This window comes from Chryseobacterium sp. FW101-FHT12H09 (assembly GCF_058790395.1).
Genome location: NZ_JBYTCP010000002.1, coordinates 230,686 through 288,356, shown reverse-complemented (window position 1 = coordinate 288,356; position 57,671 = coordinate 230,686). Strand labels below are relative to the sequence as shown.

Annotated in this window: 51 protein-coding genes (2 of these 51 only partly in view); 15 read left to right on the top strand and 36 right to left on the bottom strand. The window is 34.5% G+C overall.

Translation table 11 applies throughout. The annotated features are described in order from the left end of the window. The 12 genes from AC3WRL_RS06970 to AC3WRL_RS06915 all read right to left on the bottom strand — a co-directional run. A protein-coding gene (locus AC3WRL_RS06970) for a beta-carotene 15,15'-monooxygenase (RefSeq protein ID WP_214829605.1) crosses the window boundary here: on the bottom strand, positions 1-247 show its beginning. The gene continues 1,100 nt to the left of window position 1, outside the view; 247 of the gene's 1,347 nt are visible here — the first part of the coding sequence; its start codon is at positions 245-247; its stop codon lies off the left edge, out of view. 6 nt (positions 248-253) lie between these two features. Continuing rightward, the gene (locus tag AC3WRL_RS06965) at positions 254-661 is read right to left on the bottom strand and encodes a hypothetical protein (RefSeq protein ID WP_214829604.1); all 408 of its coding nucleotides are present in this window, start codon (positions 659-661) and stop codon (positions 254-256) included. Then, a complete protein-coding gene (locus tag AC3WRL_RS06960; protein WP_214829602.1) occupies positions 639-1,061 on the bottom strand; it encodes a DUF6804 family protein in 423 nt (140 codons plus the stop codon). Before AC3WRL_RS06960 ends, AC3WRL_RS06965 begins: the two co-directional genes overlap by 23 nt. A gap of 12 nt (positions 1,062-1,073) precedes the next feature. Further along, positions 1,074-1,289 (bottom strand): TM2 domain-containing protein, encoded by a 216-nt coding sequence (locus AC3WRL_RS06955; protein WP_214829600.1) that lies wholly within the window; start codon positions 1,287-1,289, stop codon positions 1,074-1,076. Positions 1,290-1,294: 5 nt separating this feature from the next. Further along, positions 1,295-1,921 carry a PH domain-containing protein gene (locus AC3WRL_RS06950; RefSeq protein WP_214829598.1) on the bottom strand — a complete coding sequence of 209 codons (627 nt, stop codon included), beginning with the start codon at positions 1,919-1,921 and terminating at the stop codon, positions 1,295-1,297. A 16-nt stretch (positions 1,922-1,937) separates the two neighbouring features. Continuing rightward, positions 1,938-2,453, bottom strand: coding sequence for an SH3 domain-containing protein (locus AC3WRL_RS06945; protein WP_214829597.1), 516 nt, complete (start codon positions 2,451-2,453; stop codon positions 1,938-1,940). Between the two features lie 10 nt (positions 2,454-2,463). Then, positions 2,464-3,534, bottom strand: coding sequence for a type I restriction endonuclease (locus AC3WRL_RS06940; RefSeq protein ID WP_214829594.1), 1,071 nt, complete (start codon positions 3,532-3,534; stop codon positions 2,464-2,466). 6 nt (positions 3,535-3,540) lie between these two features. After that, entirely contained in the window at positions 3,541-3,879 is a 339-nt protein-coding gene (locus AC3WRL_RS06935) for a YegP family protein (RefSeq protein ID WP_214829592.1), read from the bottom strand. Between the two features lie 368 nt (positions 3,880-4,247). Continuing rightward, positions 4,248-4,913, bottom strand: coding sequence for a response regulator (locus AC3WRL_RS06930; protein WP_214829590.1), 666 nt, complete (start codon positions 4,911-4,913; stop codon positions 4,248-4,250). 112 nt (positions 4,914-5,025) lie between these two features. Continuing rightward, positions 5,026-5,688 (bottom strand): DUF5932 domain-containing protein, encoded by a 663-nt coding sequence (locus AC3WRL_RS06925; protein WP_214829587.1) that lies wholly within the window; start codon positions 5,686-5,688, stop codon positions 5,026-5,028. 10 nt (positions 5,689-5,698) lie between these two features. Next, the gene (locus AC3WRL_RS06920) at positions 5,699-7,360 is read right to left on the bottom strand and encodes a tetratricopeptide repeat-containing sensor histidine kinase (RefSeq protein WP_214829580.1); all 1,662 of its coding nucleotides are present in this window, start codon (positions 7,358-7,360) and stop codon (positions 5,699-5,701) included. 65 nt (positions 7,361-7,425) lie between these two features. Continuing rightward, positions 7,426-7,629, bottom strand: coding sequence for a hypothetical protein (locus AC3WRL_RS06915; protein WP_214829578.1), 204 nt, complete (start codon positions 7,627-7,629; stop codon positions 7,426-7,428). Positions 7,630-8,012: 383 nt separating this feature from the next. Here AC3WRL_RS06915 and AC3WRL_RS06910 point away from each other — a divergent pair, with 383 nt between their 5' ends. Next, positions 8,013-8,780, top strand: coding sequence for a hypothetical protein (locus AC3WRL_RS06910; RefSeq protein ID WP_214829576.1), 768 nt, complete (start codon positions 8,013-8,015; stop codon positions 8,778-8,780). Between the two features lie 81 nt (positions 8,781-8,861). Continuing rightward, positions 8,862-10,658 (top strand): metallophosphoesterase, encoded by a 1,797-nt coding sequence (locus AC3WRL_RS06905; protein ID WP_492329995.1) that lies wholly within the window; start codon positions 8,862-8,864, stop codon positions 10,656-10,658. Positions 10,659-10,801: 143 nt separating this feature from the next. Here the strand turns inward: AC3WRL_RS06905 and AC3WRL_RS06900 are convergent, their stop codons facing one another. After that, the gene (locus AC3WRL_RS06900; protein ID WP_214829573.1) at positions 10,802-11,869 is read right to left on the bottom strand and encodes a phosphatidylinositol-specific phospholipase C1-like protein; all 1,068 of its coding nucleotides are present in this window, start codon (positions 11,867-11,869) and stop codon (positions 10,802-10,804) included. A 325-nt stretch (positions 11,870-12,194) separates the two neighbouring features. Here AC3WRL_RS06900 and AC3WRL_RS06895 point away from each other — a divergent pair, with 325 nt between their 5' ends. After that, entirely contained in the window at positions 12,195-15,239 is a 3,045-nt protein-coding gene (locus AC3WRL_RS06895; RefSeq protein WP_492329994.1) for a SusC/RagA family TonB-linked outer membrane protein, read from the top strand. 18 nt (positions 15,240-15,257) lie between these two features. Beyond that, entirely contained in the window at positions 15,258-17,024 is a 1,767-nt protein-coding gene (locus AC3WRL_RS06890; RefSeq protein ID WP_214829569.1) for a RagB/SusD family nutrient uptake outer membrane protein, read from the top strand. A 61-nt stretch (positions 17,025-17,085) separates the two neighbouring features. Here the strand turns inward: AC3WRL_RS06890 and msrA are convergent, their stop codons facing one another. From msrA to AC3WRL_RS06840, 10 genes are all read right to left on the bottom strand, one after another. Next, the gene (msrA, locus tag AC3WRL_RS06885) at positions 17,086-17,646 is read right to left on the bottom strand and encodes a peptide-methionine (S)-S-oxide reductase MsrA (protein ID WP_492329993.1); all 561 of its coding nucleotides are present in this window, start codon (positions 17,644-17,646) and stop codon (positions 17,086-17,088) included. 394 nt (positions 17,647-18,040) lie between these two features. Further along, on the bottom strand, positions 18,041-19,009 hold the full coding sequence (locus AC3WRL_RS06880) for an ROK family protein (protein WP_214829558.1): 969 nt from the start codon (positions 19,007-19,009) through the stop codon (positions 18,041-18,043). An 86-nt stretch (positions 19,010-19,095) separates the two neighbouring features. Continuing rightward, positions 19,096-20,304: a PepSY-associated TM helix domain-containing protein gene (locus AC3WRL_RS06875; RefSeq protein WP_214829556.1), complete on the bottom strand. Its 1,209-nt coding sequence runs from the start codon at positions 20,302-20,304 to the stop codon at positions 19,096-19,098. Between the two features lie 51 nt (positions 20,305-20,355). Next, positions 20,356-22,473 (bottom strand): TonB-dependent receptor, encoded by a 2,118-nt coding sequence (locus AC3WRL_RS06870; protein WP_492329992.1) that lies wholly within the window; start codon positions 22,471-22,473, stop codon positions 20,356-20,358. Continuing rightward, positions 22,473-23,675, bottom strand: a complete 1,203-nt coding sequence (locus AC3WRL_RS06865) for a PepSY-associated TM helix domain-containing protein (RefSeq protein ID WP_492329991.1) — start codon at positions 23,673-23,675, stop codon at positions 22,473-22,475. Before AC3WRL_RS06865 ends, AC3WRL_RS06870 begins: the two co-directional genes overlap by 1 nt. A gap of 42 nt (positions 23,676-23,717) precedes the next feature. Next, on the bottom strand, positions 23,718-25,922 hold the full coding sequence (locus tag AC3WRL_RS06860; protein WP_492329990.1) for a TonB-dependent siderophore receptor: 2,205 nt from the start codon (positions 25,920-25,922) through the stop codon (positions 23,718-23,720). 36 nt (positions 25,923-25,958) lie between these two features. Then, positions 25,959-28,160, bottom strand: a complete 2,202-nt coding sequence (locus tag AC3WRL_RS06855; protein ID WP_492329989.1) for a TonB-dependent siderophore receptor — start codon at positions 28,158-28,160, stop codon at positions 25,959-25,961. Positions 28,161-28,307: 147 nt separating this feature from the next. Beyond that, positions 28,308-31,379 carry a preprotein translocase subunit SecA gene (gene secA, locus AC3WRL_RS06850; RefSeq protein WP_214829546.1) on the bottom strand — a complete coding sequence of 1,024 codons (3,072 nt, stop codon included), beginning with the start codon at positions 31,377-31,379 and terminating at the stop codon, positions 28,308-28,310. Between the two features lie 116 nt (positions 31,380-31,495). Further along, entirely contained in the window at positions 31,496-31,717 is a 222-nt protein-coding gene (locus AC3WRL_RS06845) for a DUF2795 domain-containing protein (RefSeq protein ID WP_027382805.1), read from the bottom strand. 141 nt (positions 31,718-31,858) lie between these two features. After that, positions 31,859-32,881 (bottom strand): GDP-mannose 4,6-dehydratase, encoded by a 1,023-nt coding sequence (locus tag AC3WRL_RS06840; RefSeq protein WP_492329988.1) that lies wholly within the window; start codon positions 32,879-32,881, stop codon positions 31,859-31,861. An 86-nt stretch (positions 32,882-32,967) separates the two neighbouring features. Between AC3WRL_RS06840 and AC3WRL_RS06835 the strand changes: the two genes are divergently transcribed. Together AC3WRL_RS06835 and AC3WRL_RS06830 are read left to right on the top strand one after the other, a co-directional pair. Then, positions 32,968-33,765, top strand: a complete 798-nt coding sequence (locus tag AC3WRL_RS06835; RefSeq protein WP_261510397.1) for a DUF2797 domain-containing protein — start codon at positions 32,968-32,970, stop codon at positions 33,763-33,765. Between the two features lie 36 nt (positions 33,766-33,801). Further along, positions 33,802-36,462: a hypothetical protein gene (locus AC3WRL_RS06830; protein WP_492329987.1), complete on the top strand. Its 2,661-nt coding sequence runs from the start codon at positions 33,802-33,804 to the stop codon at positions 36,460-36,462. 22 nt (positions 36,463-36,484) lie between these two features. Here AC3WRL_RS06830 and AC3WRL_RS06825 read toward each other — a convergent pair whose 3' ends face one another. Beyond that, positions 36,485-36,835, bottom strand: a complete 351-nt coding sequence (locus AC3WRL_RS06825) for a hypothetical protein (RefSeq protein WP_214829538.1) — start codon at positions 36,833-36,835, stop codon at positions 36,485-36,487. A 174-nt stretch (positions 36,836-37,009) separates the two neighbouring features. Between AC3WRL_RS06825 and AC3WRL_RS06820 the strand changes: the two genes are divergently transcribed. After that, positions 37,010-37,204: a hypothetical protein gene (locus tag AC3WRL_RS06820; RefSeq protein WP_214829536.1), complete on the top strand. Its 195-nt coding sequence runs from the start codon at positions 37,010-37,012 to the stop codon at positions 37,202-37,204. A gap of 123 nt (positions 37,205-37,327) precedes the next feature. Continuing rightward, positions 37,328-38,374 (top strand): PA0069 family radical SAM protein, encoded by a 1,047-nt coding sequence (locus AC3WRL_RS06815; RefSeq protein ID WP_214829534.1) that lies wholly within the window; start codon positions 37,328-37,330, stop codon positions 38,372-38,374. A 117-nt stretch (positions 38,375-38,491) separates the two neighbouring features. On the opposite strand, the gene AC3WRL_RS06810 is transcribed toward AC3WRL_RS06815, so the two are convergent. The 3 genes from AC3WRL_RS06810 to AC3WRL_RS06800 form a co-directional block, all read right to left on the bottom strand. Then, positions 38,492-38,662, bottom strand: a complete 171-nt coding sequence (locus AC3WRL_RS06810) for a bacteriocin-like protein (protein ID WP_214829532.1) — start codon at positions 38,660-38,662, stop codon at positions 38,492-38,494. A 194-nt stretch (positions 38,663-38,856) separates the two neighbouring features. After that, positions 38,857-39,015, bottom strand: coding sequence for a bacteriocin-like protein (locus tag AC3WRL_RS06805; protein WP_449243589.1), 159 nt, complete (start codon positions 39,013-39,015; stop codon positions 38,857-38,859). A gap of 75 nt (positions 39,016-39,090) precedes the next feature. Continuing rightward, on the bottom strand, positions 39,091-40,041 hold the full coding sequence (locus AC3WRL_RS06800; RefSeq protein ID WP_261510394.1) for an isopenicillin N synthase family dioxygenase: 951 nt from the start codon (positions 40,039-40,041) through the stop codon (positions 39,091-39,093). 87 nt (positions 40,042-40,128) lie between these two features. Between AC3WRL_RS06800 and menD the strand changes: the two genes are divergently transcribed. Continuing rightward, complete coding sequence (menD, locus tag AC3WRL_RS06795; protein WP_261510392.1) at positions 40,129-41,805, top strand: 2-succinyl-5-enolpyruvyl-6-hydroxy-3-cyclohexene-1-carboxylic-acid synthase; 1,677 nt, start codon at positions 40,129-40,131, stop codon at positions 41,803-41,805. Here the strand turns inward: menD and AC3WRL_RS06790 are convergent. Together AC3WRL_RS06790 and AC3WRL_RS06785 are read right to left on the bottom strand one after the other, a co-directional pair. After that, complete coding sequence (locus AC3WRL_RS06790; RefSeq protein WP_214829517.1) at positions 41,802-42,428, bottom strand: aminotransferase class IV; 627 nt, start codon at positions 42,426-42,428, stop codon at positions 41,802-41,804. The genes menD and AC3WRL_RS06790 overlap by 4 nt on opposite strands. Continuing rightward, a complete protein-coding gene (locus tag AC3WRL_RS06785) occupies positions 42,412-43,389 on the bottom strand; it encodes an aminodeoxychorismate synthase component I (protein WP_261510389.1) in 978 nt (325 codons plus the stop codon). Before AC3WRL_RS06785 ends, AC3WRL_RS06790 begins: the two co-directional genes overlap by 17 nt. Positions 43,390-43,436: 47 nt before the next feature. On the opposite strand from AC3WRL_RS06785, the gene AC3WRL_RS06780 reads away from it, so the two are divergent. The 5 genes from AC3WRL_RS06780 to AC3WRL_RS06760 all read left to right on the top strand — a co-directional run bounded on the left by AC3WRL_RS06780 (position 43,437) and on the right by AC3WRL_RS06760 (position 46,815). Next, positions 43,437-44,159, top strand: a complete 723-nt coding sequence (locus AC3WRL_RS06780) for a hypothetical protein (RefSeq protein ID WP_214829513.1) — start codon at positions 43,437-43,439, stop codon at positions 44,157-44,159. 70 nt (positions 44,160-44,229) lie between these two features. Then, positions 44,230-44,964: a beta-carotene 15,15'-monooxygenase gene (locus tag AC3WRL_RS06775; protein ID WP_214829511.1), complete on the top strand. Its 735-nt coding sequence runs from the start codon at positions 44,230-44,232 to the stop codon at positions 44,962-44,964. 3 nt (positions 44,965-44,967) lie between these two features. After that, positions 44,968-46,059: an AI-2E family transporter gene (locus AC3WRL_RS06770; RefSeq protein WP_214829504.1), complete on the top strand. Its 1,092-nt coding sequence runs from the start codon at positions 44,968-44,970 to the stop codon at positions 46,057-46,059. A 12-nt stretch (positions 46,060-46,071) separates the two neighbouring features. Beyond that, the gene (locus AC3WRL_RS06765) at positions 46,072-46,326 is read left to right on the top strand and encodes a DUF3820 family protein (protein WP_214831306.1); all 255 of its coding nucleotides are present in this window, start codon (positions 46,072-46,074) and stop codon (positions 46,324-46,326) included. Positions 46,327-46,335: 9 nt separating this feature from the next. Beyond that, a complete protein-coding gene (locus tag AC3WRL_RS06760) occupies positions 46,336-46,815 on the top strand; it encodes a cupin domain-containing protein (protein ID WP_261510386.1) in 480 nt (159 codons plus the stop codon). A 605-nt stretch (positions 46,816-47,420) separates the two neighbouring features. Here AC3WRL_RS06760 and uvrB read toward each other — a convergent pair. The 3 genes from uvrB to AC3WRL_RS06745 all read right to left on the bottom strand — a co-directional run bounded on the left by uvrB (position 47,421) and on the right by AC3WRL_RS06745 (position 51,286). After that, positions 47,421-49,412 carry an excinuclease ABC subunit UvrB gene (gene uvrB / locus AC3WRL_RS06755; protein WP_214829494.1) on the bottom strand — a complete coding sequence of 664 codons (1,992 nt, stop codon included), beginning with the start codon at positions 49,410-49,412 and terminating at the stop codon, positions 47,421-47,423. Positions 49,413-49,466: 54 nt separating this feature from the next. Next, a complete protein-coding gene (locus tag AC3WRL_RS06750; protein ID WP_492329986.1) occupies positions 49,467-50,846 on the bottom strand; it encodes a M56 family metallopeptidase in 1,380 nt (459 codons plus the stop codon). A gap of 68 nt (positions 50,847-50,914) precedes the next feature. Next, positions 50,915-51,286 (bottom strand): BlaI/MecI/CopY family transcriptional regulator, encoded by a 372-nt coding sequence (locus tag AC3WRL_RS06745; protein WP_214829490.1) that lies wholly within the window; start codon positions 51,284-51,286, stop codon positions 50,915-50,917. A gap of 109 nt (positions 51,287-51,395) precedes the next feature. On the opposite strand from AC3WRL_RS06745, the gene AC3WRL_RS06740 reads away from it, so the two are divergent. Beyond that, positions 51,396-52,613 carry a PQQ-dependent sugar dehydrogenase gene (locus tag AC3WRL_RS06740; protein ID WP_214829488.1) on the top strand — a complete coding sequence of 406 codons (1,218 nt, stop codon included), beginning with the start codon at positions 51,396-51,398 and terminating at the stop codon, positions 52,611-52,613. Between the two features lie 52 nt (positions 52,614-52,665). Here AC3WRL_RS06740 and AC3WRL_RS06735 read toward each other — a convergent pair whose 3' ends face one another. From AC3WRL_RS06735 to AC3WRL_RS06720, 4 genes are all read right to left on the bottom strand, one after another. Further along, a complete protein-coding gene (locus AC3WRL_RS06735) occupies positions 52,666-55,101 on the bottom strand; it encodes a TonB-dependent receptor plug domain-containing protein (protein WP_492329985.1) in 2,436 nt (811 codons plus the stop codon). 275 nt (positions 55,102-55,376) lie between these two features. After that, positions 55,377-56,753 carry a tryptophanase TnaA gene (gene tnaA / locus AC3WRL_RS06730; protein ID WP_214829484.1) on the bottom strand — a complete coding sequence of 459 codons (1,377 nt, stop codon included), beginning with the start codon at positions 56,751-56,753 and terminating at the stop codon, positions 55,377-55,379. Positions 56,754-56,838: 85 nt separating this feature from the next. Continuing rightward, on the bottom strand, positions 56,839-57,456 hold the full coding sequence (locus AC3WRL_RS06725; RefSeq protein WP_214829482.1) for a DUF502 domain-containing protein: 618 nt from the start codon (positions 57,454-57,456) through the stop codon (positions 56,839-56,841). A gap of 24 nt (positions 57,457-57,480) precedes the next feature. After that, positions 57,481-57,671, bottom strand: partial view of a MiaE family protein gene (locus tag AC3WRL_RS06720; RefSeq protein WP_214829480.1) — the 3' end only. 388 nt of this gene lie beyond the right edge of the window; only the last 191 of its 579 coding nucleotides appear in the window; the start codon falls outside the window, past its right edge; it ends in the stop codon at positions 57,481-57,483.

The following is a 57,671-nucleotide window of genomic DNA, read 5'->3' as shown; positions in this document are numbered from 1 at the left end:
CCATTTCTTTTTCCTCATTTTGGAATTTTGAGTAAACAGCGTCAAGACAGATTGATAGCGTGGAATGATTTCCATTCGTCCTGGAACTGTCTCTATATCCCGATTCGTGATAAGTTCTCTTCCTGCTTTCTTCAAAAGACTCTGCCTCAATTTTAGGGGTATCTTCTGTTTTTGAAGTTTCCTGTTTTGGGACTTCGATCGGAACTGATTTTAATTTAAATAAATTTTTTATACTGGTGGTATCCATGGTGTTTTAGTTTTTTAATTCGTATAAAATGTCACTTTTATTCTTGCCGATTTTTACGGCTTCAATCAGATATTCAACAATATCTTTTACATTTTCTTCCAAAAACCCGAACATCAAAACATATTTTTCCATGGCTGAATATTCGTTTGGCGAAACTATTCCATCTGCCCATATCATGACGGTGAGGTCATACAGATAATCTACTTTTTCTTCAATGGTTTGAGGCACAAGAGACTTGAAATTAATGGGATTTAGTAAAATGTCGTCCAGGTTTTTTGACGATATTCCTCTTTCCTCAGCGCATTTGTAAAGCATTTTCAGTTCCAGAGCACTAAAATCATCATCGCAAATTGCCATTTGATAAAGCCGCAAAAAATGAGCTTTTAGATTTTCAGTTATTTGATTGTTTTCCATTGGGTGGTTCTTCTTTAGTTTTTTTAGGATTAATAATAATATCTCGGGAAGGAGATCTCATTTGTTTTGATTGCTCCGAAATTTCTTCAGTACTTTTTTCTTCCTTTTTGAGGTCCAGTTTTTCGACAAAGCCAATAAGTAGGAAAAGAATTCCAGTAATAATATCAACAGGAATCCATGTGTTTTTCCTGTACAAGTAAATAGGGAAGACTGGATTGAAAAGGATAAGGATTATGATGAATATAGTGCTCCAATATTGTATTTTAAAAACAAATGCATTGTAGATAACAATAAGGGCTCCAACGGATACCAAGACCCGGAGAAAAGTATAATACTCTATTGGAAGTTTGAAAATACCGATGAAACAACATATCGCACAGAAGGTGAGGAATGTTTTCATTTTTTTTAGTTTTTAAAACCCTGTCGTTAGATTATATTTATAATTAAAATGATCTTCAGACATGAAAATAAAAACGAAGAAATCAATGAACGCAATCAATGCGGGGATAAATGTCCAGCAAAACAAAAGATAGAATATTCCTAATTTGTTTTGACCCAGGTAAAATCTGTGGATGCCTAATCCTCCTAAAAAGAACGCAAGCATGGCGGTGGTGAATTTTGATTTCATAATTTTTAAACTCTTGATAAGATTTCGTTCTTTTTTTCTTCAAACTCTTCTGTGGAAATAATTCCACTTTCTACTAAGCCTTTTAATTTTTGTAAAACCGCAAAGGGGTCTTCATTTTCTATCAATAAAGGTTTCTGTTGCTGAAATTGCTGAGGCTGTGCTATAATGGGAGTCGTGTTGTTTACAGTTACTCCTCCTCCTGCAGATGCTCTTCTTGTTTCTAAATCTTTTTCTCTTCTTACTCCTCTCATTTGTTCTTCAATTTCCTGAGCATACTGATAGAGTTTTCTTGCTTGTGTTTTTGGTAGATAATCCATCATATTGGAGAAGTTTTTGACTGTTCTCATAATAAAAGTAGCTCCTAGAATCCCCTCTTTGATATGACAGTCTGCGACATCTACCCAGCTGTAATCCTGGAAATCCATTGACAAACCGAAGTTTTTAGGCCTGCAAAAAATAATTCTCCTGTTAGTAAGAGCAATACAGTCCGGAGAGAGATTAAGAGCGGGCTTCTTTTGAACTGCAATATATTCCACAAACTCTTGTGAGGTAAGAAGACTGTTGATCCTTTGCAAGAGCTTTTCAACGGCTTTCGGATCTTGCTCCTCGTTTAAAAATTGTTTTAAATTCATGATATTTTGTTTTTAGTTATTTTACATCTTTATAATAGACATATCCGGTTTTTCCTGTTTTCTGTGCCTTCACTTTATACCAGGAATCTTGTTTTGAAAGTTGAATTAGTTTTTCATTTTTGGGAACAATCTCGATTATCTTAGATTTAACAGAAGGCTTTTCATACACATGAGTAACCGCAATTCCCGCGATATATCTGCTGGAATTGATATTGATTTCATTTACAAAAACTGGAGGAGCTTTGGTTGATTTACCTTTTTGGGAAGGTGTGTATGGATTGGAATCCCTTGATTTTTTAGATCTGTCTTTCTTTGAAGAGTATTTTTTCTCATAAGAACCTCCTTTACAAACGCCACAGCTGCCACCGCCTCCTGCGCAGTGCCCACAACCCGAGCAATTGGAACATGCCGAGCAATTGGCTGAGCCTGTGCATCGTCCTCCGTGGATTGTTTTGTCAGGTTTAAATGTAGAAAAAGAGTCGGAAACAAGAGCTCCAAGACATAATGTGATTATAAAAATGAAAGTTTTCATGGTTTTAGTTTTAAGAATAAGCTTCCAGTGTTTTATGAAGTTCAGATTTGTAATTATAAATTTCATCAAGGTTAGTTAGCAGAACCTTTTCACCTGCTTCTTTGCCATTGTGAAATGTCTCCAGGTATTTATTTGCTGTATTAAAATGAAATCTGCAGAGGGGCTTTCGGTTATTATCATCGAGTAAGACACCGAAATAGGACAGTGTATCTCTGTGGGCAATTCTGGCAGAAGGTATTTTTTCTCTTAAAATGGCTTTAACAATTTGGAAAGCTTCCAGTTCTTCGTCTGTTGTAACAATTTTCGAGTCATTGTTCTCATCAATAGACTGGGAAGTTTTTACCGTTTCATCCTGTTTTTCAATTTGTTCGTTGATGCTCAGTGCAGATTTAAGCCTAAAGCTTATGGATTCATTGATTGACGTTGTCAAAGCTTTCTTGGCGTATTCCTTGAAAGAAATCATTCTGTTGGCTGTTAAAGGCTTTTCGAAGAAGCGGTTCACTAACAGTTTTACCAATTCATCAGACGGATTCTCAATCTCTTTTTCGAATTCCTTTCTTATGGCTTTGATGTACTTTAATGCTTCTGCGGAATCAAGAATACTTTCCAAATTATAATCTTTCTTCGTAAAGCTTTCAAGAATTTTAATCGAACTGTCTTTTAGATCTTCAATATTAATAGTGAAAAACGGTTTTTCATCCATAATATTAGGCTTCTCCAAATCAGTGTAAAAATTGTAAACTATACCATTAGTTAAAACACCAAATCTTGTTTTTGAAACGTGATAATATCTGTGAAGCTGCGAATTGTGAGCATCTGCACTTTCCTTCCAGTGTTTACACTCTATAATGAAAATAGGATTGTCATTGTGTTTGATGACATAATCTACTTTTTCACCCTTTTTAGTTCCAATATCACAGATGTGTTCCGGAATAACTTCTGTAGGATTGAAAATGTCATATCCTAGAATTTGTATAAAGGGCATGACAAAAGCGTTTTTAGTTGCTTCTTCAGTACTTATCTGATCTTTTAATCCCACCACTTTCTGGTGTAACTGTTCAAGTTTAATTTTAAGGTCCATTGGTTTTTAGTTTTTAAGCGTTTCGTCAATAATTTCTGCTGTTGGAGCGTTGGATTTTACAGAATGGATGCCACTTTCCATTCCTGTTTTTGAGCTGTATAACTGACTTTTTCCAATAATCTCTCCATTTCTGGCTTTTAAAACGAAATAGTCTTTACCATTTACAGCCACTCTTCTGTCATATCTTGAATCATCATGAGAATTGACTTTTACGGATTCTATTCCCTTCTGACAGGATGCTTTCTGAACATAACCTTCGCTGGTTAAAATAATTTCTCCGTTTCCGGCTTTAAGATTGAACTGATACTCATTATTAATTCTTTGAGTGATTACGAATTTTCCCATGATTGCTTTATTTATTAACTTGTGTGACACGCATTTGAACAGTAATAGCAGCCGTTGATATTATTTCTTTGGACTGGAAATAATCTTTTCGCTTCATTTACCGCTTCTTGGCAGGAGTAAAAATTGCCCAAATAAATTCTATTTTCAAGAGATGACAAGAATCGGCATGAACTTTCATGCACTTCATAATCTCCATTAGGCTGCTGATTCTTATTAATGTAGTATTCTTTTTTCATAACAAATTGTTTGATTTAACACTTCAAAAATATGAGCATTAAATTTTGGTCTATTACGGGTTTCCGTAAAACGAGCAAAAAATAAAAAAACCTTTCAAATTTTTTGAAAGGTTGTAAGTAAAATGAATTGTTTTATATTATTCCGATATCCTTGCAGAAGGCTACAAGCTGTTCGTTACTGTTTATTTCGAGATCTTCTTTTAGACTGTTTAATCTTTTCTCAACGCTACTCAGGCTGGAGGGTTTTAAATTTCTCTCCTCGAGATGTATAGGAATGTTTTTCTGTAAGACTCCTTTAGAAAGGAGGGAAATAAGCGTAATGTCAAACGTAGAAAACTCATAGTTATTGAACTTTTTCATATCCTGTTTCAGATCAAAAGATAAATAGTTTTCTCCTATATAAACTGCTGCAATAGATTTTTTTAAATCTTTTGAATCGTTTCTGGCTTTACGTACATAACCATTAATTTGGTAGTTTGAAAAAAGATTTTCTATAACTCCCGTTTTATGTTCCGCTGAAAATACGATTACTTTCAAATTAGGCTGTATCTCTTTTGCTTTTCCGATGAGGTCTTTTCCGTCTTTAAGATTCTGTTCATGATGATCCTCCTCATAATAAAGATCTGTAATCAACAAATCGTAAGGATGTTCTTCTCGTAAAGCTTTCCGTATTTTTCCTATGGCATCATCACAATAGTATACATAATCGACTTTGGGAATATTAAGATCCTCAAGGGTTTTCTGGACGGAAATATTAATGCTTTCATGGTCTTCGGCAATTAAAACTTTTTTAAACATGGTTATGTGATTTAATTAAAGAAACTAGGTTAAGACCTCAAAAGTATATTCATTTATTTTTTCATCATTACGGTTCCCCGTAACAGGGGAAGATATTTTCAAAAAAATGTGATCAGATAAGGCCAATATCTTTGCAAATTACAATCATTTCAATATTATTTTTTGCACCGATAATGTCTCGAAGTTCATTTAATCTCTTTTCAATAGATCTAATGCCGTATGGTGGCATTTTATGTTCTTTTAGGTAGAGACTTATTTCATTTTGTTTGTGACCTTTGGCAAGCAATTCAAGCAATTTGAGATCATACTCGTTAAACTCAGAAGAAATATGGCGCATCATATTCAGAACTTCTTGTGGAACTACAGTCTCTCCATGAAAAATTTTTCGTATTGTACTTTTCAAGTCTTTTCCATCATGTCTTGCCTTGCTTACAAATCCATCGATCTGATATATTTTATAAAGATCATCAATTGTTTTTGCTTTCTTTTCTACTGAAAATACAACTACTTTTAAATCGGGCTGAATCTTTTTCGCTTCAAAAATAAGTTCCTGTCCGGAATGAAGTTTCTGGGAAATATGGTCTTTATCAAACGATAGATCAGCAATAAGCAGATCATAAGGGTTTTCTCTTTCTAAAGCTGTACTGATCCTGCCTAAAGCTTCATCACAATATGTTACATAATCAAACTCAGGGATATTTAATTCTTTTACTGTATTCAGTATTCCCTGGTTCATTATTTCTTGATCTTCAACGATTAAAACTTTTTTGAACATGGTTATATGATTAGGAAACAGGGAATGAAAGATTGACCTTCAGCCCTTTTTCAATTTTTGTGTCAAAAGTAATAGTTCCGTTAATAGCCTCAATACGGGATGCCGCATTTCGTAACCCATTTTTATAAACAAGATCTCCGGAAATTCCTATTCCATTGTCTTTGTATTGAATTTCAATGACATTGTTTATTTTTTCAAATTTAATGGCAACATGAGTGGCTTGGCTATGCTTTCTCATATTCACCATCAGCTCACGAAGCATCTGGTAAACCTCTTCTTTTACTATAGGAGAGACGAATTCCCAAATCGTAGGGCTGTTTCCTGCTGTAAAGGTTTTTACGCTTTCATTATTAAAGGAGGCAATAAGTTCTGAAATTACTCTACTGAATTCTTTTTCTTCTCCAATTTTATCGTAGGAAATATCTCTGGATTTTTCATAGACAAATTCGAGTTCATCAAGTGCTTCATTTTTATTAAAACTGTCCTGATTTTCTATTTTGGTCATAACCTGGTAGATGCCATTGGCAACTACGTCGTGTACTTTTTTGGAAATTTTGAGCTGGTTTTCTTTTATTTTTAGTTCGTTTTCTTGTCGTAGTCTTATTTGTCTTTTTCGATACCAAATTGTAAGAATAATTAAAACTGAAACTAGAGCACCCAAAAGATAGTTCTTTTGTAAAATGTGACTTTCTCTTACTATGGCATCAGCTTTTAAGCCCAAGTTTTCTGCTTTTTCTTTTTCAATTCCATAGCGAAAGTAAGCGAATTGATTTTTAGCTCTATTTCGTGCAATGAGAAGGCTATCGTTAAGAGATTGGTACTTTTTGAAGTATAGTGAAATATTATTAGTATTAAGCTCGATGAGCTTAATTAATGCCTGTAGTTTATCTTCAGGGCTTTTTAGTGCAGTTGCAGTTTCTAACATTTTCCCAGTATAAAAAAGCGCCTTATTTTTATCAATATCTTTAAAATATTCAGATAGTGTATAATAGCTCGAATTCAGGCCATCTAAATCATTATTTTTTTTTCTTATTTCTAGTGCTTTATAAAACTCGGGAAGAGGATTGTAATTCTTGTCTTCCATAAATTTTGCTTTGGCAAAATTATTCAGGGCTCTAGCGTATTCTGTGTCATTTTTGGTTAAAATGGCCTCTGTAAGATAATTAATAGCATGTTTAGAATCATTCTTTTTCAATAAAGCAACAGCTATATTATTATAATAGGTATATTTTGTTTCATTATTAATTGCATAACGAATGGCATTTTTGTAAAAAATAATAGCATGGTCATAATTGTACATATAACCAGATGCTATACCCATATTGTTAAAACTAGAAGCCAAATCTCTTCTTGTTGTACTGTCTTTGATATTAGTAAAAAACTTATTTGCTTCCAGACAGGTCTCTATTGAACCATAAAAGTCACCTTTTGATGTTTCGATAATTGCCATGTTTACCAAAGACTGTCCAATTCTTAGTGAATCATTATTTTTTACATATTCATCCTTTGCTAGAGTATAATAGTAAAATGCAGAGTCACTGATTTTGGTGTCTCTAAATTTTCTTGCCTTTTTATAAAATAAGTTTTCTTCTTTTAATTTTTTTGATACAGGCTCCTCTCTTGAGCATGAAAATAGAATCAGTGATATTATTAGAAATAATATATTTTTCATAGTATTAGTTTATCATGCAAAGTAAGAAAAAAGGACAGATTTATGCAATCTGTCCTTTCTGATTATTAAGGGTTTGTAAATGGAGGAGGTGTTTGGCCGGTATCTCCTGTAGTACCTCCACCAGGACCTCCGTCCCCCGGATCTAATCCCTCACCTGGATCACTACTTGTTTGTGTTGTAATTTGTGTTGGGTTATTATGACATGCTGCTGTATTTGTGTTATTATTTGAGAATGCTAAACCTAGTAGCATTAATATAAATTGGATCATTTCCTTAAAATTTTGAAGTTTTTGACTGTTTTTCTTCCTCCCACGGATTTTTCCACAGGCTGTACACGGTTAAAATTTCGAAGCGCTTCTTAATTTTTTAGGGAAGTAGAACCTTCAAAAACGGAAGAGAAACATCTGCTTCCCAACCCGGAGTTTTCTTCCGTTTTATCAGGTGATTTAGAGATAAGGCTTTTTGAATTTTCTGTTTTATTGTTTATTCTTGCTAATCTCTGAGGACAAAGTAAAGACAGAAGTAGGTGTCATTCCTAGACAGAAGAAGGACAGGTGAAAGGTTGTAAGTTGTTGTTTTTTACGGGAATCCGCAATTTTATTGTCTTAGTTTTGTCTAACTTAGACACCAATAACCCCTTTAAACTAAATCCATGTATGAGAAGAAAAAATTGCTGCTAAAAAAAGCATACGAAAAAGCAAAAAAAGAACTCAATAGAACCAAGTGCAGCGATGTTTCTATTTTAACTTATCTAACCTTTGAATTAGAAGGGAAGTTTGGTTCTTCTAAGGATGTAAGAACTTTTGTCAGATATCATAAAAGATTAATAAAAGACAATAGAGATTATGATATAGATGAAATTACGCTTGATCAATTAAGCTGGTATGTAGGATATAATAATTTCGAAGATTTTTGTACAAATGTTCTAATTGAGAAAGATAAAGGAGAAACGAAAATAGAACTTAAGATTGATCAAGATGAAGATTCTCTTTCAGAGAAGCTTTCTAAAATAATTATAAATATTACCAACACTCCTATTTTTAATGTGCCACAATTGGCTAAAAACGGGATGGGAATAGGAGCAATGATTTTAACTCTTGTTGCTGGCTTAGCTTATGGCGGAGGGCTTGGTGAGAATAAATATATGTATTGGAATGGAGAAAGATATGTAGGTACTGACAGCACTTATGTAAGTCCTAAATTCGATGTAGTAGCAATGGATAAAAATGTATATAAAAACTTTAAGAAAATAACAAGACCAGATACTTTAACCGTAGAAAATGCTATTGGCAAGGCGTGGTATTCAAAATATAACAATAAGGTAGAGTTTTTTACTATGGATGGAATAAATCCAGAGAATGGGAAAGAATTAAGAAAAGTAAGTGAACATATGGTAGATTTTTACGCTGGTGTGAAATAGATAGACTATATGTCACAATTATTTAAAGTTCCCTTAAAGCAATTCCTAAAATAATCCTCTAATTTTCGGATTATTTTAAAAATGATTAAAATCGGAATTTTCTCCACTTTAGTTTTTGTTTTCACTTGTTTATCTGCCCAGCAAAAACCTGTACAGATTGCTTTTCTTTCTGATGTGCATTTCCAGGATTTGTATGGAAGCTTTTCGGATAATGACTTTCAAGGAATTGTTAATCCTAAAACCGGAAAACCAACTATCCTTAGAACAATGGATTCTCAGTTGCATTCTACCAGAATTTTTAATGAAAATTATTTTGCTTTTTTAAAGGCTTTGGATGATATTGCGGCTAAAGGAATTAAGATCATTGCTATGCCTGGAGATTTCTCAGATGATGGACAAGCTTATAATTTACATGGGCTACATCGGATTTTGGAAACCTATCATAAAAAATACGGAATCAATTTTTATCTGACTACCGGTAATCATGATCCTGTGGGACCATTTCGCCAAGATGCCGGGAAAGATGATTTTCTAGGAAAAGATGGATCGCCATTAGAAATTTACAGTAAAGAGGGTCTTACAAAGACAAAGGATCATATTATTACAAAGGATATTGCAGAATCTGGATATGTTGAAATTCTTAATGAATTGAAAGATTTCGGATTTTATCCGGGCAAAGACAATTTGTATTGGAGTACTCCTTTTGATGATCATTCCTATTCTAATTATACTTATGGCAATGCACAACATTTTGCAGATTATACCAATAGGATGTATGAGGTTTCTACAGGTTTTTCAGTTCCGGATCTTAGCTATGTAGTAGAACCAATAAAAGGGATCTGGATGATTGCGATCGATGGGAATGCTTATATTCCTAAAGACATTAATAAAAGCCCTAGCGATCCTGAAAATTATAAAGGAGCAATTATTGGATACAATAATGTTTTGACGCACAAACAGCATTTAATTCAATGGGTTAAAAAATTGGCTGCTGAGGCAAAAAAAAATAATAAAACGCTGATTGCTTTTACCCATTATCCGATGATTGATTTTAATGATGGGGCAACGAATGAAATCAAGAAGCTTTTAGGTGAAAAGAAATGGCAGCTGGAAAGAGTTCCAGAAGAGGAAGTTGCAAAAGCATTCTTAGATGCAGGGTTGCAAATTCATTTTGCCGGACATATGCATATCAATGACACAGGGATTCGAAAAGAGGGAGATAAAATGCTGGTGAATGTTCAGGTTCCTTCGTTAGCCGCTTATTTACCAAGCTATAAAGTTCTTACCATTCATTCTCAGAATAAAATGGAGGTTCAGACAGAAGTTTTAAATAATGTTCCCCGTTTTGACGAGTTATTTCCGTTGTATGAAAAAGAATATGAAGCATTACAAAAAACTAAAAATACCAATCTATGGAATAGGGATATTCTGAAGACGAAATCCTATCATGATTTTATGCTGTTCCATTTGAAAGAGCTGGTTCGCTTGCGAATGATTCCTGATGACTGGCCTAACGATTTTATTGAAAGGGGAAAACTTTTAAGCGGAAAAGACTTGTTTTTGCTTTCACAAAATTCAAAGACGGAATCGACCCAAAAGATAATTAATATTGATTCATTCCAGAAATGGGGTTTTGAAGACCTACTACTTGATCTGTATAAATTCCAATCTGCTGATGAACTAGCTAAGAAGGATATTCCAAAAGAAAGATTACAGCAGTATCGAACTTTGATTAAATCCTTTGAACTCAATAAGTCAAATGATCCTTTTGTTGTACGATTGAAAGCCATTTTTAAAATTCTATCTCTGCTGTCTAATGGGGATCCGGCAGATCATTTTGAAATTGACTTAAAGGAGCAGAAGATAAAAAGGTTGTAGATGTTTTTAATTTTTGATGTCTCGCAGGTTTAGTGAATAAAGCCGTTTTTTTAAACATAATCATCGGTCAAATTATAGAAAAAGAAAAGCAACCTTATAATAAGACTGCCTTTCCCCTTTGATATGAATGAAAACGTGTGTAGTTATTGTCCGTTTATTGGATTTTTTCTTTCATAGGTGTTGTTTTCAAAACTGACCTTATAATTTGATTTGAACAATTTACTTGGCTGATAATAATCTGTAGAGATCACTTGTGCACCACTTTCTTTGGCTTTTTCAAACCGTGAGTAATCTTCACTTCGTGCTTCCATTGTATCAGCATCTGCTCTCGTGCGAATGATATAGCCTTGCTGTACCAGTTCGTTGATTTTTGGACTTGGATCGTTCATAAATAATACTGCTGATTCAGGAGTTCCAGGAGCCGAATTAGTGAAAATCATTCTCTCTTTTAATGAAGGATGGCCTTTTATATATAGATCTCTGTTTTCTCCATTGTTATCCATCACAAAAAGAAATTTTCCTTTGGCATCCTTTACTTTAGGCCAGTTCTTATGGAGAACAGCTTCATTTAAAGTTTTGTAAGAACCGCGGATATCATCTGGAGTTATGATTTTATTCTTTCCTAAATAATTTTTTAATTCATTGTCAAGATCGTCAAAGAGTTTTGATGTATAATGCTCAGGCTCGGTTCCAAATCTATTGGCTTTACCGTCTTTAGGTTCCAGTGTGATGAATATAGGGTCGTGATCTGGATGTGCATCAGACCATTTTTTCAGGTCTTTCAAACAATCCGCTAATGTATAATACCAGGTTTGATAATCGATATCTGTGATATGGATCATTTTATATCCCGGCTTTTTCATTTTTCCTTCCTGATCGAAAGGTTGCACTGTCTTTACCAGATCTAAAATTTTAGGATGAGCATACTTTCCGCCCTTGCTGTCAGCGTACACATCGATTTCAAGATTACGTAATCCTAAATCCAATTGCTTCGGTATTGCGATATGTTCATATTGAATTCTGGGTAAGGCATGTAAAGAATCTTTCTTAGCCAGGTAGGAATAAACCTCAGGAAGAATTGCTTTTTTATAGCTGTTATGTGAACCGATAACCTGGATTTCATTAATCTTTAGGTGATTTAAATCCTTAGTTTGTGACCATATTAAATGCAGTGGAGATAAGCAAAGAAGTACAGTAGAAATCTTTATCATTTTTGAATCAATTTTGTTATGGCGAAATTAACGAGTCGTTATTTGTTGTGGGTTACATATTATATTAATAATGTTTTAAGATTGTGTAAATAAGTCAAAATTCAGTGTTTGTAATTTGCTGATAACTAGATGAATATTATTTTCTCATTTTGAGATATTTATATTTTGTTGATCTTAAGATAATATTATGTTAAAATAGTTTCTGAGGAAATCAATTTACTTTGTATGCCGAAAATAAGCTGTGTAAAGAGTAGATAAAAAACCACTGTTGCGGGAACAACAGCGGCTTTTTAATAAGCAATGTTTATTACAATTACTTAATGATATGTACCACAAAATTAATTTTTTTAAATTTAAAAAGCTAATTCCAATAGCATTAATCTTTCTGGTTGCCAATCAGGCTCATGCAGAAGGATTTACTAGAATTAGCCCTGTTTACTCGCAGGTGAATGAGACAATATCCGGAATCGTTCTGGATCAGGAGGGGTCAGCAATAGAAGGTGCAAAAATTACTGTTATAGAAACAGGAGCTACTGCTACATCTGATGCTTCGGGAAATTTTACTATTTCGGCCTCCATTGGGCAGAGCTTATCAATTTCTTATGATGGATATGAAGTTCAAAAAACCAAAATTTCAAGCACTACTATTTCGGTTAATTTAAAATCTAAGAAGGGAGCTACTTCTATTGAAGAAGTTACTTTAGTAGGTTATGGTTCTCAGAAAAAATCAGATTTAACGGGTGCTGTAAGCCAGTTGAAAGCTGAAAATTTCAAAGAAGGAATGAATATTTCTGTTGATAACTTGATGCAGGGGAAAATTGCCGGTGTTCGTATTGTTCAATCGAGTGGGGAACCTGGAGCTGGTGTTAATGTTTCTATCAGGGGTATTGGATCCATCAGAAGTGGAAGTACACCTTTATTCGTTGTAGATGGTGTTCCTTTAAGTAATGATGCGGTAAGCGCAGCAAGTCCGAACGTTGGTTTAGGAAATGCTGGGGCAAAAAATCCGTTGAACTTTTTAAATACCAGTGATATTGAATCAATTACTGTTTTGAAAGATGCTTCTGCTGCGGCTATTTACGGGGCGAGAGGTTCAAATGGTGTTGTTTTGGTAACCACAAAAAGAGGAAAAAAGGGTGAGCCCATGTTTACGTATGATACGTATTTAGGTTTTTCTTCTGTTATAAAGAAATTGGACCTGTTAACAGCGGATCAATATAGAGGCGCGGGAATCAATAAATTGTATGACCATGGTGGAAATACAGACTGGCAGGATGAAATTTACAGAAATGCAGTTTCATCAAATCACTCGGTTTCATTCTCAAAAGCTACGGAAACAGGGAACTATTTTGCATCCATTTCTCACATGGATCAAGATGGTATTGTGCTGAATAGTAGTTTCAAAAGAACGACAGCCCGTTTGAATGCAGAAGAATCTTTTTTTGATAATAAAAGATTAAAGGTTAAAGTAAATCTTACGGCGAGTGACATCAGGGAAACGGGAATTCCGAACGGTGGAAATGCAGGATCTGATGGTCAGGTGATTATCCATGCTTTGATGGCAAATCCCACACGCTCTGTGTATGATGAAAACGGAAATTACACCAACTTCAATATGAACGCCCACTATAATCCTTTGTATTTATTGAGTGTTTATAATGATAAAACCAATACATTCAGAGTGTTGGGGAATACGGAAGCTACATTGAGAATTTTACCGGGATTAAATTATAAATTCAATTTAGGGATTGATAAGACAATGTCGGAAAGAAATACAACCATGTATCCGAACGTTACCGACAGAACACCAAAAGGAATGTATGTTCAGGCCAATCTTGACTCTTATAATGTGCTTTTGGAACATTATTTAACATATGATTTTAGTTTAAACAAGAATAATTTTAGTGTGTTAGGTGGTTTTTCTTATCAAAAATTCAAATCTACAGGCACTTATTTTGGAGTAAAAGATATTGCAGCTCAGGGAGCTGGAATTGCTCCGGAAATTAATCCGGGATATTCGGGAACAGCATTCGTTCCGGGAGCGGGCTATGCTCAGGAGAATGAATTACAGTCGTATTTCGGCAGAGTAAATTACAATTTTGATAAAAAATATTTACTGACTGCTTCATTAAGAGCCGATGGTTCTACACGTTTCGGAAAGAACAACAAATACGGATATTTCCCTTCCGTAGCTGTGGGTTGGACGATGTCTAATGAAAATTTCTTAAAAGATTCTCAATTCATTAACGAATTAAAATTAAGAGGAAGTTGGGGACAAACCGGTAACCAAGAAGTTCCGAACAAAATTACACAGGCGAGCTCTTCGTTGACACAGGCTGCAGGGTATTATTTATATCCAAATTTAGATTTGATCAACGGCGTTTCGATAAACAGAACTGTAAATCCTGATCTGAAATGGGAGGTCGTAGAGCAAACCAATATTGGTGCAGATTTCAGTTTATTGAAAAATAAATTATATGGATCATTGGAATATTACAACAAAACAACAAAAGATCCTATCTTAAATATTCCTTCAAGACCATTAAGCCCAACAAGTACAGTATGGAAAAATGTTGATGCACAGATCGTGAATAAAGGTTTTGAATTCTCTTTAGGTTCAGAAATTATTAAAAATGAAAATTTCACATGGAATTTTGATGTCAATGGAGCAACAGTAAATAATGTTGTAAAAGATCTTCCTGTTTCCGCAATTTATTCGGGAGAGGTTTCTGGTCCAGGACTTTCTGGAGTTACTGCCAATATCTATAAAAATGGATATGAAGCAGGATCTTTTTATATGTACAATTATTTAGGGGTTGATGCCAACGGAAAATATATCTATGAAGATATTAATGCAGATGGAAGAATCGATCAGAATGACAGAAAGATTTTCGAAGGAGCTATTCCGAATTTCACTTTCGGGATCAATTCTTACATGAAATATAAGAAGTTTGATTTTTCTTTCTCTTTCATCGGACAAACAGGAGGTTATCTGGTAAATAATACGGCGTTGGATTTAAATATCAACAACTTAGCCTCAGACAGAAACGTTCTGAAAAACTTCTACGATTCGGGGGCTAACTTCACGAACCAGCCGCAATTATCTTCTTTATATCTTGAGAAGTCAGACTTTCTTCGTCTGAACAATGTGAGATTAGGATATACTTTTGATATAAATCAATTAAAATTCCTGAGAAGTATCAATCTTTATATAAGCGCGCAGAATTTATTTACAATTACCAGCTATACGGGTTATGATCCACTTGTTGATACAAACAAACAGGTGGGAGGAAACCAGTCTTTGGGAATTGACTATACAACGTATCCGTCTGCGAAAACGTTCATTTTGGGAGCAACTGTTAAATTTTAATTTAAGTTAAAAGAAATCATGAAATCTAAATTTTTAAATATTAATAAAATTGTTTTATCCATTGGTGTACTGGCTTTAGTTGGATGTACAAATCTGGATGAACAAGTGATTGATGAGGTTTTGGGATCTGAAGTTGCAGATTCTGAAGCTGCTTTGGCTGCTGCTTATAGCCAGCTTGGGGAAGGAACTTTTGTAGACCATGGAAGTGTTTTTGCTTTGCAGGAATATTCTACTGACGAAGCACTGTTACCAACAAGAGGAAGTGACTGGGGCGATGGTGGAAAATGGAGAGCGATGCACGAATTCACGTGGGATGCCAATAGTGATGTTGTAAAAACAACCTGGAATCAATTGAATTTCGGAATTACAAAGTCTTTAACGGCCATATCAAGTGCCAGCAAAAGTACCGGAGCGAATAAAGCATTATTTTTAGCAGAAGCAAAAGGTTTATTGGCGTATTACACCTATACAACGATTGATTTGTTTGGGCAGGCACCATACAGGGATCCGGATAATATCAATGCTCCAATTCAGATCAGAAAGGCAGAAACGACCATTGATGCTTTAATTACTGAAGTGGAGGGCCTTATTCCCAATTTAGCGGATATTAATACTCAAAATACACATGCAGGAAGATTTACAAAACAGGCAGCTTATGCACTTTTGGCAGATATGTATCTCAACAGAGCTGTTTTGAAGAATAGAACGACAAGTAATTTTACCTTTTTGGAACCAGCTGTAAATGGCGGCGGAAATGATATGGATAAAGTGATTGAATATTCTAATTTGTTAATCAATAATCCGAACTTCAGTTTAGAGTCTAATTATTTCCACAATTTTGATATCAATAATAATACGAGTAAGGAAATGATCTTTACGATCGTTCAGAAGAAAATTGCGAATTCAGATAAAGGTTCAGACAATGACTTAGCTTACATGTCAATGGAGAGAATTCAGAAACCTTCACCTGATAACAGAGGAACAAACGCAAATTGTGTCACTCCGGAATTTTATTATTCCTGGAATGGAAATCATGATGACCCTCGTTTCCAGAGAACCTATCAGTATGAAGACGGAACCTGGTTCAGAAACGACGGAACAGACGTAAGCGTACCATCAACAAGTAAAGTGGAAGGAACAGGAAAACCTTGGTTCCATTTCAACAGGGGGTTGCAGGTTGGCCAACAATATGGTCCGAAAATTCTTGCGAATGGAAATTTCGATATGACTGCTGATGGAAGAATTAAAGTATTTAAATTATTTACTGAAAAAAACACAACATTAGCAGCAGATTTCACTCCGGAATTGAACTTTGACAGCCCTTCAGAATCGGTATTTACTCAGGCTCAGATCAATAGGGGAGTAAGGGTTTTCAAGTTTGAATTTGATCCTGGTTACGGAAACAACGGAACAAGCGGAATGGATGTGCCGTTGTACAGATTAGGTACGATCTATATGATGAGAGCGGAGGCATATTTCAGAAAATCAAATGTTAGTGCAGCTTTGGCTGATGTTAATATACTGAGAACAAGCAGAACGAATGACGCTTTAAAAGGAAATACACCTGGTGTTAAGATTGCTTCTTTGGATGCGGATACATTATTAAGAGAATCTGGATTTGAATTGTATTGGGAAATGTACAGAAGAAAGGCAATGATCAGATTCGGTAAGTTTGATTTGCCGGGAACTGCAAAACCCGCTTCACAACCTTACAGAAGAATTTTCCCGATTCCTCAGGCAACGCTTGATGCTTCGGCAGACTTCACACAAAATCAAGGATATTAAGTTTCTTCATATCAGATTATTTTTAAGCAAAAAAGCGAAGAGAGATCTTCGCTTTATTTTTTTATTCTGAATCGATAGTCAACATTCCCAATTCTCCGAAATGTTTTTTGAACTTCTGAATTTTAGGACCTACAACGGCGCTGCAATAAGGTTGTGTAGGGTTTTCATTGTAATATCCCTGATGATATTGTTCTGCCGGCCAAAATGTGTCGAATTTCGTTAATTCTGTTACATATTCTCCAGACCATCTTCCTGATTCCTGAGATGCCTTGATCGCTTCTTCCGCCTTTGCTTTTTCACCATCATCCTTATAATAAATAACTGACCGGTATTGTGTTCCGATATCATTTCCCTGCCTGTTTAACTGAGTTGGATCATGAAGGAAGAAGAAAACATCCATTAATTGCTCATAGGAAATTAAGCTTGGATCATAAGTGATCTGTACGACTTCTGCATGACCTGTTTCTCCGGTACATACTTCTTCATAAGTTGGATTGTCTTTGTGTCCTCCGGAATATCCTGAAACAGCAGATTCAACACCCTTCAGCATATTGAAACAGCTTTCCACACACCAGAAGCATCCGCCTCCAAAAGTGATCTGTTCTAAATTATTTTTATCCATTTTAGATTAATTATTTTGTTCGTTGTTTTTCTTCTCTTATCCGTTGAAGGAAATGAGTGAAAAACTAATCAAAAATAGGAAAAACTTTTTCATTTTATACCTGAATTTTTCTCCTTTTATCGACGAAAAAATAGAATGTTTTACGAATAGAAATAATGACGTTTGACCTTCAGTAGTTATTATATCTGTAGGCTGAGACTCTCTCGAAACATACTTTTTGAGTTTAAAAACAAATAGCACAAATGTTTTTCACGAATGAACACAAATAATAAACACAAACATCTGCAGCATCACCAAAATCTGCGAGCACTAAAACATCCGTGTAATTCCGTGTAAATCCGTGGGCAAAAAAAGCATCCAAAAGGATGCTTTAATATATTTAAATAGAATTCAGTTATTTTTCCCAAACCAAAGCACTTGCTCCTAAAATAGCAGCATCTGCTTCATCAAGTTCACTGAAAACAAGTTTTACTTTATTTCTAAAGATCGGAAGAAGGTTTCTTTCCATATGAAGTTTTGTAGGCTTTAAGATAAAATCTCCTGCCTTGATAACGCCACCAAATAAAAGAATAGCTTCCGGAGAAGAGAACATCACAAAGTTAGCTAATGCTTCCCCTAATTTCTGCCCTGTATATCTGAAGACTTCAATCGCGATTGGATCTCCTTTTAAAGCACATTCATGAACTGTTTTCGAATTAATAGCTTCCTCTGGGTACTGGCTAAGCATAGATTCAGGGAATTCAGCCCTCATTTTCTTAGCAGTAATGGCAATTCCGGTTGCAGAAGCATACGCTTCTAAACATCCTTCAGAACCCGTACTCCAATGTTTTCTTCCTCCTGGTTTTACAATAGTGTGTCCCAGTTCTCCAGCAAAACCATCATGTCCGTAGATTAATTTTCCACTCGCAACAATTCCGCTTCCTACTCCTGTTCCTAAAGTGATCATGATGAAATCCTTCATTCCGCGTGCTGCTCCGAAAAGCATTTCACCAAATGCTGCTGCATTAGCATCATTGGTAACAGTACACGGCATATTGAATTTGTTTTTCATCAATTCACCAAAAGGAATTACTCCTTTCCATGGTAAGTTGGGTGCCTGCTCTATGGTTCCTGTATAATAGTTCCCATTGGGAGCGCCAACTCCAATTCCATCGAAGTTCTTTTCATTGCCGTACTTTTCAACTAAGGGGTGAACTTTCTCATATAAAGCATCGATAAAATCTTCAACTTTCTCATACTCGTCCGTTCTAAGGTTTCCTTTTTCAAGAACCTCACCTCGGTGGTTGACCACTCCAAATTTTGTAGTGGTTCCCCCTATGTCAATTCCTAGGGCAACATGTTTTGATAAATCTATTAATGACATTTCTATTTTTATAATTCTAAAGGGTTAAAATTATAAAAAAGATTGTATTAATGGATTATTAACAAAGAATTTATTAAAAAAAGTTTTTAAGCTGTTTTTGGTGTTTTCTTTTTTCTTCTTCCCCACCAAACTAAGAATCCAGTCACTGGTAATGAGGCACATATGAGGCTTACAATAAAGGCAATGATCTTCGTAGGAAGCCCTAAAATAGATCCAACGTGAATATCATAATTCGCGCCCACTGTCTTTTCTCCAAAATTTTTGTCTTTAGGATCGTGAGTGTGAAGGAGTTCACCAGAATTTTCATCAAAAATCAAACTGCTGCTTTTATGGTAAGAATACGAAAGGTGTTTTACATAAACTTCAAAATTAGGATGCTCATGGTCGTCCATATGTTCATGTCCAAGATCGATTGCAAAACCAAAGGAATCAGGATACTTTTGCTTAACCGTATTGCTTATTTTATCTAAAGTGCCTTCTGTTCTTAATTCTATAGGAGCCTTGGTCTTGATATTAGAGAAATCCGGATAAACAGTATTTCCACCTGAGAAGATCACATACATTGCTGCCTGAACAACAAAAAATGCATAAAACAATCCTGTAATAGAGAATACCAGAGCAAAGATGGAGGCATAGAAACCTAGCACGTTGTGGAGGTCATAGTTCTTTCTTTTCCAGCTTTTAATATTTTTCCATTTGAAAGAAAAACGCTGTTTTCTTGCCGCTTTATTTTTAGGCCACCACAGCACAATTCCGGTGATCAACATGATAACGAATATAATAACAGGAATTCCAACCACATAAGTTCCCCAGTCTTGCTTCAATAAAAAGCTCCAATGGATCATTTTTACAATTTGAAAGAACCCATTTTTTTCATCGTAGGTCCTCAAAACTTTTCCATTGTAAGGATTTACATATGCCGCTTTATAAACGGGAAATTCATCAAAATAATTCCAGGCTTTTGGATCGTGTTCGTACCAATAGAAAACATATGACATTTTTTTATCGATTGGAATATTCACCCAATGAACAGGATATTTTTCCTTTACCTGCTGTGTAACGGATCTTTCAAGAACTCGGATAGGAAGAATTTGTTTTTGATCAATATTTTGCTCATTATGGTAAATAACATCTTTTCTCGTAACGTTTTCAATTTCATCTTTAAAAACATATAATGCTCCGGTAATAGAAATAATGAAAATTAAGAATCCAATACCTAAACCAAACCACAAATGCAGTTTAGCTGACCATTTTTTAAAGAATCCCGGCTTTTTATGGTGATGTTTTTTCTTCATATCGTAATAGAAAGTCTGACAAAGATATGTTTATCTTTTTATTTAGTTTAATTAAAATTTATATTCAATCATGAACGTTCCTCTCATTCCTAGTGAGTTGATAAATTCACTGTCTCGTGCTGACCACCATGCAATGGCAGGCTGATACATCTTGTTAAAAAGGTTTTCAACACCTAAAGAAACCTTCCAGTTATTGTTAACTTCGTAGCTGGATCTTAGGTTGAATACGGTGTATTCCGCAACTTTTCCTTCTCCATAAGCATACAATCCTGTTTTTGAATTGGGCTCAAATCGATCCTGCTGAAAAGAATGCAACATATCAAGGCCTATTGAAAGAGATTGTGTTGGTCTTACCTGAACATAAGCTAAAACCTTTGGTGCTGAAATTCTGCTGTTATTGATTTTTGCCGAATAATCTCCATCATTTTTTATGGAAGTAATTCCTTCCATCCAACTGTAGCTACCTCCGAAATTGATCCATTTTGTAGGTGTAAAATGTAAAAATCCTTCTACACCATATACTACTTCAGGAGATCTTTGAATTGTTAGGGCTCTATCCGGGCTCTGAACAAATGATGCTCCCAGTTTTGAAGTACTCACATATGAAGTAATTTCATAATTGATCCATTTTGAGATCTGACCGGTTGCTCCGAATTCGTAATTGTTGACAATGATAGGTTTGGTTTCAAGGTTTTGTATGGTTCCCTGTGTAGAAGTTCTTAAAATTCTTCCCAACTCATTGATGGAGTAGGCCTGAGAAAAGCTGCCAAATAAATTAAGATAGTTTTCAATATTATAACGGATTCCAATATTTCCTACTAAAGCATTGTATTTTAGATCTCCACCAGTTACGAAAATACTTTGCGTGAAAGTTCCATCGCTTTTGATCGATGAAAGGGTATTGAAATCTCCAACTTTTACTTTTATATTTTCATAACGAAGTCCTCCCTTTATGGTTATCTTTTTTAACAGATCAATTTTAATTAATGCAAAAGGAGCAATATTGGTCATACTCATATCTGGTGTCCAATAACGGCCATCTTCTAACTTTTGTACAGTCTTATCATTAAGTATATCTACTCCGTAAATGACTTCTCCCTGAGAATTGGGGGCATTCCATAATTGAGTGTCCAGATTTATTCTTGCACCTTTTTTCTGTGAAATAACATTGGACTGACCTCCGTTCAGGAATGTATCACTGTATCCATATACTGTTCTAAAGTCCTGATAATAGAAATTTACATTTAATGTCGTTCCGGTGAAGAGATTTTTATTGTCGTAACTTAATTTATAATTATGGTTTCTAGGAGTTCCCTGTGGTGTTGTTTCCAGGCCTAAACCTCTGCCTTCACCAATGGTAGGTGTTACTCCATATTTTCCTGTTTTTAAGCCTAAATTGAGATCAGATTTTGAAGCATAACCAATGTATGAGGCCTCGATTCTTTGATTTTGATTAAGATTATAACCCAATTTCAACATGCCATTGTAATTGTTCATTTTAGCGGTGCTGTATGTTGGGCTTAAAGTAACACCATCTGCATCTTTCATATAGCCCGTTCTTTCGTAGGCTAAAGAGGCTACATAATCGAATTTGTCAGTGATTTTACCAGATAAAAGCTGGCTTGCTCTGAATCCTAATGTTCCTCCATACGGCTGACCTGTAATACCGAGCTGAGAAATACCTGAAATCTTCTGATCTGATTTGCTTCTTTTGGTTATATAGTTAATGATACCACCATCAGCTCCGTTTCCATAAATGGATGAAGCACCTTTAATGACCTCAATTCTTTCAATAACTGAGGGATCAATTGACCGTAAATCTCTTGCTCCATTTCTTAATGGTGTAGACTGAGGAATTCCATCGATAAGAACCAAAACCTGACGTCCCCTAAGGGTTTGCCCTGAGTTGGAAGTTTGTCCCGAACTTGTTCCCAAACTCGGAACGGTATATTGAAGAATACTTGTAATATCCGAGTTGACCGTTAATTGAGACTGAACTTGTTTTTCGCCAACGATGGTAATAGAACTGGGTACCTCTTTAATGTTTTCTTTCTTTCTTGAGGCAGTCAGTACGACTTCTTCTACATTCTTAGTTTGTAATGTATCTTTAACCTGAGCAAAAATTGTTACAGTTCCTAGACACGCTACTGATAAAATAGCTTTTTTCATTATATTTTTTTCCCTTGTTTTTTTCTTTTTCCCCACCATACCAGGAATCCGGTAACCGGTAATGACGTGCAAATTAGACCGGCAATGAACCAGATAATTTTACCAACCAATCCAAAATAAGATCCTGTGTGGATATCATAATTTGCATTGGAGTATTTTTCAGCAGTACTTAAATTCTGATGAGGTTTGTTTGCCAATAGTTTTCCTGAGTATTTATCGAAGATCAATATGTTCCTTTCACTAAACCTTCCGTCTTTCTGATAGACAGTAACAGGAATGTTTTTCAAGTCTTTTCCTTTTTTGTTTTTTCCATTCAATGGAAATCTGAAGCTCGAAGATGTGGGGTATAATTTCCTTGTTTCATGAGCAGCCAGATCAAAAACCGAAATGTTTTTTCCCAATAGAGAATCAGGAGATTTAAGCTCTTTTTCTTTTGGCAACTCAAATGAACCAGATAATGTGAAATTAAAGACATTTTTAACGTATGGATAAGTGAAATAGATTCCTGTAACACTTAATAACAGAGCTATAAATGATGCGTAAAAGCCCAGGACATTATGGAGATCATAGTTTTTACGTTTCCATGTTTTTACATTTTTCCAGTTGAACCAAAAACGTCCTTTTCTGGCTTTTTTATTTTGTGGCCACCATAGGATAATTCCTGTGATCAACATAATAATAAAAATAACGACAGGTATTCCAACCACATAAGCTCCCCAGTCGGCCTTTAGAAGAAGGCCCCAATGAATGTATTTTAAAATCGTAAAGAAATCATATTTCTCATCATAGATCGCTAAAATTTCCCCTGTATATTGATTGGCATAAACCTGTTTGTTGATAAGAACTTCCTGAAAATAATTCCAGCCCTTTTTGTTTTTTTTATAATATAAAAAACCGTAAGATTTACTTTTATCCAAAGGGATTTCAATCGAACTCAGAGGATATTTTTCATTAAGTTCTAAGGTTATTTTTTCACGAAGAAGTTCAACAGATAAAGGTTGTGATGTAATAGTTTCTTTTTTGAGCTCAATAGCATCTTTCCGAAGAACATTTTGAATCTCATCCTTAAAAACATATAACGTTCCTGATAATGAAACGATAAATACAATCATACCAACAGACAATCCAAACCACAAGTGTAGCTTGGCTGACCATTTTTTTGTGGGTGGTCTTTTCTTTTTATGGTGATGTTTCTTATGCATAGTAAAAAATTAGCTGAGAATTCTCAGCTAATTTTTATGTATTTAAAATTTGTATCCTATTGATATTCTGAGGTTTCTAGGAGCGTCTGCTTGATAGTAGTAGTAATTCGCATAAGGGGAACCTGAATATAAGTATCGGTTAAATACATTGAATACATTCAATCCTACTCTGAACTTGTTGTTTTCCCAAGAAGCACCAGTATCAAATTTCACATAATCTCCCATTTGTAAAGAGTTTGTAGCACCCCAATCCCAGCTACTTCTACCAGCTAGATAAGTACCACCAAAACTTAATCCAAAACCTTCTAATAAGCCATCAGTAAAGGTATAGTTTAACCAACCATTTGCTGTATGTTTTGCATATCCAGGCACTTTATCTCCTTTTTTTGCTTTTGCTGTGGTCTCAGTAAATTTATTTTCTGTAAAGGCGTAATTAAAGATTGCATTAAATCCTTTTACGATTTCACCTTTAAGGTCAAACTCTACACCTTGTACTCTTGTCTTTCCAAGAAGAATTGAATATCTTCCATTAGGATTATTTGTTTGGTCAGGATCTCCTGTAATTTCATTATTTTTATTAATGTTATATAATGATAATGTAGTGTTCCATTTTCCTGCAAACCAGTCTTTTTTAAGTCCTATTTCGATATTACTACCAGTTAATGGGGTCGCCGTTGTTCCATCTCTAAATAAACCAGCCTGCGGCACGAAAGTTTGATCATATAAAGCATAAGCAGCCATAGTTTCGTTGATTGAATAGCTTAATCCAATACGAGGTGTAATTCTATTAGCTTCAGACTTAGTTCCGTAATTTATTTCTTTTACGTTTGTATATCGCGCTGCAAGGGTAAGTCTTAAAGCATCATTAAAGAATCCTAATTCATCCTGTAAATATAAACCGGTATAATTTTGATCTATAGTACTTCCTGCACCTGCTCTGGTCGAAAGAGGTGTGCTTTTATTGAAGGCTTTGTAATTCGCGGTATTATTTGGACCAGAATATGCGTTTGTTCCATTGATATCATAATTATCCGTATTGGTATTGTACCAATAATTATGATCGGCAACTGTATTAGTATCAGAGGCATCTCCATTAGCATTAAACTTATCTAAATTATATCCCTGAGACCAGTCAGCCATATATTTTTTGCTTCCTAAATCAAGGCCAGCTAAAATTTTGTGTGAAACAGAACCTGTTTTTACAGAGCCATTTAAGAATACCTGTCCGAACTTCATTGTGTTATCAGCTTCCCAGTAATTTACCCGGCGAATCATATATCCTCCTTCAAAATTACTTGGCCAGATATCGCTACCCATTGTATATTCATTTACATACGTTAATTGTGAAGTTAACTTCCAGTTGTCGTTGAATTTATGTTGTAAATTAATATTTACGGTATTGTTATCTACTTTTGTAGGATCAATACTTGGGTCAGTAACGGTATATCCCACTGGCTTTGCTTTATAGCCTTCAAATGAGAATACATAAGCAGAACCTACTTCGCTCATTTTAGCTTTCTGATAGATGTATTCAGCCGTTAAGGTGGTTTTATCCGAAAGTTTAACTTTTAATGAAGGATTGATAATATATCTGTCGTTGAACTCATAGTCTCTAAAGCTGTTTTTATTTTGAGCCATTAAGTTCAATCTAAAAGCGACTTTGTCAGTAATCTTAGTGTCGATATCCGCTTCTCCTCTATACATATTAAAGCTTCCAAGAGTTACTCTTGCAGTTCCGTTTAGCGATTGACCTGTAGGCTTTTTTGTGACAATATTATAAATACCACTTGGTTCACCATTTGACATTAAGAAACCAGAAGGCCCTTTGATAAATTCAATATGATCAACAAAACTCATGTCTTCACTTAATGGTCCCCAATTTGAAGTAACATTTACACCATTCATGAATGCTGCTGCTCTTGAACCTCTCATGTTAACTCTGGTATACATGTCTCCCCAGTGCTCTAATCTTTGTGCCCCAGCAACATTTCTAAGTACACCATCACTTAAAGTGGTTACCTGCTGATCTTCTAAAGCCCTATTTGTAATAATAGAAATGTTTTGAGGAATTTTAATAAGCGCTTCATCTAAACGCATAGAAGAAGAACCTTCTTTTTCTACATATTTTTTATAATATTTCCCGCTAACGACAACTTCTTCAATATCATTCGATTTAATGGTGTCTTTTTCCTGAGCAAATACGATCACTGTAGATAATAAAGCTGCTCCAATAATTACTTTTTTCATTGTATATAGAATCCTTAAGTGTGTGTTAATATTTAATTAGAACTTGTAAGTCACGCTTCCTAAAGCGTTGATCAGTCTTTGTGGGTTAGCTGTAGTATACCCGATCCAATAATGTTGGTTCGTGAAGTTGTCTACTTTTATTCCTATTCTGAACTTTTTAGCATCATAAAAGGCATTGGCATTTAATACGATGTAAGAGGGTAACGTAAATACGTTGTTGGTTCCTGTGTCAGGATCTAGCATATTTACGATCTTATTGCTGCTTGCATAATTTCCACCAACACCAAATCCTAAACCTTTAAGATTGCCATCCAAAAATTGGTAGCTTGCATATAAATTAACTAGATAAGGAGATCCGGAAGTATTGGGTCTTCTGCTTAAAACAGATTTGTCAGCCTTTGTATATGATGAGTCGTTATAGGTGAAGCCGGCAATTGCTGTAAAACCTTTTACTAAATAAGCATTGATCTCAAGTTCAACTCCTTTACTTACAATGGTACCATCTTGTGTTTGTGCGTTGTTGTATTTTGGATTTGGAGTGCTTCTTAAAGCATCTTTTACTTTGATATTATAGTAACTTAGTGTAGATGAAATTTTTCCGTTGAATAAACTGGTCTTTATTCCTCCTTCCATTTGGTTAGCCTGCTCTGGCACGGCTGTTGTCATTTGGCCTTCTGTATTCGTGTAATAATCAAGGTTTTTGAAGCTGTTCTGGTAGTTTCCAAAAAGGGAAACTTTATCTTTTATTACTTCATATACAATTCCAAGTTTTGGAGAGAAAAAGGTTTGGTTAAAGGCCTTAGCAGTCTCTAAAGTTTTAGGATCTACTATGCCTGGTTTATTTGAAAAACGGTCCACTCTTAAGGCCATTAAAACACTTAGGTTATCCGTAACATTCAAAACGTTAGAAAGGTAAACAGCATAATTGTTTTGTATACTTTTTATCAGATAGGGAGTTTCGTTTCCTGCCATAGCATCGTATTGAGCCTGTAGTGCAGTGCCATTAAAGTTTGTAAAATCAAAACCAGGCTGATGTAAAGGAACGGGTATTGAACTTCCATCAGGTCCTTTATCAAAACCGTTGACATCAAAGAAATTCTGATCATTATTAATTCTTAAATAATCAAAACCTAAAACAACGCGGTTTCTTAAATTACCGATACGGAAATCTCCGTTAAAGTTTTGTTGGAAATTAATTGCTTTCTTTCTACTGTCTCTGGTTGATTGATCACTTCGGTACATTTTTGTAGGATCATCTCCCATAAAATACAGATAGGGCATAAATCCATCAGAATAACTTGAAGAGGTACTGATATTGGTAGAGGACTTGATCGTATTGGAGATTTTATAGTTAACCTGTCCGAAAAAGTTGATACTCCTTCCTGTATTGTTGAGGTCTTTTCCTAGATATGAATTTTTATAATCCAGATTAAGATCTTTAATATTGTTGACTTTCTGTAAGTATTTACCAGAATAGAAGAAGAAAGTCTGGTCACTCATACTTTTCATATTGAACAATTCCATTTCGAAATTGATGTTCAATCGATCTGTAGGGTTGTAGCTCAGACTTGGAGCAATCGCTAAGTTTCTTCTATAACCTTCAGTCTGGAAAGTTCCTTCATTCGTATAAGCAGAATTCAATCTGAATAATAACTTTTTATCTTTCGTAAGTGGAGTATTGATATCTACTGATGCTCTGTAGGTGTCATAATTTCCACCAGATAGACTGATATTACCTCCAAATGTGTCAAAAGGTTTTTTTGTAACCCTGTTAATCACACCTCCGTAACTTGTCAGTAAACTTCCAAATAAAGTCCCGGATGGACCTTTAAGAACTTCTACTTTTTCAAGGTTAATGGCATCTATTGTTCCTGTTATTGATCCGAGAACACCATTTCTTAAAGAGTTTGAAGATACAAATCCTCTTAAATTAACATAAGCTCCTCCATCACCTGCTCTTCCATTAGCAGTCCACATCGTTTGTAAGCCCGGAATGTTTCTAAATGCCGCATCAACGGTATAAATAACCTGGTTTTCTAAAATTGCTTTGTCAATACTTGAATAGACCTGCGGATTTTCAATTGCTTTCAGGGACATTTTGTTGGAATAATCACTGTCCTTTTTGATGTAAGTGTTCATAATAACTTCATCAATCTTTTTTACATTAGCCGAGTCTTTTTCTTGTGCAAAAGTGAACATAGAACCCAACACAGAGACACCAATCAGTACATTCTTCATGAAAGCAAATTTTTTGCAAATATATTGTTTTTAATTATTCTAAATAAATTAGAGTGTTGATATTTATCATGTAAAAGATATTTATGGAATAACAAAAAGCCGCATCAAGTATTCTTGATGCGGCTTTTATTATAGTTTTATTATTTCTTATGCTGGAATTTCTCCTTTGTATAAGAATGAAATAATTTCTTTGTTCATTTTATCTACCATCTCACTGAACAGGTGGAAAGATTCTTGTTTATAAATAACAAGTGGATCTTTTTGCTCATAAACAGCACCTTGTGAAGATCTTCTCAGATCATCCATTTCACGTAAGTGAAGTTTCCAGTTATCATCGATAATCGATAATGTGATGTTCTTTTCAAAATCATTGATTAAAGTATCACACTGGCTTTCATATGCTTCTTTAAGATCCGTAACAATGGTCAATGTTTTATGGCCATCAGTGAAAGGAACCTGGATCATTTTGAACATTGAACCTTGATTTTGAAATACATTCTCAATAATAGGGAATGATTTTTCTTTCAATAAATTCAATTTCATTTGATAATCTTCCTGAGCAGCTTTAAAAAGAATATTGGTAAGATCCTGAACTGTTTTATTACCAAAGTCAGTTTCAGAAACCGGAGATGCCATTGTAAAGTATTTGATTACCTCAAATTCAAAATCCTTAAAGTTTCCGTTAGCTTTTCCGCCTGCTGCAATAGAACTAGATACATCGAAGATCATATTTGTAATATCATACTTCAGGTGATCTCCAAATAGAGCGTTCTTTCTTCTTTTGTAGATTACATCACGCTGCTTATTCATTACGTCATCATACTCGAGAAGTCTCTTTCTGATTCCGAAGTTATTCTCTTCTACTTTTTTCTGAGCTCTTTCAATAGACTTACTGATCATAGAATGCTGAATAACTTCACCTTCTTTATGACCCATTCTGTCCATCATTTTAGCGATTCTTTCGGAACCGAATAAACGCATCAGGTTATCTTCAAGAGAAACATAGAACTGAGAACTACCAGGGTCTCCCTGACGTCCTGCTCTACCTCTAAGCTGCCTGTCAACACGTCTTGAATCGTGTCTTTCAGTACCGATAATAGCTAAGCCTCCTGCTTCTTTTACTTCTTTAGTAAGCTTGATATCCGTACCACGACCTGCCATATTGGTTGCAATAGTTACAACCCCCGGCTGTCCTGCTCCTGCAACGATTTCAGCTTCCTTCTTGTGAAGTTTGGCATTCAATACCTGGTGTGGGATTTTTCTTAATTGAAGTGCCTTTGAAAGCAATTGAGAGATTTCTACAGAAGTTGTTCCTACAAGAACAGGTCTTTTTGCTGCAGTTAATTTTTCAATTTCCTCAATTACGGCATTGTATTTTTCTCTATTAGTTTTGAAAACTAAATCTTGTCTGTCATGTCTTAAAATAGGACGGTTGGTAGGAATTACCACAACATCTAATTTGTAGATTTCCCAAAGTTCTCCAGCTTCAGTTTCAGCAGTACCCGTCATCCCCGCAAGTTTATTGTACATACGGAAATAGTTTTGAAGCGTTACCGTTGCAAACGTTTGAGTTGCAGCCTCAATCTTTACATTCTCCTTTGCTTCAATAGCCTGGTGAAGACCATCTGAATATCGACGACCCTCCATGATACGTCCAGTCTGTTCGTCAACGATTTTTACCTCACCATCAATTACTACATATTCATCATCTTTTTCAAATAATGTATAGGCTTTTAATAATTGGCTCATGGTATGAACACGCTCAGATTTTTCAGCGAAATCGGAGAAAAGTTTTTCTTTAGCTTCAAATTCCTCTTCTTTAGATAAATTTTTAGCTTCCAGTTCTGCAATTTCAGTTCCGATATCCGGAAGAACGAAGAAATTGTTATCAGAGTTTCCTTGAGACATGTATTCTACACCTTTGTCTGTCAAATCAACCTGATTGTTTTTCTCTTCAATTACAAAATATAGATCTTTATCTACGATCGGCATATCACGGTTGTTGTCCTGCATATACTGACCTTCAACTTTCTGAAGCAATGCTCTGTTCCCGCTTTCCGATAAAAATTTGATTAATTGTCTGTTTTTAGGAAGACCTCTGTAAGCCTGAAGTAATTTAAAACCTCCTTCTTTCGTGTTTCCTGCAGCTATTAATTTTTTAGCTTCGTTAAAAATAACAGAAACTGTTTTTTTCTGAACTTCTACGATTCTGTCAATAGATGGTTTTAGAACATCAAATTCCTGTCTGTCTCCCTGAGGAACAGGTCCGGAAATAATCAGTGGTGTTCTTGCATCATCTACTAATACAGAGTCAACCTCATCCACGATAGCAAAGTTTAATTCTCTCTGCACAAGTTCTGAAGGTGAAGTTACCATGTTATCTCTTAGGTAATCGAAACCAAATTCATTATTTGTTCCGTAAGTGATAGATGAGTTGTATGCTTTTCTTCTTCCGTCTGAATTCGGTTGGTGATTATCGATACAATCGATAGACATTCCGTGGAACTGATAAAGAGGTCCCATCCAAGCCGAGTCCCTTTTTGCAAGGTAGTCATTTACTGTAACTACGTGAACTCCTCTTTCTGAAAGAGCATTTAAATAAATAGGTAATGTTCCTACTAAAGTTTTACCTTCACCGGTTGCCATCTCTGTGATTTTACCACTGTGAAGAATAACCCCTCCAATAAACTGAACATCATAATGCACCATATCCCAAACTACTGGAGTTCCGGCTGCATCCCAAGAGCTTTTCCAAACTGCTGTGTCTCCCTGAATTTCTACAAAATCTTTAGTTGCAGCAAGTTCCCTATCCATAGCTGTTGCAGTTACACGGATCTCTCCATTCTCTGCCCATCTTCTGGCTGTTTCCTTTACCAATGCAAAAGCTTCAGGAAGAACCTGTCCTAAAACTTTCTCTTCAATTTCGTAAGATTCTTTTTTGAGAGATTCAATTTTTGCAAAAAGAGCTTCCTTTTCATCAACATTAGTTGAATTTTTTATCTGCTCCTTTATTTGTTCTACCTGCGCTGTAATGGTACTCGTTGCTGATTTAATTTTATCTTTAAATTCAGCAGTTTTTTCCCTTAAACCATCATCACTCAATTGCTGAATGCTAGGTTCAACAGCCTTGATTTTTGTTACAACTTTTTTTACTTCTTTTAGGTCCTGCGCTTTCTTGTCTCCCAAAAACCCTTTAAGAACTTTATTTAAAAAACTCATAAAAATTTTGATTTAGGCTCAAAACTTTAGCCTTGAGCATTTTAATTATTACACCTTCATGGTGCTATGATATATCTAAAAAAGCTTTAAACAAATAGCTTAAAGCTTTTTAAGGTTTAATATTCGTCCTCGTTCCAAAGGTAATCCTCATCGGTTGGATAGTCACTCCAGATCTCATCGATGGCATCATAAATTTCTCCTTCATCCTCGATAGCCTGAAGATTTTCTACTACTTCCATAGGTGCACCAGTTCTGATTGCATAATCGATAAGTTCTGCTTTTGTCATTGGCCAGGGTGCGTCACTTAAATATGAGGCTAGTTCTAATGTCCAGTACATAATTTTCTATTTTTTTTGCAAAAGTATAAAAATAGGTTATATAATAAACTTTTTTATACTTGATTTTCAATTCTTTTTATTAACTTTTGTTCATCACAGGCTTTATTCCCTTGCGTAACTATACCTGCAACTTGCTTGATGTCATTTTCTCAAAAACCATTCCATAAATTTTTTTATGCCATTTTGGAAGTCTGTGGCTGGTTTGTAGCCAATTAAAGTCTGTGCCTTTGTAATATCGGCATTGGTTTTCTTTACATCTCCAGGTTGCATAGGCAGTATTTTTTTGTTAGCAGTTCTTCCAAGTGCCTTTTCAATAGTCGAAAGCATTTCAGAGAGGGTGATTACTTCACTTTCACCCAAATTAATAATTTCATATATATGAGAATTGCTTTCCAAGTAGATGATAGATTTTAGAATTCCATCAATAATGTCATCAACGTAAGTGTAGTCTCTGGCAGTATTTCCATCTCCATAACAAGGGACTTCTTTCCCTTCAGAGATTAATTTTGTGAATTTATGTATCGCTAAATCAGGTCTTTGTCTTGGTCCGTATACCGTGAAGAATCTCAATTGTATCATATCAATATCATACAAATGATGATAAACATGTCCAAGAATTTCTCCACATTTTTTAGTTGCTGCATAAGGTGAGATAGGATTGTCTACATTGTCTGTTTCAGCAAAAGGAGTTTTTGCGTTGTTTCCATAAACGCTTGAAGAAGAAGCACAAATGAATTTTTTGATGTTGAATTCTTTACAGAGTTCCCATAGATTCATTGTTCCTTTTACATTTACTTCTTCGTATTCCAGAGGCCTTTCAATGGAAGGACGTACCCCCGCAAGTGCTGCCAGATGAATCACTAAATCAATTTTATTGTTTTTAAATATCTCTTCCAGACCGTTTTTTTGTCTAATGTCTTGAAAATATAGTGTGTAATTGCCTGATTTAGTGATGGAAATTAATTTTTCAACGTCTTCTTCTTTATTAGAAAAATTAAAGTTTACCTCTTTGCCGACAGATTCTAAAGTATTTTCAATTTTTATCTGATAATTATAAAAATTATCGAAACTGTCTATGTTTATGACAGAATGTCCATTTTTCAACAGTTGTTCTATTAAATGAGAACCTATAAATCCACTCCCTCCAGTTACAAGATACGTCATTCGTGTTTTTTTATGATCACAAAAATATAAAATTTAAAACTTGAAAATATAATCATTAAATTTACTTAAAAAAGTAATATAAATTTATGCAGTTTCAAGGGCAAATTTTAAAAATGACGAGCTATGATGATCAGCCGATTCAATATTATCTTAATCTTTCTGGAGATTTAATTCATATGAACGAGTTGTTTGGAAAAGAGCTAACCATAAAACATACCGGATTTCAATGTGTCAACTGTGGTGAAAACAAGCCTATCTATAGAATGGGATTCTGTAAGAACTGTTTTTTTGAAAGTCCTTATGCCAGTGATACGATCATCCGTCCGGAACTCTCGACAGCTCATTTAGGTGTTGGTGAACGTGATTTGGAAATAGAAAAAGCAATTCAGCTTCAGCCTCACACCGTGTATTTAGCCTATACTGGAGATGTAAAAGTGGGTGTGACCAGAAACACTCAGATTCCGACAAGATGGATCGATCAGGGAGCAACCTTTGCTTTGCCTATTGCCAGAACTGAGAACCGTTATGAAGCGGGAATGATAGAAGTTGCATTAAAAGAGCATTTACCAGATAAAACAAATTGGAAGAAAATGTTACAGGACGATTTTGAAGGAGAAATAGATCTTGCTGATTTTCAACAAAAAATAAAAGAATATTTTCCAGAGGATTTTCAGAAATTCTATAGTGAAGGTGAAGATCTATGGAAATTCGATTATCCTTTTGACAAACCTGAAAAAGTAACCTCTTTTACATTAGATAAGAAACCTGAGTTTACAGGGAAATTAACAGGAATAAAGGGGCAGTATTTAAGTTTTCAAGGCGGCAATTTTATAAATGTAAGAGGACATGAAGGATATGTGATTGAATTGACTGTAAAAAATTAATATTATATTTAGATATAATTATTTCAAAACACAAACATGAAAAAATGGGTTAAGAAGTTATTGATTGGTCTCGGTATCTTGGCAGTAATTTTCTTACTGGCCAACTTTGGGCTAAATTTTTGGCTGAAGACCCAGCTTCCCAAGTATATTAAAAACAATACGGATTATAAAGTATCTTATAAAAAGTTGGATATAGACTTGGGAAGTGGAAATATTCTCGCAACAGGAATTACCGTAAATAGCAAAAATCCGAAGAATATAGATGTTATTGGTCTTCAGGGTACAATAGATACCCTGCAAATTAGTCGTTTGGGTATTTATAATGCTGTTTTTAAAAAGAATATCAGTTCTAAAGATCTATTACTGGCAAGTCCCAATCTCAATATTACTTTAGCGAAACCGATAGATAAAAAGACAGGAAAAAAGAACAATCCTGTATTATTTGAGAATATCAGAATCAATAATGGGAATATTAATATTTTCAAGTACACGAAGCAAAAATTTTTAGGAGTAAAACAATTCAATCTATTTGTAGAAAATCTGCAAATGACGGAGGAGTCAGTAGAAGATAAATTACCAGTAGTTTTTGATAAATATGATATTAAGGGGAGAGATTTTTTCTTTCGACCAGGTAATATTTATGCTTTAAAAATTAGTAAAATAACGACCACGAACGGGGAGATGTTGATAGAGAATTTTAAACTTATTCCTTTGTTAACCTTTGATGAGTTTAAAAGGTTTTATCCTAAAAAAAATAAACTCTTCAAATTTGATATCCAGAAAATGGAATTTAAAGATGTCATTTTAAAGAAGGATAAAATCTCTCTTAGTAATGCAAATCTTCAGAATCCCACACTTTTAGTGTACACGACAAATGCTGTTGTAAAGAAATCTGATAAACCGGTGGCTTTTGAAGTTAATTTGGATGATATTAAATTAAGCAATGGTACTGTTCAAATTATTAAACCTGATGGAAATAAACTTTTAGTTGCTCAAAGTTTAAATCTCAAAATTAATAAACTCCTGTTCAATAAGGAATCTGCTGAAAATATGATTCCTATAAATTATAAAGACTTTAATTTTTCAGGGAAAAATATTCATTACACAGGCAAACAAAACATTAATGTTGAAAGCTTAGCTTTAAATCCTAAAAGCGGAGAATTGAGAAATATTTCAGCTTTACCCACGGACTCAAAAACATCAATGGATTTTAAAGCCAACCATATTGCATTTAATATTAATAAATGGGAATTTATTGATAAAAAGCTCAATCTTGATGTTAAAGATGTTCTTGTAGATGGGGTACATGGTACAATTAAAGCGCGTGAAGTAGCTCAAAAAAAGAAAACTGAATTGAAAGGAATTCAATTTCCATTGGTAATAAGAAAGGTCATCATAAAAAACTCAAATATTATTTATGATAAGGAAGATCAGCCTTTAACTTTTAATGACCTCAATGCAACAATAAATAATATAGAGCTCAAACCAAAAGCGGATAACTCAGGACTTGCTGTTAGTGTAAAAGATTATATACTTACAACGAAGAACTTCGCCTACAAAACAAAGTTTTATAATATGAGCGTGGGTCTTCTTAAAGTAAATAAGAATAAAATTCAGGTTAATAATTTCGCAATGAAACCTTTGGTTTCAAGGGCTCAATTTATCAAAATGATACCGGTTGAGAGGGATTTGTATGATTTGAAAGCAGGACAGGTTACGGCAGAAGGCAATTGGGATCTGTTCTCTAATAATAAATTTATTAATGCATCTAATGTAATCATCCAGTCCGCTGATGCAAATATTTTCAGAAGTAAGATTCCTAAAGATGATCCGAAAGAAAAACCTCTATATTCAAGATTGCTTCGTTCCATAAAAATTCCACTGTATGTTAGTAATCTGGATTTGAAGAATTCTATTCTAGTATATGAAGAAGATACTCCTGAAAGTGCAGGTCCTGGAAAGTTGACGTTCAGTAATTTTAATATGAATGTGAAAAACCTTAATTCCGCAAAGCTTAAAGGAAAGCCTACTCAGGTAAAAATAAAAATTGACTGTTCATTTATGAATCTGGCTCCTTTTGCTGTAGATTGGAATTTTGATGTTGCCAATCATAATGACGTGTTTGCTATTTCGGGTAAAGCAATCAACCTTCCAGCAGAGGGAATCAATCCATTTATAAGGCCTTATCTTCATATAACAGCGAAAGGAACTATTCAGGAAATGGTTTTTAACTTCAAAGGAAATCCTAAAGGTTTAAATGGAACCTTTAATCTGAGACATAAAGATCTGAAAATTGCTATTTTAGATAAGAACAATAAAGAAAAGAAAAACTTTATAACAGCTATTGCTAATTTGGTTATAAAATCAGATTCAGGTAAGTTTCCAGAATCTGTTACTGTAGAGAATGTCGAAAGAGATCCTACAAAATCTTTCTTTAATTTATTCTGGAAAGGCGTGGAGGAAGGTCTTAAGAAGACTTTAATAGGAATTAATGTTGATAAGGCGAAGAACGCTGTGAAAAATACGGTTTCTACTGTTAAAGATGTTAAGAATACAATTAAAGATATTGATATAAAAGCAATCAAAACTAACAATAAAAATACAGAGGAGAAACCCGGACAGCCCGGAGAACAGGAAAAAAAGAAGGGGTTTCTGAAAAATATTTTCAAGAAAAAAGAGAAACCCGGAACTGAATAGCTTCGGGTTTGTATATATATGTTTAAAAATTGAATTCGTCGCTTTCCTGAACCGGAATATCTCTTAAGAATTCATCAAATTTTTCACCAGGGTAATTACTATCTGCACCATAAGAATCGATCATCATTCCAATATTTCCGGCAGTGTCTTTTAGTACATACAGAACTGCATTATCATCAGGATCGCTTTCTCCCTCGAAACGGTATGTTTTTAAGATCGTTAAATCTGAAGGTTTATAGGGTTTGTCCGAGTTTTCGAACTTCATTTCGCCAGTTTCATCTAATCTGAATTCTCTTTGTATTCCCCTTTCTGATAAGGTCTTCATTACCTGGCTTAATGTGGTCATTCTATCGAGGTTTTCTGAATTTTCCATAATAATACTTTTTCCTGTTTAGTACAATAATTAAACCATTATTTTAATGAAATTCCTAAGTAAACGAAATATTCTTCACAAGAATTATTTTTCTAATGTTAACAAAATTTATAATTAAGGAAAACAGAAAAGGTACATTTTTTGCAATACAGAGAGTAATAAATCGAGTACAATATGAAAAAGGAAATTGGAGTTTTATTGGCAGGAGGAGTTGGTCTTTTGGCAGTATTAAGTTTCTTAGGAATAAAAAAGATTTTAAGTAAAAAAGATAAAAAATATAGTGATTATTATTCAGATTATCACAGACACTTTGATGGAAAAGATCTTGATGAAGAGTATCATGGTGTCGAATTTTATGCACTGAAGTAGTAAAACAATATATCAGATTATGTTTTAAATCCAACACTTTCAACAGTGTTGGATTTTTTTGTGGAAAACTTTAGTGTTAAAACTAATTATTTTTTGATCAAACCCCTATAATTTTACATCAGAATGCAGAACGAAAATATCATAAAAGGGCAGGGTGCACAACGAAACGTAAATAATCGTTTCGACAGATATACCTTTGAACCTGAGGATGAAGATTTCGAAACTGTAAAAACATCCTTCACAGAAGTTTTTCCAAAAACCATTGTGAATCAGGTGAAAAGTGATGACCTTCCAATGGAGTATTCTATGAACCCTTATCAGGGGTGTGAGCATGGGTGTTCTTATTGTTTTGCACGGCCAACACATGAATATTGGGGCTATAGTGCAGGGATTGATTTTGAAAGAAAGATCATGGTGAAAAAAAATGCACCTGAATTATTAGAGAAATTTTTTCAGAAAAGAGGATATAAACCGGAACCTATTTTACTTTCTGGAAATACAGATTGTTATCAACCTGCTGAAAGGCAGTTTGAAATCACACGCAAGCTACTGCAAGTGTGTCTTGAGTATAGACATCCTGTTAATATATTAACAAAGAATGCTTTGGTTTTAAGAGATTTAGATCTATTAAAACCTATGGCAGAACAGAACCTTGTATCTGTTTCCCTGAGCATTCCTACGATGAATGAAGAGCTTCGAAGAAAAATGGAACCCAGAACCAGCTCTGCCACAAATAAACTGAAAGCAGTGGAAATTTTGTCCGAAAATAAAATTCCTGTCCACATTATGGTTGCACCCGTAATTCCTGGGCTGACAAGTGATGAGTCTTTGGGTATTTTGAAGGCAATTTCAGATGCTGGTGCTTTGAGCTTTGGTTATACATTGGTAAGACTGAATGATGCTGTAGAGCCCATATTTGTAAAATGGATAGAAACTCATTTTCCAGACAGAGCACAAAAAGTGTTGAACCTTATTCGCTCGATGCGTGGTGGAAAGCTTGGTGAAAAAAGATATTTTGATCGTTATAAAGGAGAAGGGAATATTGCAGAAATGATTCATAATACCTTTAAAATTGGTAGAAAAAAGTTTTTCGAAGGAAGAGAATTTCCAAAACTCACAACAAAAAATTTTACTGGGACAAAAGAGCAGCAGTTAAGATTGTTTGATTGATTTCTGTTTTATAGATAGGAGTTTATTTAATTCGCAAATAAATGTCTTAGCAAATACTTATAGAGAAAAATAAAACCATTCTTTTGAAAATGGTTTTGTTATAAAGAACAGATTGTTTTAATAAATAATGGGTTGCTCACCATCGGGACAAATAAATTCTAACCGACACAATGCACGATAGGTAATTCCATCACTACACACATAAACACAGTCTCCGGGAAAAGGATAACTTATTCCTCCAGACATCGTTTTTAATTCTGTTTTTGATAGTTTTTTTAAGTTTTTCATATAGTTTTAATTAAAATTTGATAACAAACTAAAGGTAGTCAAAATAATATTAAGTCAACCTGTTTTGAATTATTTAATCAAAGTGAAGTATTAATCTCTTTTACGGAACTATATTGTTTTAAGATTAATTAAAAAACAGAAACCGCTCCAAAAGTGGAACGGTTTCTTATAATGTTGTAGAGCATTAATATTTTCTACATAGAATCATCCGGACATTTGAAGTCATTACTGCATGTTGCACAAATGACAACACCATTGCAGTAGTACATACAAAAGTCTTCTACTGGTTTGATGATTCCTGCTCCTGAAATAGTCTTTAATTGACCGTTAGTTAGTTTTTTTAAGTTTTTCATACTGTTTTAATTAAAAATTTGATACAGAAGTAAATATATAATTAAAATATGAAATGAAAAACAAAATTTTTGAAATTATTTTTTAATCAATCCTAACTCAATAAGCCTTTCATGCAAAAATTCTCCTGCAGTCGTATCTTCATATAATTTTGGATTATTTTCATCAATACAATTTTCAAGACAGTTAAGAGACATTCCGCTTACAGGATGCATAAAGAAAGGAATTGAATATCTTGAAGTACCCCATAATTCTCTTGGTGGATTTACCACTCTGTGAATGGTAGATTTCAATTTGTTGTTCGTATGTCTTGAAAGCATATCACCAACGTTGATCATCAACTCATCAGGTTCAGCAATAGCATCAATCCATTCTCCTTTATGATTCTGCACCTGAAGTCCTTTTCCTTGGGATCCCATTAGAAGTGTAATCAAATTAATGTCTCCATGAGCAGCAGCTCTTACCGCGTCATCCGGTTCCTGAGTAATTGGAGGGTAATGAATTGGTCTTAAAATAGAGTTTCCTTCAGCTATTTTATCATCAAAATAAAACTCATCCAGACCCAAGTACAATGCTAAGGCTCTTAATACATATTTGCCTGTTTTTTCCAACATCTGGTAAGTTTCTTTACCTACTGTGTTGAATTTGGGAAGTTCGTCAACAATAACATTGTCAGGATACTCTGTCTTGTATTTTGAGTCATCCGAAACATACTGTCCGAAATGCCAAAATTCTTTTAAGTCTCCTTTTTTAAAGCCTTTTGCAGTTTCTTTACCGAATCCTACATAACCTCTTTGTCCTCCAATTCCGGGAATTTCATACTTCTGTTTCGTTTCCGTAGGAAGTTCAAAAAAGTTTTTCACCTCACCATAAAGATCACCTACTAATTGATCATCAAGAAAGTGGCCCTTTAAGGCAACAAAACCAATTTCTTCGTAAGCTTTTCCGATTTCATTTACAAATTTCTGTTTGCGTTCCGGGTTGTCCGAAAGGAAATCACGCAGGTCTACACTAGGTATTTTGTCCATTTTTAGAAATTTAACGTGGGTGCTAAATTACGTCTTTTTTAGATTAAATGATTTTACAATTTAGTATTTATGAACTACATTTGTCATATGAAAAAATATTCTTCTAAGAGAAGTATTCAGATACTAGCAAACCTTCTCCAGCAGTACGGAATTTCAGATGTTGTCATTTCTCCAGGATCGAGAAATGCTCCCATTGCGATTCATTTTTCAGAAATAGATCATTTTAACTGTTTTAGTATTGTAGATGAAAGAAGTGCCGCTTTCGTTGCTCTGGGAATGGCTAAAAGTGAAAAGAAACCTGTTGCAATTACTTGTACCAGTGGTTCTGCAACGGTTAACTATTATCCTGCTGTAACAGAAGCATTTTATCAAAATGTCCCTCTTTTAGTGTTAACTGCCGACAGACCAATAGATTTCGTTGATATTTTTGACGGACAGACCATACGACAGAATAATGTTTTTCATCAACATTCTTATGGAGATTTTCAGCTTTTAGAAGATAAAGAGGAAAATGCTGAGGATATCAATTTTGAGACGATTAAAAAAGCGATTGAACTTTGTTTTGAAAAACAAGGTCCGGTACATATTAATATTCCCCTGGAAGAGCCCCTGTATGAATTGGTTTCAGAACTGCCAACTTTTCCTACAGTTGAAAAAACCATTAAAAAGAAAGAATACGAGATTCCTTCCAACCTTGTTGCAGATTGGAATACTTCTCAGCGTATTATGATCTTGGTTGGAACAAAAGATTACAGTCCGGAATTGGAAAATCAATTGTCACAGTTGGTTAAAAATCACTCAGCTGTAGTGCTAAGTGAGGCGAACTCCAATGTGTATCATGAAAAATTTTTCCGTTTCATAGATCGTTATATTTTTAACTTCACTGAAGAAGACTATAAAAAATATGCTCCGGATTTATTAATTACCGTTGGGCAGAATGTAGTTTCTAAGAAAGTAAAACAGTTTTTAAGAAAAGCCCGCCCAAAACAACATTGGCATCTGGACGAGGTCTGGCAACCGGATACCTATTTTTCTTTAACAGAAAAAATTGAAATAAAACCAGAAATTTTCTTTTCAAAATTATTAAAATTTATCAATCTTGAGCCAAGACCATATTTCAACCTTTGGGATGTCCTCAGAGATAAGAAAGATGCGAAACACGAAAAGTTTTTGAATCTGGCTGAGTTTTCTGATTTCTATTTCTTTAATAAAGCTTCGCAAACAGTACCGGAAAATTATAACATTCATTTCAGTAACAGTTCTGCAATCAGATATGCACAACTATTTGATTTTGGTAAAAGAAGAATGTACTGCAACAGAGGAACCAGTGGAATTGACGGCTGTACCTCTACGGCAATGGGGTTTGCGATCAAGAGTTCTAATCCTACCTTGTTGATTACAGGAGATTTAAGTTTTTTCTATGATATCAATGGTCTTTGGAATCAATATATCCCTCCGTTTGTAAGGATTATCATTTTTAATAATGGGGAAGGAAATATTTTTAAAATTATTCCTGGACCTGGAAATGCCAACCCAAATACTTTAGATGAGTTCATTGCAACAAAGCACCATAAGAACGCTGAATATTTAGCAAAACACTTTGGTTTCGCATATACAAAAGTAGAGGATGACAGAACTTTAGATAGGGTATTAGATAATTTCTTTAAACCGGATACTCAGCCTAAAATATTGGAAATCAATACTCACGGTACAAATAGTGCAGATGTATTAAAGGGTTATTTTGAATTTATGGCAGAAAACTAAATATCCAGATATTCTTCATTACCAGGCAAATTATTGATCCTGTCGATAGGATAAATAAACATATCATCGAAATCATTCAAAGCATTAATCAATTGGAAGTGTGAAAATTGTTTAATGTTTTGTAAGGTGATTTCCATTTCTTTTATTTTCTTTTTCTTTAAAAGGTTTTGTCTTTGAACACCATTCAAAAGATAAGTTGTGGGAGTAAACCATTCTTTACCTTTCATAAATAAAAGATTGGAAAATGAAGTGTCGGTTATATGATTGTTTTTAACAATAATAATTTCTTCAGCTTTAGATTTCATTTTCATTTTTTCTAACTCCTTTCGGTCTTCAAATTTGAAGGAATAATCAAAAGTATTATTTTCCACCAACTGAAAATCCTGTATTTCCGGAATAGCGTAAGGTATCATCTGTGTTCTAACCTTTTTATCCAGGTCATAAGCCACTCTTAGTTTGAAAAGACCGTCTTCGTCATGATCAAGGTTTTTGAAGATTTTTGACAGATCAATAGAGCCTTCCTTACCAAAATGGGCAAATGTTTGATTTACACGCTTTTGGTGGAAATCTAAAAGAAAAACTTCCTGGTCTTCTACTTTAATACTTTCAATAAATTGGAACATAAATTTTATTTTTCATTTCCTGATATTCGTCTTCTAACTTGCTCATATGGGTTATCCCTCCACCACTCTTAAAATACAGAGTGCCATTTTCTTTCTCAATGAAACGGATCATTACACAACTGTCGACATTTTCGCCATCAAACCAACCGCAAACTCCTGTATAATAGCCCCTTTTATAGCCTTCAGCCTTTTGAATGATCTCCAAGGTCTTTGGTTTAGGTGCTCCTAAAATAGAACCTGCAGGAAGTAATTTTTTCATAATACTTCCAACCTTCCCTGAAAATTCAGGCTTTAAATTTCCTGTAATTTCTGAGCTCATCGCGTAGAGATCCTTTTGTTGTGTTCTAATAAGATCAATATGTTGAAACTGATCAACTTTCACATCATCTGCTACCATACTGAGATCATTCCTAAGCAGATCGACTACCGTGTAATGTTCAGCTTTTTCTTTCTTATCGTTTTTCAGAACTTCTTTTGCATTTTCTACTGCAGCATCAATAGTTCCCTTCATTGGGTAAGTATAAATTTTACCATTAATGATCTTTACAAAAGTTTCAGGAGAAAAAAATACGAAAAAATCTTTATAAAAAACTTTATATTTCGCATCGGAGTGAAGAAATATTTCTTTCAAGGATAAATTTGTTTCTATTTTAGTTTTTCGTGTATAATTAACTAAATAAGAGTTTCCAAGACGAATATTTTTCTGAACCTCATCAAATCCATTTTTAAAACTTTCTAATGATTCAGGATATGATTTCCATATTATTTCTTTGTGTAATTCTTCCTTGTTATTAGATGTTGAAATTGACTGAAAATCAATTAATAAGCCTGATTTTTCAATCTCATTCTCCAGATAGATTTCAACCTTCTCACTTAGGAAGTCGATGATAAAGAAAAAGGGAGTTTTCTGAAGAGAAAGCTCGTCCATTTCCATAAATTTTTGATGATTCACTGAAAACATTCGACAAAAGTACTTATTGATGTTTACTTTTGCACAAAATATTTTACATGCAGAACAAATATCCACAGAAACCGGGAATTGATTTTATACTGAAGCAGGCATTTTTCTATTGGAATAAAACTTTAATTTTTCAATTGATGTTTTCCATTATTTACTTTGCGATATTTTTTACAGGAATGTTTTTTTTCGCCTCACGATTTGGGATCTGGGAGCAAAATCAAGAATTGGCTGAAGCTTTTCGTTTAGGAACCAAGGCTTATATGGAGAAAGCAGCTGTTATAAGTGCCACTGAAAATTACAAGAATTTCAGTTATTGCCTTTTAGGGGTTATTGTTTTTCTTTATCCTTTAAATCTCGGGCTTTTCCAAATATTCAGAAAAATTGATCTTAAGGAGAAAATAGTTTTGGGTGATTTGTTTGCGGGTTATAATGGATCTAATTTCTTTAAGTACATCAGTTACTTTTTATTTTGGTTTTTCGTTTACCTGCTGTCGGCACAAACGATTATTCTTGGAATTGTATGGGTTATGGTTACTCTATTTGTTGCTCCACTGATGTTTTTTACCGATAAAAGAATTTTTGAAGCCATTACTTTAAACTTTAAGGCTTTGAAAATGTATTTTGTAGAAATAATGGTTTGCGTTATTGTTGCATTTATATTTAAATATGTTGGATTCGCATTGTTTCTAGTGGGTGGACTCTTCACTTTTCCTTTTTGGAATGCTATAATATATTCATTGTATAAGACCGTTTTTTCAGAAAAAAATTAAATTTTGGCTTTGTTTAATGCTTTTTTTATCAAAAAAAATTAAATTTGGTAAAACATTAAAAAATTAAACCATGTCTGGATTCGACGAATTTGATCAGCAAGGCTCCGTACCTAATAGAGATACGGGCTCAATTATTTCGCATGCCTTCGAAATGTATAAAGGAGTTTTTCTTTATGCTATTGTCGCAATGATAGTGTATATCATCGGTGGATTTATAATTCAAACGGTAACAGGATTCAATTCTGCCTCTATGATGGAAGAAATGAGAGATGCTGGTGATGATTTCTCTGGATTTAGCTATTGGAATGCACCGGGATTTCCGTTGTACCTTACCTTATCAGGATTGCTGGGTATTCTCCTTGCTCCTTTGTATGTCGGATTAATATTTATTGTGAATAAATATAACACTAAAAATCCTATTGAATTTGCTGACTTATTTATCGGATACCGTCAGAATTTTGTGAATATATTGATTTACAGTCTGATCTCGGGAGTTATATCCAGTGTGGCTCTATCCATTTGTTTTATCCCGTTCTTTTTTGTTTATCCCTTGTTGTTGTTGGGTTATCCAATTTTATTATTTGAAAATGCTTCAGCAACAGAAGCTTTGGGAAAATCTTTCAATATTGCAAAAGAAAATTATGGTGTTTTTCTTGGAACAACCGTGGTTGGACTGTTAATATCTTTTGCAGGTATTGTACTTTGCTTCATAGGGGTTATTATTACAGCTCCGTTTATTATGGTTGTAATGTATTCTGCATATTGTGCTTTTCTGGGGAAACCAAGACAAATATTGTTAAAGTAAATTATGATAAATAAAGAGAAACAAATAAGCGGGGTGGCAATAAAGCAGGTTTTCTTGCTTGCTATTATATTAGTGTTGACGGGGCTGATTTGTTTTAACCTCGCCCTTTTTATACCTTCGGTTTTGGGGGCACTTACGATCTATGTTGTATGTCGCAAGTATAACTTTTATTTGCAGGAGGTGAAAAAATGGAAACCATGGCTTTCATCACTGGTGTTAATGCTTGCCAGTTTGATCATTCTTATTCTGCCGATCTATTTTATAGCTGATCTATTGATTGATAAACTAGGGAATGCACAGGCTTATATGACCAAGTTTAATGTATTTCTTGAGAAAATACATACTTATATCGATACAAAGTTTGGGTTTGATATATTGAGTAAGGAAAATATGGATAAGGTAAAAGGTTCAGTAGGAAAAATCTCTTCGGTTGCTCTTAGTGGAACCTTTAATACGCTTACCGTGATCATGTCAATGTATTTTATTCTTTACTTTCTTTTAGAAAAACCAAGACTTTTTGAAAAAATATTGACATCATCTGCTCCCTTAAAGAGAGCTAATGTCTCTCTGATCGGCGATAAAATGAGAAAGCTGATTATGGCAAATGCCATAGGAATTCCTGTGGTTGCTATTGGCCAGGGGATTGTGGCACTTATAGGGTACTTTATCTTTGGTGCACCCAGTCCTGTATTACTTTTTGCATTAACAGCTGCTGGTTCCATGATCCCGGTTGTTGGGGCAGCCATTGTGTATATTCCGGTTTGTATTTATATGATTGCTGTGGGTGATACAGGACCGGGACTTGGTCTTGCTGTCTACTGTTTGGTGGTCGTGGGACTGACGGATAATTTGCTGCGTTTTACACTTTTGAAGAAACTGGAAGATATTCATCCCCTTAATACAGTATTTGGAATTATTATGGGAATGAATTTGTTTGGCTTTATGGGGCTGATTTTCGGGCCTATTCTGATCTCTCTTACTCTTCTACTCATTCAGGTGTATAGAAACGAATTTTCAGATGATGAGGCACATCCTGAACTGGAGTTGCCAGATAAGGACAATGATTTAGATAATAAAGTTGATTTAATAGTATAAGTTGTGGAAGGAATAAACCCAGAAATATTGAAAGAAATATGTGTTGCTAAAATGCCGTTTGGAAAACATGAAGGAACTGTACTGGCTGATTTGCCAATTAGTTATCTCGAATGGTTTCAACGACAGGGAATGCCGAAAGGAAAACTTGGAATGCAGCTTTCAACCATTTATGAAATAAAGCTGAATGGCTTGATGGATCTGTTGACGCCACTTCGCGGGGGAACAGTAAATTATGAAAAAATAAAAACCAAGACTTATAAATTTTAATATAAACAGATGGATTCTCAAAAGCTCGTTGATATTTTAAAATTGGAGCCACATCCTGAAGGAGGCTATTATAAAGAAACGTACAGATGTGAGCAGACATTAACCTTAGAAGATGGGAATGTAAGAAACATAAGTACTGCTATTTATTATTTGTTGGAAAATGAAAACAAATCTTCTTTTCATCGAATTAAATCTGATGAATTATGGTTTTTCCATCAAGGAGAGCCTTTGGAAATTGTTTTTATAAAAGATGGGAACCTACATACCGTAATTTTGGGGAATTCTATAGAAAACGGACAGATACCGCAAGTAAGAATTGAAGCCAATTTGTGGTTTGCTGCAAAAATTTCAAATGGGAAAGGTTATTCATTAGTTAGTTGTACCGTTGCTCCTGGGTTTGATTTTTTAGATTTCGAACTAGCAGAAAGAAGCGTATTACTTGAACAGTATCCTGATTTAAAAGAAGTAATTAAAGAATTTACACATTGAGATTTATTTGAATGATTTCCTACTCCTCTAAAGTAAATTTATAATATCTCTAAAAAGAGAACATTGATAATAAAAAGAGACAAGCTATTGCCTGTCTCTTTTTATTTATTAGTAGTGTATTACATGTATAGTTCCTTAAAGTATTTAATGTGTAAATAAAATGGAATTAAATAAAAGAGTCGGTGTCACTTTTTTGTATTTCCAATTTTTTTATTTATTAACTGAATACATTACAGGAACAAGAAAAAGTATAGATCCGATAAAAAACGCAAACGTTAATAAATGAATTCTGTAATCATTAATTCTTAAAAAAATAAACTGGTTAACTATTCTTAATGCCCAAAATCCAGAATTAGCTAATAGAAAGTATTTACCGAAATTTGTACCTGTTATTTCATGATTAAAAAAGAGACATATTAAACCAGTGGTGAAGAAGACAAAAATTATCTGGATGTTTAAGATTTGCATAACTCCTCTGTTGACTTGAGAAAGCTTTTCCAGGTCTTTTTTCCAATTAAAAAACTTCCAAAAGAATAAGTGAAACACACCAAGTATTAAAGAGTAAATCCCGCAAATAATGATGATTGTTTCCATTGTTGTTCTGCTTAGTTTTTCAGACCTGCAATTTCATCACGAAGCTTTGCCGCTTTTATAAAATCAAGGTTTTTTGCTGCCGCTTCCATTTCTTTTTGCTTTTGCTCGATCATCTTCTCAATATCTTCAGTAGCGTAATTTGCTTTGGCTTCGGCAACTTTCTGAATAATTTCCTTTTGGGTATATTTTGAATCAGGGAAATCCTTACTTCTTCCAACTAGATTTTCTGAAATCTTTTTATTTAAAGCAGTTGGTACCAAACCATTTTCTTCATTATGCTGCATCTGTTTTGCACGGCGGTACTCTGTTTCATCTATAGTAGCTTGCATCGATTTTGTCATCTTGTCAGCATATAGGATAGCCTTGCCGTTAATATTCCTAGCCGCACGTCCAACCGTCTGAATCATTGATCTTCTGCTTCTTAGCATTCCTTCTTTGTCGGCATCTAAAATAGCAACCAGCGAAACTTCAGGTAAATCCAATCCTTCTCTTAATAAGTTGACTCCGATCAAAACATCGAAAACTCCCAACCTTAGATCCTGCATGATCTGTATACGTTCCAGTGTTTCAACATCTGAATGGATATATCTGGTTCTTATTCCGAATTTTGTAAAATATTTGGTGAGCTCTTCAGCCATTTTTTTTGTTAGTGTGGTCACTAAAACTCTTTCATCTGCAGCAGATCTTTTATGGATCTCTTCCATCAGGTCATCAATTTGATTTAATGATGGTCTTACTTCAATAACAGGATCCAGAAGTCCTGTAGGACGAATGATCTGTTCAATATAGGATCCTCCGGTTTTTTCCAACTCATAATCGGCTGGTGTTGCCGAAACATAGATGACCTGATTCTGCATGGTTTCAAATTCGTCAAATTTTAATGGTCTGTTATCCATTGCAGCAGGAAGTCTGAAGCCGTATTCTACAAGAGCTTCTTTTCTGCTTCTATCGCCGCCATACATCGCATGAACCTGAGGAACAGTTACGTGACTTTCATCAATGACCATCAGGAAATCTTTTGGAAAATAATCGATAAGACAGAAAGGTCGAGAACCAGGTAGTCTTCCATCCAGATATCTTGAATAGTTTTCGATTCCCGAACAGTAACCCAATTCTTTTATCATTTCAAGATCCAGCTCTGTTCTTTCCTGTAGTCTTTTTGCTTCCAAAGGCTTGTCTACGGAGCTAAAGAAATCCACTTGTTTTACCATATCATCCTGAATACTTCTGATTGCTCCATTTAAAGTTTCCTTGGAGGTAACAAATAAGTTAGCAGGGTAGATTTGAATCTGCTCAAAATTAGACGTTACATTTCCTGTAACAGGATCGAAACTCTGGATCTTTTCAATCTCATCACCAAAGAACTGAATTCTGACACCATCATCTGCATATGCTGGGAAAACATCGATTACATCTCCTTTAACCCTGAATGTTCCCCTCTGAAATTCGTTTAGAGTTCTTGCATAGAGTGCACTTACTAAAGAGTGAAGAAGTGCCGTTCTTGTCACTTTCTCACCAATTCCAATCGATATAAGGGATTTGTGAAATTCAGATGGGTTTCCGATACCATAGATACATGAAACGGAAGCTACGATTAATACGTCCCTTCTTCCCGAAAGCAAACTTGCAGTAGCAGAAAGACGTAATTTTTCCACTTCTTCATTAATGCTCAAATCTTTTTCGATATAGGTTCCCGTGGTTGCAATATAAGCTTCAGGCTGATAGTAATCATAATAGCTTACAAAATACTCGACAGCATTGTCAGGGAAAAACTCCTTAAACTCCATGAAGAGCTGGGCTGCCAAAGTTTTATTATGCGCTAAAACCAGGGTAGGCTTTTGAACATTGTTTACAACATTGGCTATTGTAAAAGTTTTTCCAGATCCTGTAACCCCTAGTAAAGTCTGATATTTCTCACCGATTTCAATTCCTTCGGTAAGTTTTTCAATAGCTTGAGGCTGATCTCCGGTTGGTTTGTATTCTGAGTGAAGATTGAAATTCATACATCAAATTTATGAAATAAAAAAGAGTCCTAAAGCGGACTCTTACAATTATTATCATTTTTTACCATATTCAAAAGTCATCGTTATTGGAAGTCTGAAGACAGTTGCTGCTGGTTTGCCATCAGCAAGTGCTGGCTCCCATTTTACGTTTTCTGTAGCAGACTTTACCGTTCTGTAAACTTCATCATTAAAAACCCTGTTATTACCATCTGTTGTTATCTTGTCAACTGTGCCATCTTCTTTAATTGAGATAAAAACGTCGGATCGTATATACCCTTCATTTCCATTAAGAAGACTTCCATTGAAGTTCTTGGAAATTTTGTTTCTTAGCTCATTAATTCCTTGCGGAAATTTTGCCTGAACAAAAGAGTTGTTTGCTGGCGGTGGTGGCGGCGGAACATCAGGGTTTCCAGCCATATTCGCTTTCTTTCCTTTTGTTTTCTCTACTGGAGGAGGTGGTGGTGGAGCCATTTCAGAATTTCGATTGATTTTCCCTTTCTTGGCTGCTCCTTTTTTTGTTGGACGAATGGTATCCGAAGCAATTATTTTGTTCGTTGTGCTTTCTTGTTCGTCAGCTGTTTTTTGTGGAGCATTTATCAACGATATTTTTCCATGCTCTTTTGAGTCATCTATATTTGAAACAGAATTGCTGGCGTATGTTTTCTCCACAAAAAGACCAAAGGCTATTATTAATATGGGAAGCGCCGCTGTTTTTTTCAGCCAGGTAAATTTTGATTGTTTAGTGTTCATCATAATAAATCGTTTTTTGGTATTGTTAAAATTAAATGGATGAGTAAATTCAAGCTTTTGAGAATCAATTATTTCATTAAGGATTAAATTCTGATAATCCCTAACATTGAAATTATTTTCTAGAACAGTCTCATCAGCGAGAAACTCATGATTGGTAATGATTGCTTTTTTATAAAAATAAATAGCAGGATTAAACCATGTTAAGATTTTAATAATTTCGATTAAAAATAGATCCCAGCTATGCTTTTGATCCAAATGGCTTTTTTCGTGTAAAAATATTCGTGGATCTATTTTATCATTGACTAGGTAGTTTTTTCCAAGATAAATGGTGTTTGAAAAAGTAAAAGGAGACAGATTATTTTCTGTTAATATTATTTTGTAGTTGAAGTGAGTTGTTTTTTTTCCTTTAATATTTTTAATCTTCAGGATTGAAATGATGGCTTTTACAAGGAGGGCAATAGCAATGATCCCATATATGATCCATAATGCGTTCACCCAGTCAAAGCTTTCCTGTTTTGCAGAGAGTGATTGTATTTGCTGGGTTGCCTCTTCAAAAATGAGTTGTGATTTCTGTTTTGAAATTGGATTTTCCACTGTAATTGAAATGAAAGGAACCGAGTATGAAAACAGTAATGAAAAAAGTAAGAAAAATCTGTTGAAACGATACATTTTTTCTTTTTCCAATAAAAAATAATACATTGTAATAAGTAGCGAAGAGCATAAAATTATTTTGAGAAAAATGTAAAACATCTTTAATCTTTTATTTGTTGATCAATTATTTCGCGGAGTTCTATCAACTGTTTTTGAGATAATTTTGCATTAGACGTAAAAAATGATGCAAATTGTGTTACCGAACTGTCGAAAAAACGGTCAATCATAGAAGTCATTTCTTCCTTGAAATATTCTCCTTTACCTACTTTTGGATAGTATTCACGAGAATTTCCATATAATGTATAGCCTACAAGATCTTTATTCTGCATCCTTTTTAATAAGGTTGCGACTGTTGTGGAAGCCGGCTTTGGTTCAGGGTAAAGGTCTAGAATATCTTTCATGAAAACCTTTTGTTTATCCCAAAGAATTTCCATAATCCCCTTTTCGGAATCTGTTAACTTTATTTCTTTCATGTTCTACTTTTTGATAGTTTGTTCTACAAATGTAGAATAAAATTTTGAACACGCAAATTTTTGTGGCATTATTTTTCCATTCATTTTTTAAATCACTAATCCCAATACTATGAAATTCAATAAGTTTTATGTACCCGCTTTCAGTCTTTTCTTACTTTTATCGGCATGTAAAAAGAATAATGCAAATGCCCAGCAGGTCTCAAAGGACGGCGGCGTTGAAACAGAAAAGCCGAATTCTAATTATAAACCTGCATTTGCAGGACAAACGAGAATTAAGGCTGTAAAAACCACAACACCTTATAAAGTAGAAGTCTTAACTAAAGATTTGGGCAGACCTTGGGGCATCATAAATTTACCCGATGGGAAATTTTTAATTACAGATAAGAAAGGTTTTATGAATGTTGTTTCTACTGATGGAAAGCAAATTTCTAAAATTGAAGGATTTCCAAAAGTAGATTCAAAAGGTCAGGGTGGAATGTTGGATGTAGCGCTTGATCCTGATTTTAAAAATAATAATACGATCTATTTCAGTTTTTCTGAACCTTTTGGGAAAGGGAACTTAACTTCCGTTGCAAAGGGTAAACTTTCCGGAGATCTCAAAACTATAACAGATGTGAAGGTTATTTTTCGAGCAGAGCCGTCATATGATGGAGATAAGCACTATGGAAGTAGGTTGGCCTTTGATAAAGAAGGTAACTTATTTGTAAGTACTGGTGAAAGATCAGACAAAGAAACAAGGATATATGCTCAGAAAACAGATAATTACTTAGGTAAAATTCTTAAAATCACAAAAGATGGTAAACCGGCTCCGGGAAATCCATTTATTGGAAAAGCAGGATATAAGCCCGAAATATATGCTTATGGAGTAAGAAATCCTCAAGGAATGGCTATTGACCCAAATGGAAATCTCTGGGATGTTGAAATGGGACCGAGAGGGGGTGATGAGATTAATTTTATCCAACCCGGTAAAAATTATGGTTGGGGAGATGTTACTTATGGTATTGAATATTCTGGAGAAAAAGTAGGACAGGGAATTACTCAAAAAGAAGGAACTGAACAGCCTGTTTACTATTGGGATCCTGTGATTTCACCAAGTGGAGTTACTTTCTATACGGGAAATATCGATGAATGGAAAGGGAATTTGATCATTGGATGCTTAAGCGGAGAACATATCAACCGAATTGTAATGAAGAACAATAAGGTTGTAGGCGAAGAACGTCTTCTGGCTGACCAGAAAGAGAGATTCCGAGATGTACTCGATGGGATGGATGGAAATATTTATGCTGTAACAGATAGTGGGAAATTGTATAAAATATCAAAGAAATAAAATAAATAAATAAAGAAGGCTCCTGAAGTTATCGGGAGCCTTTTTCTATTCTTTAAAATTTGAAATTAAATCTTGCAAAAACCTGTCTTCCTGCAAAACCCATCTGTACAGGATCAAAAATTCCTCCGGATTCTGTGTTACCAGCTGAAACAGCTGTTGTTTGTAGGGTTGGGTATCTGTTGAATAAATTTTTGCTTCCCAATGTCAATGTAATACTCTTCGAAAAATCATACCCAAATGACAAGTCAGTGGTTACTCTTGCATTATAAGTCTGATAGTCATCAGCCCCATTATAGCCGATTAATGTAAGCTTGTCAAATCTAACCAATTGTAAATTAGCATTGAACTTTGAAATTTTATAATTCAAGCTTAAGTTTATTTTTGTTTTAGGTGCTGAGGCTAAGATAAATGCCCGTTCTCTTGGGCTCAGATAAATGTCTTCTTTGCCTTTTAATCTGTCGGAAGCATTTACAGATGTGATTTGCATTTCATTATAGTTTCCGGCTAAACTTGTAGTTAATTTTCCATTTCCAATAATTTCATTGTAGCTTAAAATAACATCAACACCTCTTGTTTTGGTATCTATAGCATTAGAGAAAAACTGTGCCTGATCTATATATGGATAATCTATTTGAACCTGTTCCGGAAGATCTGTTCGGGCAAAATTACCAGTTAAAACAATTCTGTTTTTCACTTTAATATAATAACCATCAACAGTGGCTGTGAATTTTCCAGTGTTAAATGTAAATCCAACACTTCCGTTTAATGATGTTTCTTGTTTTAATTGCGGAATTCCAACGTCTTTAGCAAGTTGACTGTCATTTGAGGCTAATTGAATAGTTACTAAATTACCTCCCTGAAAATTGGTGAATTGTAGAGCATAGTATTTTTGTGCTAAAGAAGGTGCTCTGAAACCAGTGGAAACAGAACCACGAAGGGCAAATTGAGAAGTTATGGCATATCTTGTTGCGAATTTTCCATTAATGGTGCTTCCAAAATCGTTGTAGTTTTCAAATCTTCCGGCAAGACTTACCATCCATTTTTTGGTAATATCCAGTTCAGTATCTACATAAGCAGCAAAATTGTTTCTACTTTTATTAACTTCCTGAGAGTATCCTGGAAAACCCTGTGAACCGCCGGGTCTTGTGTTGCCATTTAAAGGGTTTGTTACCAATAAATTTTGTGGTGTACTGGAGGTTACAATATTTCCATTAACGTCATACATAGCATACGAAGCTTCTTCACCTTTAATAACATTAAATTTTTCATATCTGAATTCAGATCCAAAAGCGATATTTAATCCCTCCAGTACATTGAATTGTTTTGTCGCATTAAAGCCTGTCGTATTTTGTAAGATAGAATGTCCCCCTGCATTAAAACTGGTAGGTGATTTTACACCCAGGGTTGCATTGATCGTATTATCAATCTGATAAGTAAATCGGTTACTTCCGAAAGCATTGTAAAAATCAACATCCCAGCCGGCAACTTTGAACTTCAGGCCATTATCGAACGTGAAATCTGTTATATTTGTATCTTGGATTGGATTAAAACCATTTGGGTATACTTCTGGTACATTTCCGTCAGCATTTGCTTTTCTGGTCCACGCATTGGCATCTGTATTTCTTTGGGAGAAACCGGGATGGGAGTAAAATTTTAGATTGTCAGATAAAGGAACTTCGATATTTCCAAAGAAGTATACATTTTGAGATTTTGCGTCACCAAAACGTTGTCTAGGAGCATCATAGATTGCTGGATTTGCATTTCGAATAGAATATTCTTTATTGATGAACTCAGCTGTAAAATTGGCAAAACCACCCTGAGAGCCTATTTTCGTTCCATAATTCCCACTGAAATCAAAAGTATTTCCATCTATTTTGTGGTCGGATACAACATCATTGCTTCCTGGACTTTTAAAGAGATTCATTCCATAAAAAGCATTTCCTTCAAATCCTTTATTCCGATCATTTAGTACAATATTAATGACCCCGGCAATAGCATCGGAGCCATATTGGGCAGCTGCTCCATCACGAAGTACTTCCACTCTTTTGATTGCTCCGATAGGGATGGTATTCATATCATAACCTGTATTTCCTCTTCCTTTGGTGCCGAAAAGATTGATAAGTGAAGATTGATGATATCTTTTGCCGTTCAATAAAAGTAGAGTTTGATCTGGTCCCAGTCCTCTTAAAGTCGCAGGGTCTACTGCGTCTGCACCATCTGATCCGGATTGCTTATTGGAATTGAATGAAGGGGCAGCAAATTGCAAAAGCTGATTGACCTCCACTTGCCCTGTTGATTGGCTTACTTGTTTAATATCAATGACATCAATGGGTACTGGAGTATCTACTACGGTTCTTTTTTTATTCCGGCTTCCGGTTATAGCAACTTCCTCAATTTTTGCTTCTTTAGAAATAGTATCGTTCACTTGTTGCGAATAAAGCACGGAAGTCGTGCCCAGAAATAAGGCACTTAAGTATTTAATTTTCATATATATCAAGTTTCTGTGATTGGTAATTCTATCAAAAGTATTGATTTTTGTTTTTAAATCATCAGAAAAAATCACTATTCTTTGAAAAGTATTATGAAAAATAAATGTATTGCATAATTAAATGAAAAATTTTAATTAAATAGCCAAAATCAGTTAAAATTATGAAATCTGATAAGAATGTTTGTCCTAAATTGATTTGTAGTTGATATTTTTAACTACTTATAAAATAAGCCAATGAGAAATAAAAAAACCGAGAATAAATCCCGGTTTTATTTTTATGCTTCTTCCAGTTGTACTGTAAAGTGTCTTAAAAGTTCAGGCTCCCATGTGATCTTATATCCTTTTGCTATTTCATCGCGTCTTTCATAAACGTTTTTAATAGCTGCGGCAATATAATCCATGTGGTTATTGGTATATGTTCTTCTAGGTATGGCCAAACGAACCAATTCCAATTTTGGATAACGGTTTTGTCTCGTTTCCGGATCTCTGTCGGCAAGTAAAGTACCGATTTCTACTGTTCTGATCCCAGCTTCTTTATAAATTTCAAGACCTAAAGTCTGTGCTGGGTATTCTTCACGGGCAACATTAGGAAGAAAATTTAATGAATCGATAAAAACAGCATGTCCTCCAATTGGCTTTTGAACTGGAACTCCATATTCGATCAATTTATTTCCGAGATATTCAACCTGTGAAATTCTACTTTCTAAATAGGCAAATTCTGTAGCTTCATCAAGTCCTACTGATAAAGCGGCCATATCTCTCCCGGCCATTCCTCCGTAAGTAATGAACCCCTCATAAATAATAGTAAAACTGGACGCTTTTCTGAAAATTTCCTCACTATTTAATGCAATGAAACCACCGATGTTTACCAGTCCATCTTTTTTAGAACTCATGGTCATTCCATCTCCGTAAGAGAATATTTCTTTACAGATTTCTTTGATACTTCTGTTTTCCTGACCTTTTTCTCTTTTCTTAATGAAGTAAGCGTTTTCAGCGAATCTTGCAGAGTCAAAGAAAACAGGAATTCCATATTTATTAGAAAGCTCTCTTACTGCTTTCATATTTTCCAAAGAAACAGGCTGGCCTCCTGAAGAATTACAAGTGATCGTAATCAGACAGAAAGGGATCTTTTCTTTTGGGTGGCTTTTATAAACTTCTTCCAGTTTTTCAAGATTGATATTCCCTTTGAATGGATGCAGATCGTTGATGTCAAAAGCTTCATCCACTGTACAATCAATGGCATGGGCTTTACGAAATTCAATATGTCCTTTTGTTGTGTCGAAATGAGAATTTCCAGGTACAACATCACCATCTTTTACAAGAACAGAAAAAAGAACGTTTTCTGCAGCTCTTCCTTGGTGTGTAGGTAAAAGATATTGGAAACCTGTTATGCTTTTTACAGTGTTGTGAAGTTGGTCAAATGAACGAGAACCAGCATAACTTTCGTCACCGGTCATCAATGCTCCCCACTGTCTGTCTGACATTGCTCCCGTTCCGGAATCAGTTAATAGATCGATAAAAACCTGTGAAGATTTTAGATTGAATAAATTGTAGTTGGCATCTTTAAGCCATTGTTCTCTTTCTTCTCTTGTTGACTGGCGAATTTCTTCAACCATTTTAATACGGAAAGGTTCCGCGTACGGTAAATTCATGAGTTAAGTATTTATTTGTTTTGTAAAGAAAATTTGTTTGAAAATAATTTCAATTCATCAAGTATATTTAAAAGAATAATGAATATTACTCTGGAGCTTTAAATATATTTTCATCAGAGTGGAAACCAGCTACGCCGCCACTAACAGCAAATTTCATAGCTGATGCGGCTGTCATGCCCACTACAGGTTTGATGTTTTTTTCTTCTGTAACAATTACCCATCCGGAAATAGCATATGAATGTGGAAGGTATACAGCAACATAATTGTGCTTATCCACATCAGACATTTCTTTCTGAGTTAAAAATCCAATCCTCCAGATTTCCGGGTTTTCATTGGTTTTTACCCAAACGGGATCATTAAATTTTTTCTTATCTCCCACAAATGAAGACATAACATCTTTTGTAGGAGTGTAAATATGTTTTACTCCAGGAGTCTTTTCCAACAAACTGTCCATCGTGTCAAAAAAAAATCTCCCCACAACGAATTTATTTCCTAAATATCCTAAAATTGCGGTAATTAAAATGGTTGATACAAAAACTAACCCCGGAATTTCTTTTGCAACAGATGGTATTATATTGTCAATAGAGGTGACAACATACCATATTACAAAAATAGTAAGTCCGATAGGTCCAATAATCACAAGTCCCTGAAAGAAATTTTTCAGGAAAAAGTTGGCAATATTTTCAAAAGTCAGTTTTTTCAACTTGTGTTTTTAATGTATTTTGGATTAACCGTGTATTGTTTCTTTGTTTCCGTATGATTTGATAATACTAGCTTCATAGTCTAGCCACTCTTCCCATCGCTTATTCACTTTTTCAGGATCACCTAATTGTCTTGCGAATCCTATGAATGTTGTGTAATGGTTTGCTTCAGAGATCATTAGCTCTCTATAGAACACTTTTAGCTCCTCATCTTTGA

Coding starts and splice junctions, on each gene's coding strand:
- AC3WRL_RS06965 (WP_214829604.1), bottom strand. CDS start 661: ATGGAAAACAATCAAATAACTGAAAATCTAAAAGCTCATTTTTTGCGG.
- AC3WRL_RS06960 (WP_214829602.1), bottom strand. CDS start 1,061: ATGAAAACATTCCTCACCTTCTGTGCGATATGTTGTTTCATCGGTATT.
- AC3WRL_RS06955 (WP_214829600.1), bottom strand. CDS start 1,289: ATGAAATCAAAATTCACCACCGCCATGCTTGCGTTCTTTTTAGGAGGA.
- AC3WRL_RS06950 (WP_214829598.1), bottom strand. CDS start 1,921: ATGAATTTAAAACAATTTTTAAACGAGGAGCAAGATCCGAAAGCCGTT.
- AC3WRL_RS06945 (WP_214829597.1), bottom strand. CDS start 2,453: ATGAAAACTTTCATTTTTATAATCACATTATGTCTTGGAGCTCTTGTT.
- AC3WRL_RS06940 (WP_214829594.1), bottom strand. CDS start 3,534: ATGGACCTTAAAATTAAACTTGAACAGTTACACCAGAAAGTGGTGGGA.
- AC3WRL_RS06935 (WP_214829592.1), bottom strand. CDS start 3,879: ATGGGAAAATTCGTAATCACTCAAAGAATTAATAATGAGTATCAGTTC.
- AC3WRL_RS06930 (WP_214829590.1), bottom strand. CDS start 4,913: ATGTTTAAAAAAGTTTTAATTGCCGAAGACCATGAAAGCATTAATATT.
- AC3WRL_RS06925 (WP_214829587.1), bottom strand. CDS start 5,688: ATGTTCAAAAAAGTTTTAATCGTTGAAGATCAAGAAATAATGAACCAG.
- AC3WRL_RS06920 (WP_214829580.1), bottom strand. CDS start 7,360: ATGAAAAATATATTATTTCTAATAATATCACTGATTCTATTTTCATGC.
- AC3WRL_RS06915 (WP_214829578.1), bottom strand. CDS start 7,629: ATGATCCAATTTATATTAATGCTACTAGGTTTAGCATTCTCAAATAAT.
- AC3WRL_RS06910 (WP_214829576.1), top strand. CDS start 8,013: ATGTATGAGAAGAAAAAATTGCTGCTAAAAAAAGCATACGAAAAAGCA.
- AC3WRL_RS06905 (WP_492329995.1), top strand. CDS start 8,862: ATGATTAAAATCGGAATTTTCTCCACTTTAGTTTTTGTTTTCACTTGT.
- AC3WRL_RS06900 (WP_214829573.1), bottom strand. CDS start 11,869: ATGATAAAGATTTCTACTGTACTTCTTTGCTTATCTCCACTGCATTTA.
- AC3WRL_RS06895 (WP_492329994.1), top strand. CDS start 12,195: ATGTACCACAAAATTAATTTTTTTAAATTTAAAAAGCTAATTCCAATA.
- AC3WRL_RS06890 (WP_214829569.1), top strand. CDS start 15,258: ATGAAATCTAAATTTTTAAATATTAATAAAATTGTTTTATCCATTGGT.
- msrA (WP_492329993.1), bottom strand. CDS start 17,646: ATGGATAAAAATAATTTAGAACAGATCACTTTTGGAGGCGGATGCTTC.
- AC3WRL_RS06880 (WP_214829558.1), bottom strand. CDS start 19,009: ATGTCATTAATAGATTTATCAAAACATGTTGCCCTAGGAATTGACATA.
- AC3WRL_RS06875 (WP_214829556.1), bottom strand. CDS start 20,304: ATGAAGAAAAAACATCACCATAAAAAGCCGGGATTCTTTAAAAAATGG.
- AC3WRL_RS06870 (WP_492329992.1), bottom strand. CDS start 22,473: ATGAAAAAAGCTATTTTATCAGTAGCGTGTCTAGGAACTGTAACAATT.
- AC3WRL_RS06865 (WP_492329991.1), bottom strand. CDS start 23,675: ATGCATAAGAAACATCACCATAAAAAGAAAAGACCACCCACAAAAAAA.
- AC3WRL_RS06860 (WP_492329990.1), bottom strand. CDS start 25,922: ATGAAAAAAGTAATTATTGGAGCAGCTTTATTATCTACAGTGATCGTA.
- AC3WRL_RS06855 (WP_492329989.1), bottom strand. CDS start 28,160: ATGAAGAATGTACTGATTGGTGTCTCTGTGTTGGGTTCTATGTTCACT.
- secA (WP_214829546.1), bottom strand. CDS start 31,379: ATGAGTTTTTTAAATAAAGTTCTTAAAGGGTTTTTGGGAGACAAGAAA.
- AC3WRL_RS06845 (WP_027382805.1), bottom strand. CDS start 31,717: ATGTACTGGACATTAGAACTAGCCTCATATTTAAGTGACGCACCCTGG.
- AC3WRL_RS06840 (WP_492329988.1), bottom strand. CDS start 32,881: ATGACGTATCTTGTAACTGGAGGGAGTGGATTTATAGGTTCTCATTTA.
- AC3WRL_RS06835 (WP_261510397.1), top strand. CDS start 32,968: ATGCAGTTTCAAGGGCAAATTTTAAAAATGACGAGCTATGATGATCAG.
- AC3WRL_RS06830 (WP_492329987.1), top strand. CDS start 33,802: ATGAAAAAATGGGTTAAGAAGTTATTGATTGGTCTCGGTATCTTGGCA.
- AC3WRL_RS06825 (WP_214829538.1), bottom strand. CDS start 36,835: ATGGAAAATTCAGAAAACCTCGATAGAATGACCACATTAAGCCAGGTA.
- AC3WRL_RS06820 (WP_214829536.1), top strand. CDS start 37,010: ATGAAAAAGGAAATTGGAGTTTTATTGGCAGGAGGAGTTGGTCTTTTG.
- AC3WRL_RS06815 (WP_214829534.1), top strand. CDS start 37,328: ATGCAGAACGAAAATATCATAAAAGGGCAGGGTGCACAACGAAACGTA.
- AC3WRL_RS06810 (WP_214829532.1), bottom strand. CDS start 38,662: ATGAAAAACTTAAAAAAACTATCAAAAACAGAATTAAAAACGATGTCT.
- AC3WRL_RS06805 (WP_449243589.1), bottom strand. CDS start 39,015: ATGAAAAACTTAAAAAAACTAACTAACGGTCAATTAAAGACTATTTCA.
- AC3WRL_RS06800 (WP_261510394.1), bottom strand. CDS start 40,041: ATGGACAAAATACCTAGTGTAGACCTGCGTGATTTCCTTTCGGACAAC.
- menD (WP_261510392.1), top strand. CDS start 40,129: ATGAAAAAATATTCTTCTAAGAGAAGTATTCAGATACTAGCAAACCTT.
- AC3WRL_RS06790 (WP_214829517.1), bottom strand. CDS start 42,428: ATGTTCCAATTTATTGAAAGTATTAAAGTAGAAGACCAGGAAGTTTTT.
- AC3WRL_RS06785 (WP_261510389.1), bottom strand. CDS start 43,389: ATGTTTTCAGTGAATCATCAAAAATTTATGGAAATGGACGAGCTTTCT.
- AC3WRL_RS06780 (WP_214829513.1), top strand. CDS start 43,437: ATGCAGAACAAATATCCACAGAAACCGGGAATTGATTTTATACTGAAG.
- AC3WRL_RS06775 (WP_214829511.1), top strand. CDS start 44,230: ATGTCTGGATTCGACGAATTTGATCAGCAAGGCTCCGTACCTAATAGA.
- AC3WRL_RS06770 (WP_214829504.1), top strand. CDS start 44,968: ATGATAAATAAAGAGAAACAAATAAGCGGGGTGGCAATAAAGCAGGTT.
- AC3WRL_RS06760 (WP_261510386.1), top strand. CDS start 46,336: ATGGATTCTCAAAAGCTCGTTGATATTTTAAAATTGGAGCCACATCCT.
- uvrB (WP_214829494.1), bottom strand. CDS start 49,412: ATGAATTTCAATCTTCACTCAGAATACAAACCAACCGGAGATCAGCCT.
- AC3WRL_RS06745 (WP_214829490.1), bottom strand. CDS start 51,286: ATGAAAGAAATAAAGTTAACAGATTCCGAAAAGGGGATTATGGAAATT.
- AC3WRL_RS06740 (WP_214829488.1), top strand. CDS start 51,396: ATGAAATTCAATAAGTTTTATGTACCCGCTTTCAGTCTTTTCTTACTT.
- AC3WRL_RS06735 (WP_492329985.1), bottom strand. CDS start 55,101: ATGAAAATTAAATACTTAAGTGCCTTATTTCTGGGCACGACTTCCGTG.
- tnaA (WP_214829484.1), bottom strand. CDS start 56,753: ATGAATTTACCGTACGCGGAACCTTTCCGTATTAAAATGGTTGAAGAA.